Raw genomic sequence first — 55,184 nt, 5'->3', positions numbered from 1 at the left:
ACCAACGGCGCCATCACTGCGGAAGATGCGGTTCGCGCTTCGGCAAAGATCCTGGTTGAGCAATTGGCTGTGTTCGCACAACTCGAAGGCGGCGAACTCGCTGCATTCGACGCTCCGGCGCCGCGCAGTGCTCAGCAGTTCGATCCGATCCTGCTGCGTCCGGTCGATGAGCTCGAGCTCACGGTTCGTTCTGCGAACTGCCTGAAGGCCGAGAACATCTACTACATCGGTGACCTGATCCAGCGTACCGAGAACGAGTTGCTCAAGACCCCGAACTTGGGTCGCAAGTCGCTCAACGAAATCAAGGAAGTGCTCGCCTCCCGCGGCCTCACCTTGGGTATGAAGCTCGAAAGCTGGCCGCCGGCCGGCTTGGACAAGCGTTGATTTTTTGAATTGGGCCTTCTGGGCCTGTGCACCGGGCAGTACCTGATACGGCTGCCTGTTTTTATAAAGTAAAGGAAAGCACCATGCGTCACGGACACGGACTCCGCAAACTCAACCGCACCAGCTCGCACCGCCTCGCGATGCTGCAGAACATGATGAACTCGCTCATCGAGCACGAAGTCATCAAGACCACGGTCCCGAAGGCCAAGGAACTGCGTCGCGTCATCGAGCCGATGATCACGCTCGCCAAGAAGCCGACGGTTGCCAACAAGCGGCTCGCTTTCGATCGCCTGCGCAATCGCGACAACGTCGTGAAGCTCTTCGGTGAACTCGGCCCGCGTTACCAGGCCCGTCCTGGTGGCTACACCCGTATCCTGAAGATGGGTTTCCGCGTTGGCGACAACGCACCCATGGCGCTCGTCGAATTGGTCGATCGTCCTGAAGTTTCCGAGGCTGCCGACGAGCAAGCCGCTGCGGAATAAGCTATAATTTCTGTCTGCCGCGCGATGGAGCAGCCTGGTAGCTCGTTGGGCTCATAACCCAAAGGTCGCAAGTTCAAATCTTGCTCGCGCAACCAAATATCTGATGATTCTTTGAGTCATTAGGCCATGTCAAAAGGCCCACTTTTTCAAGTGGGCCTTTTGCATTTGCGCGCTCGATTCGTCGGGCCGTACTCAATCAGGGATCACAGCGGTCACCTCGATCTCGACCTTCGCGCGCGATTCAACCAACGCAGCCACCTGTACGCAAGTCATCGCAGGAAAGTTGCGTCCCATCGCATCGCGATACACCGGGCCAAGTTCACCCAAGCGCCGGTTGTATTCATCGCGGTCGGTCACGTACCAGGTCATACGCACCATGTGCTCGGGCCCGGCGCCAGCCTCGCGCAGCACTTCAACAATGTTCCGCAGCGCCAGTCCTGTTTGCTCGATGAAATCGTCGGACTCGAATTGCTGTTGCGCATTCCAGCCGATTTGTCCACCGACGAACACCATCGTTCCGCGTGCGGCCACGCCGTTCGCGTAGCCCTTCGGGGGAGCCCAGCCAGGAGGTTGGAGGAGTTTGATCATGCGAGTTGCCTCAGTTTGAATCGTTGGAGTTTTCCGGTCTCGGTGCGCGGCAGGTTGGCCACGAACGCGACTTCCCGGGGATATTTGAAAGGAGCGATGGTCGCTTTGACGTGGTCCTGCAGCGACTTGATCAGCGCGGCATCGCCTGTATGGCCCGGCTTGAGCACGCAGAATGCCTTCACGATCATGCCGCGCTCTTCGTCGGGCTTGCCGATGACGCCGCATTCGGCCACTGCCGGATGCTTCAGCAGCGCGTCTTCAACCTCGGGGCCGCCGACGTTGTAGCCCGCGGTCACGATCATGTCGTCGGCACGCGATTGATAGAAGAAGTAGCCGTCCTCGTCCTCGACGAAGGCGTCGCCCGGGTAGTTCCAGCCCTTCTTGACGTAGTCGGCCTGACGCGGATCTTCAAGGTAGCGGCAACCCACGGGACCGACGATGGCCAACTTGCCCACCGTGCCACGCGGCACCTCGTTGCCGTTGTCGTCGACGATCCGCGCGGTAAAGCCCGGCACCGCCTTGCCGACTGCGCCACGCCGCACCTGGTCGCCAGCGGCCGAGATGTAGATGTGAAATACCTCGGTGCCGCCGATGCCGTCGAGCATCTCGATGCCCGTCGCCTGCTTCCACAACTGCCGAGTTGCATCGGGTAGCGCCTCGCCTGCGCTGACGCTGATACGCAGACTGGGCACGCCATGCTGCTTCGCGAATACCGCCATCTGGCGATAGAAAGTCGGCGCCGTGTAGCAGATGGTCGCGCCGACATTCCGGATGACCTGCACCATCGATTCGGGCGTGTACGGGCCGTCATGGAAGTACACCGATGCGCCTGCCCACATCGGGAAGATCAACAGCCCACCGAGCCCGAAAGTGAAGGCCAATGGCGGCGAGCCGATCACGATGTCATCACTGCGTGCCTGCAAGATATGGCGAGGCCATGTCTGGCACATCGCGATGACATCGCGGTGTGTGGTGACTGGTGCCTTCGGCTTACCGGTTGTCCCGGAAGTGAAAGCCAACAGTGCGATGTCATCTGCGGACGTCGGGCACGCGGTGAATACGCCGCTCTTGGTCGAGGCCCGTGCGGACAGCGAATCCGGCGCATCGGGGTGGTTGAAAGCCACGATCGTCTTGAGCACCGGATGCGCCTGCTGTGCGGTCTGCAGCTCGTCGAGCAGCTTCCCGTCGCACAGTGCCGCGGAAGGCTGCGACTTCTCGAGGATGTCGCCGAGCTCCTTGGCACGAAGCAGCGGCATGGTCGCGACGGCGATCATGCCGGCCTTGACCACCGCGAGCCACCCAAGGGCCATCGGAATCGAATTCCCGCCACGCAGCAGCACGCGATTGCCGGGCACTAGGCCGAGGTCCTCGGTCAGCACCTGCGCGATCCGGTTGACCTCGACGGCGGCCTCCGCATACGTGAGCGTTCGTCCCGGTGAGCGCAACATCGGCTTGTCCGCAAAGCCCTTGTCCGCCGCCTTGTCCAGCAACTCCTCGACCAGATTCAACTGATCGGGCAGTTGAAGCTCGGGCAGGTCGTACCGGAAGATCGGCAGCTGATCGGCCGGCGGAAGCCGGTCATGCACGAAGCGGTCGATTTGCGCACTTGCGGTCATTTGGTCCTCAGTACGGATTTGCCGATGATGAGTTGCTGAACCTCCGTCGCGCCTTCGTAGATGCGCAGCGAGCGGATGTCGCGATAGAGGCTTTCGACCTTGGTGCCGACCTTGACGCCCAGGCCGCCGTGCATCTGCAGCGCCATGTCGATGACCCGACTGGCGTTCTCGGTGGCGGTCATCTTGGCCATTGCGGCTGCGGCGGTGAGGTCGCCGACGGCGGGTTCGCCGCGACGTTCGCTGTCGTCACGCATCCAGGCTGCGCGATAGGTCAGCAGCGCGCCCGCATCGATCAGGGCGGCCATCTCGCCGAGCTTGGCTTGCGTCAGCTGGAAGTCCGCCAGCGTCTGCCCGAACATCTTGCGCTTCTGTGCGTGCTGAATGGCTTCTGTCAGCGCGCGACGCCCCATGCCCAGTGCGGCGCCGGCGACGGAGGCGCGGAAGATGTCCAGCGTGCGCATGGCCAGCTTGAATCCGCCATTCAACTCTCCGAGCTGTGCGCTGCGCGGAATCACACAGCCGTCGAAGCGCAGCGTGGCCAGCGGATGCGGCGCCATCACGTCGATGTGTGACGAGGTGTCGAGTCCCGGCGTCTTCGCATCGACGATGAATGCGGTGATACCGCGGGAACCGGCGGTCGGATCAGTCTTGGCGAACACGCAATAGAAATCGGCGAGGCCGCCATTGCTGATCCAGGTTTTCTCGCCAGTCAGGCGCCAGCCGTCGGCCGTGGCCTCCGCGCGCATCGCCATGGCGCCGACGTCGGAGCCCGCTTCGGGTTCGCTCAGTGCAAAGGCAGCAATCTTGTCGCCGCGCCCAACGGGTGTCAGGTAGTTCGCATGCTGCTCGGCAGTGCCCGCGAGCGTGATCGCGCCGCTGCCCAGGCCCTGCATCGCGAAGGCGAAGTCAGCGAGTGGCGAGTGAAACGCGAGCGTCTCCCGCAGCAGCACCAGCGCGCGCGAATCGAGTCGGTCGAGCGCACCGCCAGACGCAGCAGGCACGCAGTAGCGCAACCAACCAGCGTCGCCCAGCCGTCGCACCCAGTCGCGGCAGGCGGCGCGGTCGTCACGCTCGTCCACCGACTGCGCACGCGCCCAAGGCAGCAGATCGCGCGCGAGCGCACGATGCGCTTCGTCGAAGAACGGCAGCGAGAGATGGCTCGTCGAAGGATCGACAGAAGAAGCGGCCATGGATCAGTCCCCCTCGAAGACGGGCTTGCGCTTGGCCGCGAAGGCTTCGAACGCGCGCTTGAAGTCCTCGGTCTGCATGCAGATCGCCTGCGCCTGCGCTTCGGCCTCGATGGCCTGGTCGATGGTCATCGCCCATTCCTGCGACAGCATGGTCTTGGTCATTCCGTGCGCGAAGGTCGGGCCTTGTGCCAGCTCGCGTGCCATCGCGGTCGCAGCATCGACCAAGCCATCGCCTTCATGCAGCGCATTGAAGAAGCCCCATGCGAGGCCTTCCTGAGCGTTCATCGCGCGACCCGTGAAGAGCAACTCCGAAGCACGACCCTGGCCGATCACGCGCGGCAGCAATGCGCAGGCACCCATGTCGGCACCGGCAAGTCCGACGCGCGTGAACAGGAATGCAGTCTTCGTCGAAGGTGTTCCGTAGCGGATGTCGCAGGCCAGCGCGATCATCGCGCCGGCGCCCGCGCAGACGCCGTCGATCGCACCGACGATCGGCTGCGGGCAATGGCGGATCGCCTTCACCAGGTCACCCGTCATGCGCGTGAACTCCAGCAGCTCAGGCATTTGCATCTTCGTCAGCGGGCCGATGATCTCGTGCACATCGCCGCCCGAGCAGAAGTTGCCGCCCGCGCCGGTCACGACGATCGACTTCACATCGGTTGCAAAGTAGAGCGCGCGGAACAGGTCGCGCAACTCGGCGTACGAGTCGAAGGTCAGCGGGTTCTTGCGCTCGGGTCTGTTGAGCGTGACCGTTCCGACGCCGTCCTTGAACGACCAGGAAAAGTGCTTGGCCTGATAGCCCGCCTTTGGATCGAACTGGGCGCGCATGGGATTGTCCGCGCCGATGTAGTGCTTCATAGAGCCTCCGCCAATTGTTGATGTGAGTGCTGCTTGACCTTGCCGAGCAGCTTGTGAAGTTGCGCGATCTCCTTCGGGTTCAACGCGGAGAACGCTTCGCAGATCCATGCCTCGTGTTGCTGTGCCATGTCGTTGAAGAGCTTGCGGCCGCGCGAGGTGAGGCGCACGCGCCAGGCGCGGCGATCGCCTTCGACGTCGACCCGCTCCACGAGGCCTTCGGACACGAGTTGGTCGGTGATGCCGGTGACGTTGCCGCCGGTGACCATCATTCGGCGCGACAGCTCGTTCATCTTCAGGCCTTCAGGCGCGCGTTCGAGCTGCGACATCAGGTCGAAACGCGGCAGCGTCGTCGCGAACTGCTCGCGAAGTTCGTTGCGGACTTGCTTCTCGATGAGCTGCGTGCAGGTCAGCAGGCGCAGCCAGAGGCGCAGCTCCTCCGGATGCTCGCTGTGGGCCCTGGCCTCGAGGTCCATCAGTGGCTCTCTTCGGCGGCAGGGCGCTGTCCCGCTGCCATGGCGGCCGCAAGTTGCTGCTGCTTCGCGATCTCGCGGTACATCTGGTCGCGGCCGCTCAGGTATTGCTTCGGCCAGTCGACGTCGCGGTTCTGCAGCTTGGCGGTCTCGTGCAGCGTCCATGCCGGATCGGCAAGGTGCGGCCGCGCAAGAGCGCAGAGGTCGGCACGGCCTGCGGCGATGATGCTGTTCGCCTGGTCGGCATCGGTGATCGCGCCAACCGCGATGGTGGAAATGCCGACTTCGTTGCGGATGCGGTCCGCGAAAGGCGTCTGGTACATGCGTCCGTACACAGGCTTGGCGGCGCGGGTGGTCTGGCCTGACGACACGTCGATGAAATCGGCTCCAGCCTCCTTGAAGGCGCGCGCCATCTCGACTGCGTCATCAGCTGTGTTGCCGCCGGGTGCCCAGTCGTGCGCAGAGATCCGCACGCTCATCGGCCGTTCGGCAGGCCATGCAGCGCGCATGGCACGGAACACCTCGAGCGGATACCGCAGGCGGTTTTCGAGGCTGCCGCCGTACTCGTCGGTGCGCAGATTCGTCAGCGGACTCAGGAAGGACGACAGCAGATAGCCGTGCGCGCAGTGCAGTTCGAGCCAGTCGAAGCCTGCTTCGGCAGCGCGCTTCGTCGAGGCAACGAACTGGTCGCGCATCAGGTCCATGTCGGTGCGCGACATCTGCGCCGGCATCTGGTTCTGTTCGCCGTACTGCAGGGCGCTGGCGGACAGAAGCGGCCAGTTGCCTTGCAGCAGCGGCTCGTCCGTACCTTCCCAGCCGACCTGCGTCGAGCCCTTGGGCCCGCTGTGACCGAGCTGCATCGCGATCTTCGCGGTCGATTGCGAGTGCACGAAATCGACGATGCGCTTGAAAGCCGCCTGCTGTTCGTCGTTGTAGAGCCCGGTGCATCCGGGGGTAATGCGGCCTTCGGGCGTCGGGCTGGTCATCTCGACAAACACCATGCCGGCGCCACCCAGCGCGCGGGCGCCGAGGTGCACGAGCAGGAAGTCCTGTGGCACGCCATCGACCGCGCTATAGGTCGCCATCGGCGAGACCACGATTCGGTTCTTGAGCGTGAGGCCTCGCACGTTCAGCGGCATCAGCATCGGCGGCAGCGGCTTGCCGCCGGCCAGCCATTGCTCGTAACCGTTGAGCCAGGTCGCATCGCGCAGGCGCAGGTTCTCGTGGCTGATGCGCTGCGAGCGGGTGAGCAGCGAGTAGGCGAACTGCTCGATCTCCATGCCGGTGTAGCGGTCGACGTTCTCGAACCATTCGGTCGAGTTGCGCGCGGCGTTCTGGATCTTGAGCACTTCGACGCTGCGACGGGCTTCGTAGGCGGTCAGCACGTCGTCGATGCCGTGACCGGTGCCGAACTCGTTCGCGAGGTCGATGGCATCCTCCAGCGCCAGCTTGGTGCCGGAGCCGATCGAGAAGTGCGCGGTGTGCGCGGCATCGCCCATGAGCACCACCGGCACGTCACGCCCGTTCACGTTGATGTGATGCGTCCAGTGCTTGCAGATCACGCGCGGGAAGCGGATCCAGTTGGCCGAACCGCGCAGGTGCGTCGCGTTGCTGATGAGCTTGTGTCCGCCGAGGTACTTCGCGAACATGTTTTCGCAGAACGCGATGGCCTCCGGCTGCTCCATCTGGTCGAGGCCGTGGGCCTTCCACACTTCTTCCGGCGTCTCGACGATGAAGGTGGAGGTGTCGTTGTCGAACTGGTAGGCGTGCGCCTGGAACCAGCCGTGCTCCGTCTCTTCGAACGCGAAGGTGAAGGCGTCGAAGGTCTGGTGCGTACCGAGCCATACGAAGCGGCACTCACGCAGGTCGATGTCGGGGTCGTAGACGTCCGCATATCGCTGGCGGATGCGGCTGTTGAGGCCGTCGCTCGCAATCACCAGATCGGCGTTGTACTGCGCGGCCAGTGCCTGGTCGTCGGTGACGTCGGTTTCGAACACCAGCTTCACGCCGAGCGCGAGGCAGCGCTCCTGCAGGATGTTCAGCAGCCGCTTGCGGCCGATGCCGCAGAAGCCGTGTCCGCCGGAACGCACCTGGCGGCCCTTGAAGAACACCTGGATGTCATCCCAGTGATGGAACTCGCCACCGATGAGCTTTGCCGTTTCCGGGTCCGCCGCGGCCAGGTTGTCGAGCGTCTGGTCGCTGAGCACGACACCCCAGCCGAAGGTGTCGAATGGGCGGTTGCGCTCGACCACCGTGATGTCGAGGGCTGGCTGCCGGGCTTTCATCAACAGCGCGAAATACAGGCCGGCTGGGCCGCCGCCAATGCACAACACGCGGTGAAGGTTCGGGGTTGAGCTATTCATGGATAAATAGTTTAGACATAAACGATCTAGTGTCAACCCATGCCCGCACCGGGTTTGCCCGGGTACCCCAGTTGACGCGGCCGCGCGCGCTCGCAAGAATCAGTAACATGCAAAGCCTGTTACCGAAGATCGAGTCCCAGCTTTCCGCCCTGCCAGTTCCCATCACGCTGCAACTGCCCGACGGCCGGCAGGTTGCCAAGCCCGGTTCCCGCGTCACGCTGGCTTTCAACGAGTGGTCCGCCCTCGCGAAGCTCGCGACCCGACAGGTCGGCGCCATCGGCGAGGCCTACGTCGAGGGCCGCGTCCAGATCGAAGGCGCGATGCGCGACCTCATCGACGCCACGGTCAGCCTGCTGCCGGGCAATCCCGCAGAGACCAACACCACGTGGTGGAGCCGCCTGCAACGGCGCGCCAAGTCCCGCGGCTCGCATTCGGTCGGCAGGGACGCCCGGCAGATCGAGTTCCACTACGACGTCTCCGACGACTTCTACGCACTGTGGCTCGATCAGCGCCGCGTGTACTCCTGCGCCTACTTTCGTGACGCGGAGATGACACTCGCACAGGCGCAGGAAGCCAAGCTCGACCACATCTGCCGCAAGCTGCTGCTCAAGCCGGGCGAGCGCTTCCTCGACATCGGTTCAGGCTGGGGCGCACTCCTGATGTGGGCGGCCGAGCATTACGGGGTTGACGCGACGGGCATCACGCTGTCGAAGAACCAGCACGCGCACGTGCAGCGGCTGATCGAAGAGAAGGGCCTCCAGGGCCGCGTGCGCGTCGAATTGCGCGACTACCGCGAGCTCGACTCCGCCAAGCCCTTCGACAAGATCTCGTCGGTCGGCATGTTCGAGCACGTCGGTGCGGCCAACATGCCGGTGTATTTCCGCAAGATCCATTCACTGCTCAAACCGGGCGGCCTGGTGCTCAACCACGGCATCACCTCGGGCCAGCTTGACTACACGCAGCTCGGTGCGGGCATGGGCGACTTCATCGAGAAGTACATCTTCCCAGGCGGCGAACTGCTCCACGTCACCCACGTCCTGCGCGAAACCGCGGCAGCGGGCCTCGAGATGGTCGACACCGAGAACCTGCGTCCGCACTACGCGCGCACGTTGTGGGCATGGTCCGACGCGCTCGAGTCGCAGCTCGACAAGGCGCGCGAAGTGCTCAAGGGCAGCGGCGGCCGGCAGGGCGAAAACGCCGAGCGCATTCTTCGCGCGTACCGGCTGTACCTTGCGGGTTCGGCGATGAGCTTCGAGCAGGGCTGGATCGCGCTGCACCAGATGCTTTCCACCAAACCGGATGGCAAAGTCGATGATGGTGCGATGCGCGGCGCGCAATCGCAGTACCCGTTTGTTCGTGACTACATCTACAAGTAAGAGAGAGAGGCACCATGCTGTATCGATTCAACTCCCGGGCGACGCCACCCTTCGTGATGCTCGAAGTCCACGCGCGCCAGATGTTCGACATCATCGGCAAGGCGCCTGCGCCCAAGGGTGTCATCACCGTCGACCAGATGCCCGCGGCCATCGCGGCCCTCGAGGCTGCCATGCAGCGCGATGCGATGAATGTCCACAACGACGACCACTACGCGGTCGAAGGGCATGACAACGAGGCCGAGAAGCACCACATCGGCATCCGCCAGCGCGGCGCGCCACTGCTTCACATGCTCAAGGACTCTTTGGCCGACAAGAAGGATGTCACCTGGGAGGTTTAACTGACTCGCCCCCAGCCTCGCTCACTTCGTGTAGCTCTGCACCCCCTACCGGGGGCAACACCCGCGGCCCGGCTAAGCCGGTTCCGCGGTGTTTCTGGCTTTTCCGTCAGTCCACTTTCGCGCCGGAAGCCTTCACGACCTTCGCCCACTTTTCGTGTTCGCTGTCGATGAGCTTGGCGAACTCTGCGGGGGTGTTGCCGCTCGGGATCGCGCCCTGGGCTTCCATCTTTTCCTTGATCGCCGGGGTCGACAGCGACTTGGCGACTTCGTGCTGGATGCGGTTGATGATGTCCGGGGAGGTGCCGGCGGGTGCGAGCAGGCCGAACCATGAGCTGGCTTCGTAGCCCTTCAGCAGCGGGCCGCCCACTTCTTCGACGGTTGGCACGTCGGGCAGGGCCGGGGAGCGCTTCGAGCTGGTGACGGCAAGGGCCTTGAGCTTGCCGCCCTTGATCTGCTGCATCGACGAGGGCAGGTTGTCGAACATCACGTCGGCATTGCCGGCCACCATATCCATGAGCGCCGGGCCGGAGCCGCGGTACGGGATGTGCGTCATGTAACTGCCGGTCATGGTCTTGAACAGCTCCCCAGCCAGATGGATCGAGGTGCCGCTGCCGCTCGACGCCATGTTGAGCTTGCCGGGGTTGGCCTTCGCGTATTTGATGAAGTCGGCCACGTTGTTGATGCCCAGAGCCTTCGCCTTGTCGACGTTCATCTCCATCACGTTCGGCACCGCGGCGACGAGCGTGATCGGCGCGAAGTCCTTGATCGGGTCGTACGGCAGCTTGGGGTAGAGCGCGCGGTTGATGCCATGCGTGCCCACCGTGCCCATGAGCAGGGTGTAGCCGTCGTTCGGCGAGCGCGCGACGATTTCCGCGCCGACGTTGCCGCCCGCTCCGGCCCGGTTGTCGACGATGAACTGCTGGCCGAAGGCCTTCGACAACTCGGGTGCGACTGCGCGCGCGAGGATGTCGGTGGTGCCGCCGGGTGCAAACGGCACCACGATGCGCACCGGCTTGGTCGGCCATGTGGACTGTGCGGCCGCCGAGCCCGCGACGAGGGTGAACGCAGCCAGTGCAGCGAGATTCAGCGCAGTGCGGCGGCGCAGCGGAAAGGATTGAGGCATCGGGTTCCCTGTGTGGTTTCGAATGCGGGTTTTTTACAGGGGAAGCACCCTCGCGTCGCGGGTGAAAACCCCGGTCACCGAACCGGCTCAGGCCGAAGGGGCCGCGTTGCCCGTCACCGATTCGATCAACTTGTCGAGGATTGCGTCGAGCTGGTCCAGTTCGTCCGGCGCCACGCCTGCGAAGAGTTCGGCCTCGCGCTCTCGCGCCTGCGCGCTGACGGTCGCGAAGAGCGTCTTGCCGATGCTGCTCAGGTACAGCCGCGTACGCCGCAGATCGGTCGGGTCCTCGTGCCGGTGCAGCCGCTTGTGGCGCTGCAAACCGCCCAGTGCGCGGCTCACCGCCATCTTGTCGAGGCCGGTGAGATCCGCGACCTGCGTGGCGGTGAGGCCCGGTCGCGCGCCCAGCACCGCCATCGCGCGCCATTCGTTGAGCGTGAGCTGATGCTGTCGCCCGACCCGCTGTTGAAACGGCCGTGCCGTCAGGTTGACGACGCGCACCAGCTTGAAGAAGACCGAGTTCGGCAAATCGGCCGGATCCGCCATCGGCGCCGTCATGTTCAACCCCGCAGCGTACGGGCAGCTTGCGCGATCTGTTCCGCGCTCACGCGCGACTGCGCTTCGAGCACAGGCGCGTAGCCGACGGGGATGCGTGGCGCGCCGAGGCGTGCCACGCGGCAGCCGGTCGCTTCCGCCGCCGTCGCGGCAATCTCCGCGCCGAAGCCGGCGGCCTGTACTGCCTCGTGCACCACGAGCAGCCGTCCCGTGCGTTCGCAGGATGCAAGCACCGCCTCGCGGTCCCACGGCCAGAGCGTGCGCAGGTCGATCAGGTCCACATCGATCCCCTCGGCTGCAAGCGCATCGCACGCGGCGATGCAAGCGTGCATCTGCCGGCTCCAGCTCACCATGGTTAGCGCGTTGCCGCGTCTCACGTGAGCCGACTTTCCGAGCGGAATCTCCAGCGACGGATCCACCAGCCCGCGCGCGCCCCACAGCGTCTTGTGCTCGATGTAGACGACCGGATCGCCGCAGCGCAGCGCGGCGCGCATCAGCGAATAGTTGTCCTGCGGCGTCGAGGGGCACACCACCACCACGCCGGGGAGGTGTGCGAACCACGCCTCCAGCGACTGCGAGTGCTGCGCGGCCGATGCATCCCAGATGCCGCCGGGCATTCGCGCGACGAGCGGCACACGGCCCTGGCCGCCGAACATGAAGCGGTTCTTCGCTGCCTGGTTCACGAGCTCGTCCATGCCGCAGAGCGCGAAGTCGACCACCCGCATCTCGACCACCGGCCGCAGCCCCGCGAGTGCCATGCCCACGCCCGCGCCCATGATCGCGGCTTCGGAAATCGGCGTGTCGATCACGCGCTCGCTGCCGAACGTCTCCTGCAGGCCCTTGTACTGGCCGAAGATGCCGCCGCGCCCGACGTCCTCGCCGAGCACGACGACGCGCGCATCGGCTTCCATTTCATGCCGCACCGCGAGCATGGCGGCTTCCGAATAGCTGAGTTCGATCATCTCCACTGGCCTTCCCCCGTGCTTTGAACGTCGCTGAACGCGGCGCTGGCGTCGGGCCATGGCGCGGCATCGGCAGCGGCGAGTGCGGCTTCGACTTCGTCGTGTGCCGCGTTCTCGATCGCATCGAGCACGGATGTATCGACGTCTGCCGCGAGCAGCGCGCGTGCGTGTGCGATCGGATCGGTTTCCAGCGCGGCGGCCAGCTCGGCAGGATCACGGTAGGCCGCGGGGTCCACCGAGACATGCCCTTTCACGCGATAGGTGAGCGCATGCAGCAGGCGCGGCCCGCTTCCGGCGCGCACTTCCGCGATCAGCCTGCCCGCCGCAGCATGCACCGCGAAGACATCGTTGCCGTCGACCTGCGTGGATGCGATGTCCATCGCCTGCGCGCGTGCCGAAGCGCCGTCGCCCGCGGTCATCGGGCCGCTTGCGGTGGTGGCGCTCCAGCGGTTGTCTTCGCAGACGAACAGCACCGGCAACCCGTACACGCGCGCCCAGTTGAGCGATTCGAGGAACGGCCCGCGATTGATCGCGCCGTCGCCGAAGAAGCAGACGGTGATCGCATCCTTCTTCAGCAGCTTTTGCGCATGCGCCGCGCCGACCGCGATCGGCAGACCCGCGGCGACCACGCCGTTCGCACCCAGCATGCCCACCGAGAAATCGGCGATATGCATCGAGCCGCCCTTGCCGCCATTGAAGCCGGTCGCCTTGCCGAACAGCTCGCACATCATGCGCACGAGATCGGCGCCCTTCGCCAGCGTATGGCCGTGGCCGCGGTGCGTGGACGTGAGGTAGTCGGCCGGCGTGAGATGCGCGCAGACGCCGGCCGGCACCGCTTCCTGTCCCGTCGAGAGATGCAGTGGCCCGCGCACCTTCGCGGCGCCGGCCGCCTGCTGGCCGTAGGCACTTACGCCGCCCTGGCTGGCGGCCTCGGCCGCGTTCTCGAAGGCGCGGATTCGCACCATCGTGCGGTAGAGCGCAGTGCGCTCCGCCGCCTGAATTGCAGTCTCCATATCGTCTCCAGCCCGCGCAGGGCGTGTGTTTTGGCGGAAATCGTATCGACCGTGACCAACCAGCGTGTAGCGCATTTACCCGCAGGGATAGTCCCGATGCCACTCGTGGCGAGTGCCTGCGATAGTTAGTTCGGCCCTCGAACTAAGTTTCGAGCCACACCAATCAATCACAAGCCTGGAGACCCGCATGAAGCTCGCCCGTACCCTGACCTCACTCGCCTTCGGACTGACCGCCATCGGGGCCTGCGCCCAGACTGTGGTGGGCGTGAGCTGGTCCAACTTCCAGGAAGAGCGCTGGAAGACCGACGAGGCCGCGATCAAGGCGCAGCTCGAGAAGCTGGGCGCGAAGTACATCAGCGCAGACGCCGGCGGATCGCCCGAAAAGCAGCTGGCCGACATCGACGGTCTGATGTCGAAGGGCGCCAAGGCGCTGATCGTGCTTGCGATGGACAAGGATGCGATCCTCCCCGCCGTCAACAAGGCGCTCAAGCAGAAGGTGCCGGTGGTGGCCTATGACCGGCTGATCGAAGCGCCCGGGGTGTTCTACATCACCTTCGACAACGTCGAGGTCGGCCGCATGCAGGCGCGCGCGGTCTACAAGGTTCAGCCCAAGGGCAACTACGTGATGATCAAGGGCTCGCCGACCGACCCGAACGCCAACTTCCTGCGCGCAGGCCAGCAGGAAGTGATTGCCGACGCGGTGAAGAAGGGCGACATCAAGATCGTCGGCGACGAATACACCGAAGGCTGGAAGCCCGAAGTCGCACAGAAGAACATGGAGCAGATCCTCACCAAGGTCGGCAACAAGGTCGATGCGGTGGTGGCGGCCAACGACGGCACTGCGGGCGGCGCGGTTGCGGCGCTCACTGCCAAGGGCATTCGCGGCATTCCGGTGTCGGGCCAGGACGCGGACTTCGCGGCGCTCAATCGCGTCGCGCTCGGCACGCAGACCGTGACCGTGTGGAAGGATTCCCGTGAGCTCGGCCGCGAAGCCGCCTCGGCAGCCGTCGCACTGGTGCAGGGCAAGCCGGTCGAGAAGGCCGCCGAATGGAGCGCCGGCGAGAAGAAGATCCCGCTGTCGTCGCGTCTCCTGACGCCGGTGCCGATCACGCGCGACAACCTCGACGTGGTCGTGAAGGCCGGCTGGATCAAGAAGGACGAGCTCTGCAAGGGCGTCCCGGCCGACAAGGCCCCTGCAGCCTGCAAGTGAGGCACACCCCCAGGCTCCGCGCACTTCGTGTCGCTTCGCCAACCCCCTTGTAGGGGGCAACACCAGCGGCCCGGCAAAGCCGGTTCCGCGGTGTTTCCCGCATTTGAGATCGCACCACCATGACATCGTCTCTTTCTCTCTGGCGCCGAACCGGCGTCGACCTCCGGCTGCTGCTCATGGGCGTGCTGCTGGTGGTGATGGCAGTCGTGTTCCACGTCATGTCGGGCGGCGTGTTCCTGTCGCCCGAAAACCTCTACAACATCGCGCAGCAGACCGCGGTGGTCGGCATCGTCTCGACGGTGATGGTGCTGATCATCGTGGCCCGCCACATCGACCTCTCCGTGGGCTCGGTGATGGGCTTCGTCGGCGTGCTGGTGGCCTATCTGCAATACACGTCCGGCTGGTCGTGGCCCGCCGCGAGCCTCGCGGGGCTCGCGGTGGCGCTGCTGGTGTCGCTCTACCAGGGCGGGCTCACGGCGGTGCTCGGCGTGCCGTCGTTCGTCGTCACGCTGGGTGGCCTGATGTCGTTTCGCGGCGCGGCCTTCCTGGTGGCGGACGGCAAGACGCAGCCGGTGAATGACGAGTTCTTCCAGCGCCTCGGTGGTGGCTATGACGGCGGCATCGGCACCACCGCGAGTTGGGTTCTCGCCGGGCTGGTTTCCATCGTGCTCGTTGCCCGCACGCTGCAGAAGCGGCGCGCGCGACAGCGGCACGAAATGCCAGTGGAGCCGCTGTGGATGGAACTGATGCTCACCGCGGTGCCGGTCGTGATCGTGTTCGGCTTCGCGGCGGTCATGAACAGCTACCAGATCGCCTCGAAGACGGAGCCGCAAGGCATGCCGATCCCTGTGCTGATCTGGGCGGCGGTCGCCGTCACGTTGTCCTTCATCGTGCACCGCACGCGCTTCGGTCGCTATGTGTTCGCGATGGGGGGCAATCCGGATGCGGCCGCGCTGGTGGGCATTCCGGTCAAGCGTGTCACGCTGATGCTCTTCGCGCTGCTTGCTGTGCTGGTGACCATCGCGGCCATCGTCTCCATCGCGCGGCTCAACGCGGGCACCAATTCGCTCGGCACCGGCATGGAGCTCTACGTGATCGCCGCAGCCGTGATCGGCGGCACCGCGCTCGCGGGCGGCAGCGGGTCGATCCTCGGCTCGGTGCTCGGCGCGCTGATCATGCAGTCGCTCGACAGCGGCATGCTGCTGCTCGACGTGCCGATCGGCAAGCGCATGGTCATCATCGGGCAGGTGCTGATCGTGGCTGTTGTCTTCGATGTCCTCTATCGCAAACGCTTCGGAGAAACGTCATGAGCGCGCCGCTCGTCGAACTGCGCAACATCCGCAAGGCCTTCGGTGGTGTGAAGGCGGTGGACGATGTCAGTGTCAATCTCTACCCCGGCGAGGTGGTCGCGCTGCTCGGGCACAACGGCGCGGGCAAGTCCACGCTGATGAAGATGCTCGCGGGTGCGTACCCCATCGACTCAGGCGACACGCTGATCGCGGGCGAGAAGGTCAGCATCCGGACGCCATCTGAGGCGCAGGCGCAGGGCATCGAGACCATCTACCAGACGCTCGCGCTCGCGGACAACCTCGATTCGGTCGCGAACCTCTTCCTTGGCCGCGAGAAGCTCACGCCCTGGCGCACGCTCGACGACCACTTCATGGAAGGGCAGGCGCGCAAGGTCTTCCAGCGCCTCAACAAGAACTTCACCAACATCCGAGTGCCGGTGCGGCGGCTGTCGGGCGGGCAGCGGCAGGTGGTCGCGATCTCGCGTGCGCTGTACTTCAATGCGCGCATCCTGATCATGGACGAGCCCTGCGCCGCACTCGGCCCCGAAGAGACGGCGATGGTCGGCGCACTGGTCAAGCAGCTCAAGGCCGACGGCGTCGGCATCTTCCTGATCACGCACGACATGCCCGATGTGTTTGGCCTCAGCGACCGGCTCGCGGTGATGAAGAACGGCAAGCTGGTCGGTACCTACCGCACCGCGGACGTCACCGAGGACGAAGTGCTGGGGATGATCATTGCGGGCAAGCGTCCCGAGGGCAAGGCGCAGGCCGAACACGCGACGTGAAGGCGGCATGAAGACCAAGGGCGACCAGCAACTGGTGAAGCGCATCAACCGCAGCGTCCTGCTGCGTCTGGTCCGCGCGCAGCCCGGTCTTTCGCGCGCGCGGCTGGCGGCGGAAAGTGGCCTCACCAAATCCACCGTGAGCCTGCTGGTGCGCGAACTGCTCGACGACGGCTGGCTCGATGAGGCCGGGGCTTCGGTCACCGAGGGCATGGGGCGGCCGTCGACGCCGCTGCACCTCAACGTCGGCGTGCGTGCGTTGATCGGCGTGGAAATCAACGTCGAGATCGTGCGCGTCGTGTGCGTGTCGCTGCAGGGCGATGTGCTCCATTCCGATGCGCAGCCGCATGAGGACCACCGGCCGCCCGCCGTGTGCGCGCAAGTGGCGCGCATGGTCGCGGCGGCGCATCGCCATCTGCTTGCGTCAGGGCTTCGACTGTCGAGCATCGGCGTCGGCGTGCCGGGTGCGGTGCACGACGCGACCGGCGTGGTGCGCTTCGCGCCCAACCTCGGCTGGCGCGACGTCGACCTGCTGCCGCCGCTCGCGCACGCCCTCAAGCGTGAAGGCGTGCCGGGCGTGGCGTTGCATCTGCAGAACGATGCCGATGCGGCGGTGCTCGGCGAGTTCGAGTTCTCCGACGGCGAGGGCGAAGACCCACTGATCTTCGTGAGCTGCGACGTCGGCGTCGGCGCGGGCATCGTGCTCAACGACCGGGTGTTCATCGGTGCGCAGGGCATGGCGGGCGAGATCGGCCATTCGGTGCTGCAGATCGACGGGCCGCGTTGCTCGTGCGGCCGGCTGGGTTGTGCCGAAGCCTTCATCAGTTCGCGCGTGCTGGAGCAGCCGGGCGGCGACGTTCGCCGCGCCGCGCGCTACTTGGGCTTGCTGCTGCAGAACCTCTGGGTGACTTTCGAGCCGCGCGCGATCGTCGTGGGTGGCAAATCGTGCGAAGCCCATCCGGAGTTCCTTCGCGGGGCGATCGATACGGTTGCGAGCTATGCGGAGAGCGCAGGCCTCGCGCCGCCGGTCATCCGCTCGCCGCGCTATGGCGCATGGACACCCGCCGTCGGCGCTGCCGCACTGGCATTGCATGAGTACCTGCGCCCCTTGCGCACGAACGCGCAGGCGCGGCGTGTTCGCCCGGTTGCCGCGGAATCGCTGACCTGAAGCGGCTCAGTCCGCGTCGCGCTCGCGCAGTCCCTTGAGATGGCGATAGAGCGTGCCGCGCGACACGTGCAGCTGCCGCGCAGCGTGCGAGATGTTGCCGCCGTGCAGCGCCAGCGTGTCCTCGATCAGCTTGCGGCTGTGTCCGCGCAACGTGCCGTCCCTGTCGCTCGCTGGCTGCGGCGCGTCGATCGTCTGTTGCGGCGTTGATTCCGCTGCTTCGGTCTTCGGTTCCGCAGGCGTCAATCCGACCGCATGCGAGAAGTCAACGCCGTCATGGCCCTGAAGTCTCGCCTGCAGCCACACGCCGAGTCCACTCGCCAGCCGCACGGGTTGCGCCGCTTCGTTGCGCGTGAGGCGCAGTAGCGCAGCGAGGTCGAGGCCGAAGAGCATCTCGACGTCGCACGGCCCCGCCTCCGGCACGCCGCCGATCAGGCGCGCGCCAGCTGCGTTGAGCCACTCCACGGTGCCCTCCGGCGCGATGCCGGCCAGCGCCTCGAGCGGCGTCCCGAGCAAGGCAGGGCTCGCCTGGAAGCGCAGCACCAGCCGATCGTGCGACTGGGCGAGCATCAAGCGGTTCTCGATCGTGGTTGCATAGAGCGCGACCATCGACGCCGCGTCGAAGCCGAAGCGGCGCGCTTCCACCGTGAGATCGAGCACACCCGCGAGCTGCCCGCGCACATCGCGGATCGGCGCGGCTGCGCATTGCATGTGGCGCAGGTATTCGAAGTAGTGCTCGGCGCCATCGACGGTGCAAGCCTGCCCGGTGGTCGCGACGATGCCGGGCGCCGTCGTGCCCACCACGCTTTCGGCGATGTTCACGCCGATGCGCGCGGTCTGGCGCAGGATCGGTTGTTCGGTCGTCCCCGGATGCTCGGTGACGTGAACGATCACGCCTTGCCCGTCGGTGAGCAGCACGCGGCAATCGGTGCCGGCAAGCGAGCTCTCCATGCCCACCAGCTCCTGCCGCGCGGCATCGAGCAACTCGCGGTTGCGGCCCATCGTGGCGTGCAGCCGGCTCGGCGTCACCGCATCGAAGGCGATCACGCGCTGCCGGTCGGCATGGATGCGGGTGCAGCGCATCCACGACTGGATGACCGCCTCGCCGACGAGCCCCGAAGGGCGCACGCCTTCCTCGAAGAACTGCTGCCTCGCCAGCGCCACGCGCTCCGCGGGCGACCTCGCGAAGAGCTGTCGGGGACCACCCGCCGGTTTGCGCGTCGACAAGGGCACTTCCGCCTCCAGAGTGGGGAAAGATGCCGAATCTGTTCCGCAATGGAACAGTCGCGATCTAGGGAAATCCCGAGGATGAACAAAGCGGTCCGGCGGCCCATTCTTCAGCCACAACAACAGGAGACGACACGATGACCAAGACTCACGCCCGGCTGGCGCTGGGCGCGTTGCTGTGCCTGGGAGCAGCGACCGCCATGGCCCAGCCCGCCAAGGGCTCTCCGGAGCACATCAAGGCCGCGACGCAGAAGGTGGACGGGGGCTTCATCCGCGCCAATGCGGCGAAGACACCCGACTGGCCGAGCTATGGGCTGGACTACGCCGAGACGCGGTTCAGCAAGCTCGACCAGGTCAACGCGGCCAACGTGAAGGACCTCGGTCTCGTGTGGTCGTACGACCTGCAATCGACGCGCGGGGTCGAGGCGACGCCGCTGGTGGTGGACGGCATCATGTACGTCACCGCGTCCTGGAGCGTGGTGCATGCGATCGACGTGCGCACCGGCAAGGCGCTCTGGACCTACGACCCGAAGGTCGACCGCTCCAAGGGATTCAAGGGCTGTTGCGACGTGGTCAACCGCGGCGTGGCGATCTACCAGGGCAAGGTCTACGTGGGTGCCTACGACGGTCGCCTGATCGCGCTGGATGCGGCCACGGGCAAGGTCGTCTGGGAGAAAGACACCGTCATCGATCATGCGAGGTCGTACACCATCACCGGCGCGCCACGCGTGGTCAAGGGCAAGGTGCTGATCGGCAACGGCGGCGCGGAGTACGGCGTGCGTGGCTACATCACGGCGTACGACGCGGCATCGGGCGAGCAGAAATGGCGCTGGTTTACCGTGCCCGGCGATCCGTCGAAGCCCTACGAGGATGCATCGATGGCCAAGGCCGCCAAGACCTGGGACCCGAGCAACAAGTACTGGGAATCGGGCGGCGGCGGAACGCCGTGGGATTCGCTGGCCTACGACCCCGAGCTCAACCTGCTGTACGTCGGCACCGGCAATGGTTCGCCGTGGGCGCGAAGCCAGCGCAGCCCGAAGGGTGGCGACAACCTGTACCTGGCGTCGATCGTCGCGCTCAATCCCGACACCGGCAAATACGTGTGGCACTACCAGGAAACGCCGGGCGACAACTGGGACTACACCTCGACCCAGTCGATGATCCTGGCCGACATCAAGCTCGACGGCAAGCCGCGCAAGGTGATCCTGCATGCGCCGAAGAACGGTTTCTTCTTCGTCGTTGACCGGACCAACGGCAAGTTCATCTCTGCCAAGAACTTCGTCGACGTGAACTGGGCCACGGGCTACGACAAGAACGGCCGGCCGATCGAAGTGGCCGCCGCGCGCGAAGGCACCAAGCCCAACGACAGCATTCCGGGCCCGTTCGGCGCGCACAACTGGCATCCGATGTCCTTCAATCCGCAGACCGGGTACGCCTACCTGCCGGCGCAGCACGTGCCGATCAACCTCATGGACGACAAGGACTGGAAGTTCAACGAGAACGCGCCGGGCCGCCCGCATGCGGCGCTGGGCTGGAACCTCGCCAAGTTCGCCAATGTGCAGCCGCCCGAGAGCAAGCCGATGGGTCGCCTCGTCGCGTGGGACCCGATCGCGCAGAAGGCGGCGTGGACGGTCGACTACGTCTCGCCGTGGAACGGCGGCACGCTGACGACGGCGGGCAACCTCGTGTTCCAGGGCACGGCGGACGGTCGCCTGGTCGCCTACAACGCCAAGACCGGCGAGAAGCTCTGGGAAACGCCGACCGGCACCGGCGTGGTCGCTGCGCCGAACACCTACATGGTCGACGGCAAGCAGTACGTCTCCGTCGCTGTCGGCTGGGGCGGCGTGTACGGCCTCGCGCAGCGCGCCACCGAGCGGCAAGGTCCGGGCACGGTCTACACCTTCGCGATCGGCGGCAATGCGCCCAAGCCGGAGTTCGTGCAGTACCGCATGGGCAAGCTGCTGCAGGGCGTGAAGTACGACCCCGCGAAGGTCGAGGCCGGCACGATGCTCTACGTGAGCAACTGCGTCTTCTGCCACGGCGTGCCCGGCGTCGACCGCGGCGGCAACATCCCGAACCTCGGCTACATGGATCCGGGCTTCATCGAGAACCTGGACAAGTCCATCTTCAAGGGCCCGGCGATGGGGCGCGGCATGCCGGACTTCACGGGCAAGCTCACGCAGGACGACGTGGACAAACTCAAGGCCTTCATCCAGGGGACCGCGGACGCGATTCGGCCGAAATAGTTACTTTGGGGTGGCACGACAGGCGAGTCATTCCGGCACGGGGAAACAGGTCAAGAAAGAACTGCTCATTCCGCGGAATTTTCGGAGGAATCCGATGATGTCCCGGCGCGACCGTTCGTAGACTGACCGGCGATTGGCGCCCGCTCCTGGGTGCCTGGATGCTGGACTCCGCGCACCTCTGCGCGGCAACAAGAACAATGACTCTTCCTTCCCGCCGGTGGGCGCGGCCCACGGCGGCTGTTCGTCGTGCAGCGAAACTTTCGCTTTCCACTCTCTCGCCCCTTCTTCTAATGGGGCTGGCCGGGCCGCACGCGGCCCACGCGCAAATCGCCTCGACGCCTCGCCCTTTCGTCGAAGAGCAGCGACAGCAAGAGCGCGAACGCGCGGTGCGCGAACAGAACGAGCGCGCGGTCGACGTGCGACGGCCGACCGAACCACCGGCGGCAGGCCAGCGTTTGCCCGAAGCCGAGAGTCCGTGTTTCCGCATTGACCGCATCCGGTTGGTGGGCGAGCGCAGCGAGGCCTTCCAATGGGCGCTGGCGGCGATGTCCGAAGCCGCAGATGGCATGGCCGACAACCCGATCGGCCGCTGCCTGGGCACAGAAGGCATCAACATCGTCTTGGCGCGAGTGCAGCAGGCCCTTGTCGCGCGCGGCTGGGTCACGGCACGTGTGCTCGTGGGACCGCAGGACCTCGCGACTGGCGAACTCGCGCTCACGCTGATTCCGGGACGCGTCGCCGCCATCAGGCTCGCCGATGCATCCGGTGCAACCACCGATGCGCCACTGGGCGTGCGCATGGCCATCCCTGCATCGCGTGGGGATCTTCTGAACCTGCGCGACATCGAGCAGGGCCTGGAAAACCTCAAGCGCTTGCCTACCGCGGAAGCGGACATCCGGATTGCGCCCTCAAGCGCAGCGGATGCACGTCCGGGCGACAGCGACCTTGTCGTGCAGTACCGCCAGGGCCGAGCGGATCTGCCTGTGCCTTTGCGCGCCAACTTGAGCTATGACGACAGCGGCACCGAGCCCACCGGCCGGAACCAGGGCGGTCTCACGCTCGCATGGGATGGGCCTCTGCATTTGAACGACCTGTTCTACGTCAGCCTCAATCACGACCTGTTCAATCATGCGGGCCGGGGCACCTCGGGGAACACCGTCCACTACTCCATTCCGTGGGGCAACTGGCTTTTCTCGACCACCGCGTCCGAGGGCCGGTATTGGCAGAACGTGGCGGGCCTTGCCCAGGACTACACCTACTCGGGCTACAGCAGCAACGCCGAACTGCGAGTCGACCGCATGCTCTACCGCGACCAGCATGGCAAGACGAGCCTGCGTGCGCGCGCATGGCAGCGCACTTCACACAACTACATCGATGACACAGAGGTGGGTGTGCAGGAACGCCTGGTCGGCGGATGGGAACTGGGGCTGAACCATCGCTTGTTTCTCGGCACCGCCACGCTCGACGGCAACCTGGCCTATCGGCGCGGCACCGGAGCCTTCGGTGCGATCCCAGCGCCAGAGGAATCTTTCGGCGAGGGCACCTCGCGCATGAAGCTCGTCACGGCCGATCTCAATTTGAACCAGCCCTTCGACCTCGGCGCACAGAAGCTGAGATATGCGGGCCTGTGGCGCGCTCAGTGGAACGGCACGCCACTCACACCCCAGGACCGCTTCGCGATCGGTGGGCGCTTCACTGTGCGCGGCTTTGACGGCGAAGCGAGCCTCATGGGTGATCGCGGCTGGCTGGTGCGCAACGACATTGGATGGGCACTTCCCGCCGAAGTCTTCGGCACGCAGCTCGGCGCGGAGTTGTACCTGGGGGTGGACTACGGACAGGTGAACGGGCGCAGCGCCGCGCAGTTGCGAGGCAAGCGCCTGGCGGGCTCGGTGATCGGCCTGCGCGGCGCGGTGCGGGGCCTGAGCTACGACTTTTTCGTCGGCACGCCGATATCCAAGCCTGAGGGCTTCCACACGTCGAGGTGGACTACTGGATTCAACCTGAACTACGGATTCTGAGAAGGGGAGAGCCCGGACTCGCCGGGAGAGAAGAACATGAACAAGAATTTGCACAAGGTGATCTTCTGCGCTGCGCGCTCGATGCGAGTGGCCGTGCAGGAATGCGCTCGCAGTGCCGGCAAGGGCGCCAACCGGACCACGAGCGGCAGCAACGCGATCACGACGGCCATCACAACAGGAATGGGTCTGGTCGCGATCTTTGCTTCGATGAGCGCTTCGGCGCAGATCGTCGCCTCGCCATCTGCGCCCGGCAACCAGCACCCCACGGTGCTCATGGCCCCGAACGGCGTGCCCCTGGTGCAAATCGCAACCCCGAGCGCAGCCGGCGTGAGCCGCAACACATACAGCCAGTTCGACATACAGAACAACGGCGCGATCCTCAACAACAGCCGCGCCAATGTGCAGACCCAGCTCGGCGGCTGGGTGCAGGGCAATCCGTGGCTCGCGACAGGCACTGCCCGGGTGATCGTCAACGAAGTGGTCAGCGGCAACCCAACGCAGTTGCGCGGCGCGCTCGAAGTGGCCGGAGACCGGGCTGAAGTGATCGTGGCCAATCCTGCGGGCATTGCCGTGAATGGGGGCTCCTTCCTCAACGCCAGCCGCGTGACCTTGACCACCGGCACGCCCCAATACAACCTCTTTGGCGGCCTTGATGGCTACGCCGTGCGCGGCGGCAATGTGAGCGTCGACGGCAAAGGACTCGACCTCAGCCAGACCGACTATGCGGCCGTCCTCGCGCGCGCCGTGCAGGTCAACGCGGGGATCTGGGCCAAAGACCTCAAGGTCGTCACCGGTGCCAACGACATCAGCGCTGACCACACCCAGGTCGCACCCGCCCAGGGTTCTGGCGCCGCGCCCGCCTTCGCGCTCGACGTCGCCGCGTTGGGCGGCATGTACGCGAACCACATCTTCCTGATGGGGACAGAGAACGGCGTGGGTGTTCGCAATGCTGGCGCGATCCAGGCCAGTGCGAATTCCACCAGTGGCGCCGCAGCCACCTTGGCCGGCGCCGGGCAATTCATCGTGACCTCCGCGGGGCGCCTGGAAACCAGCGGCACCTTGCAGGCGGACACCCAGCTTCGCATCGACGCCGCGAGCGTCGCCAACAGCGGCACCATCGCAGCGGGTACGGATCTTCACATCGCGAGCAGCGCCGGAGACCTCGCGAACGGCGGCCTTGTTCAGGCCCCGCACCTGGACTTGTCGAGCAGCGCACAGATCGACAACCGCTTGGGCACCATTCGCCAGACCGGCAGCGCGAGCCTGACGGTGAGTGCGCCCTCCTTGAGCAACACGGCCGGCGGCACGATCGGACTCGCGCCAGTTGCCGACAACAGCAGCGGCGCCGGCAGCACGCCGGGCACGGGCACCAGCGATACATCGCCGAACAGTGGCGCAGGTAGTGCACCCTCCAGCACGACGCCGCCTTCCACGGCCGGCACCAACACGGGCGCCACCCCGGCGCCGCAACCCGTTGCTCCTCCCACCCCGGGCACCCTGACGGCTTCCACAGCCATCCTCAACGACGGCGGCCACATCGAAGCCGGTGGCGCATTGGTGCTCGCCACACCCCAAATCAACAATGCCGGCGGCCGTCTCGCGATAGCGGACCTGGCAGTGACGGGTCCGAACTTCAGCAACGCTGGTGGCGAGCTCTCGGTCAAGGCCGTAATCAGCACTGCCATCAATGGCGGCAGCCTGGAAGAGGCGCTCAAGGAAGGTCTCAAGGGTGCGCTGGTCGATACCGTGGCCGCGCAGGGCGCGAACGCCATCGGCGATATGAACCTCGACGAATTCACCAACAAGATTGCACATGCAATCGCGGGTTGTGCGGTGGGAGCGGCGCGCACGGACGGTAGTTGCGCGGCTGGGGCGTTGGGTGCGGCTGTTGGGGAGATGGCGGCCGAAGCCTATGGCAGGCAGATTGATACGGTGCAGTTCGCGGCCATGATGAGCGCCATCGCGGCTGCTATTGCCGGTGGTGATGCCACGCAAATCAATCTCGCGAGCCAGGCTGGCGCAAACGCGGCGGCAAACAACTACCTTAGCCACTCACCGTTCGCGAGTGTCCGCGAGCTTGTCGCGAAGGAGAACGCGCGACTGACGGAGGAATGCGGCCAGAGTTGCACCGCCGAAGATTTCCAGCGTATCGATCAGCAGGCTGCTGCGGTGGAGAGGGCCGCGAATTTGGCGGAAGTGGCGAAACGTGGGGTGATCACTCCGGATCAGGCGCAGCAATTGGCGCAAGCGCTTCTGGAGATCGCGCCTGTCTACGGCACGGCCGAGTCGGCGCTTCAACTGATCACAGGTCGAACCAGCCTCACCGGCGAGGAAGCCAACCGCATCCTGGCGGCGGTTGGATTGGTGCCGATTGCCGGGGGCGTGGTGCGAAAGGTCGGCGAGCCAGTTGTGGAAACCTTGACGTCTGTGCTGCGGGCGTTGGATGGGCCGGTCTTCAAGACTACGCACTACGCTACACGTCTCGAAGCTGAGGGAGTCAACGTGGCGCGTGCTGAAGCCGCAGTAGCGAAAGAGGTTGCAGCAATGTGGCAAAACATGGAGGTCGGCGGGAGTGTGAGCGGGCGATTGAGGGTTGACGGCGTTCAAATCGAATATCGAGTCCGTGTGCTGCCAGATGGGACCGCAAACGTAGGAACAATTTTTCCGGTGAAGTGAATATGAGATCTATATCTAATAACGAAATGCAGCTAATCGCGCGAATTGCTGAAAAACTCGCCACTGATGAGCGCACCCAGCTAATGACTGATGCCGCGAACGCGACAGTTGAATCCGTCGTTTCAGACGAGTCTCGACTCATTTTTCATATCGCCGGCTATCGACGCCCACCCGGCGGCGGGCAGCATTTATATGGCGCCGAGGGCACTATGCTCGACGGCGACTCTGCTCCATTAGAGGTGTTATTGTTCGCAGATAAAGATGGAAGACTATTGGAGCTTGAATTCGTTCGTTATGACCCAGGCGACCTCGTCGGTCCCCGTTGGGAAACGCTAAACATTCTCTAGCATCGCCTCCCACTCGTGGCAGTTTGGAATGCCTAAGCTGGTAGCCGAAATCGTGGAAGAAATTGCAAGAAGAGAGAAGAAGTTCTGGGCGTATGGTGCTCATTCGATTTGCACGAGGCAGCAACTGAGCGTTAGAGGCGAACGCAATGATCGAAATCAATGCTCGTTGGATCCGTGTTGACGCTGGTGCAGACTCGAGGGCGATAGGGGGTTCATCCACTTTGGATGTGACTACTACATGTACGTCGGGGTCGCATCGGTCTGTCCGAATGCAGAGGGCCTAGCGAAAGAGGTTGGCTTGTTTGTCGAAGAAATGCGGTCTCCGCATCATCCCGATGGTGAATAGCGAGAACGTCTACGATCTCGACTCAGCTTCAGCTACGTCGCTCCAATGGCAAGGACTTCATCGTGTTCGATAGGAGAGCTGTATGAGTGATTTCTCAATTGATCTTGTGAGCGACGTGCAATGCGAACACTTGCTGGCCGAGATTTCATACAAAGGACAACGGCTTTGTGTCCTAAATAAAGAGCATGGCAATGAATTCATTGAAATAGAATTCGTAGATGACCTCTACGTCCTGTCAAAGAAAATCGAGATGAAATTTTCGCTCTCAGAATTTCTAATAGTCTTGGCAAAGGCCAAAGAGGAACTTCGTTTGTGCAGTTAATTCACAAGATCGGATCGCTACACTTGCCAAGTACCCTTTGAGGCGATAGGTCCAGGTTACTGGTGAGTTGCAAAGGCAGTATCCGGGCGCGTCGGTGCAAAACGAACAGTATCTGCGCGATAAGGACGGCAATATTGCGACAGATCCGGACACCGGCACTGCACGCCGCGTTGACCATGTAGTCATTCAGGGAGGGAAAGTGGTCGACGTCGTTGAAACGACAAGTCTTACCGCGTGCAAGGACAAGCAACTGACCCACGAGGAAAATACACGTCTCGCCGGGGGGTGTATGTGCGCGATCGAGATACGGGGGCTCTTGTGGAAGTTCCAAGCGTTTCCAGAATTGTTAGCGCCCACCTCAACCAAAAACTTCCCCGTTTGCGGTAACGGGGGTACAGGCAAATTTTGTGCAACAAACCGTTGACGGAAAATTGATTAACAACGGACATCTGAATGTGACGCCATGAAATTAGAAGTCAAGGCTTTTTGGATTGACGATCCCTCGACCTCCCTTGAACATTTCTCTCCGGCCTCAAGGGATTTTTTTGGAATTTGGATTGGATTCAAAGTTGGTTTTTCTGAGAATTTAGGGTCCGATGATTTCCGGGTTCTGGTATGCAGCCCAAATTGGCTGATTGCAGAAACGTCGGACAAACGAGCTGCATGGGGAAGACATACCCTCCTAATGAAAGAGTTTGACTACGAGCTAATGGTCACTTCAATTAATCTCTTGGTGGAGCAGTTTTCGGGTAACGACTGGGAGGTCGTGGCGCACAATCTTTCCAAGTTTGTTGAGTGGGAATTTGAGGATTATCGAGGGTGAAACGAGCCGATACGCCGGAAATGAAGGCTCGATATTCATCTCGCCAACTATCTGCACCTAAATGAAGTATTCGCCAGCACGCAATGATGACGGAAGCTCAACGATTTTGTCCATCGCCATGCTCCAGACCATGAGGAACGCACTCGTCATTTTTTTCACGATGGCGGGAATTGCGCCCAGCGCTTGGGGCCAAATTGAGATTGCGGATCTCAAGCTAGGAACCACCAGGCGTGCCGCTATCGAGTGGCTACAGACACACTACAGCACGGTCCAAGAGGTCCAAGGCAGTCGCTGGCAAGTCGAAAAGAGATTCGTATCGGCGACCCGGCCGTCAGTCGGACAAAAGCTTGGCGATCTGTCGATTCGGGAGGTCAATGCGTTCTTCAACGATGACAACGTCCTCAGCCAAGTCGAACTAAAGCTGGACTCTGCGCGCCTAGAAGACGTCAGGCCCTTGATACCTCAGTCGGATCAAGCAACCGTGGATCCGTATTTCGGAGATACGTGGGAGATTCTTCGTGAAGACGGCGAGATCGTCTTCTGGGTCTCGTCAGTTTCCAGATCAGCGACAGTTTTTTTCGCTGACAAGGAGAGCTCGTCCAAGAACGTCGTAGCAAGGCAGCGTAGCAACGAGAGGTTCAAGTCACTTTCCAAGAAATTGGAGCGTGTGGCCGACACGCTGAAGGGCCCACAGAACTAGGACTATTGCTAGTCTGAAGACTGGCAAGTCGTTCATTTGGATAAGTTCAACTTCGGGCCCGGCGATAGCGCGCGGTCTTGCCCGACTTCACGGGCAAGCTCGCGCAGGATGACGTGGACAAGATCAAGGCCTTCATCCGGGGAACCGCGGACGCGATTCGGCCGAAATAGGCCGCAGGAGCGAGGCGCTCAGGCCCGCTGCTTGAGCGCCAGCACCGACAGGCCAGCCGCGATGAACGTCAGCCCCGCGCCGACATTCAGCCCGTCGCCGACGCGCGGACGCCGCTGTAGCCACACCGAGAGCCGGGAAGCGCAACTGCCGAGCACGCTGAAGATCACGGCGGTCATCACCGCGAAGATGGCGCCGTAGACCAGCATCTGGATCGTGACGGAGCCCCGGCCCGCGCTCACGAATTGCGGCAGGAACGCCAGCACGAACAGGCCGGGCTTCGGGTTCAGCACGTTCGACAGCAACCCGGTGAAGAACACCCTCGGCAAGGAGAGGTGCTCTGCCGGCTTGAACGAGACCATGTTCCGCGCGGTGAGGGCCTTGTAGCCCAGCCAGAGCAGGTAGAAGCCACCGATCACCTTGACCGCGATGAACGCCACCGGCGACGCCTGGATCACCAGCGAAAGCCCGAGGGCCGCCGCGATGGTGTGGCACATGATGCCGAGGCCCGCGCCGAGCGACGAGAGGCACGCGGCCGGCTTCCCCTGGCTTAGGCCGCGACTGATCGCGAGGATGTTGTCCGGTCCCGGCGCGATGACGACGAGGAAGCAGGCCGCGAGGTAGGCCAGGAGGATGTCTGCCGGGAACATGGTCATGCGCGGATGCTACGCAGAAAAAAAGCCCCTCATCGAGGGGCTTTTTGTCAGTCTGCGTAGACGCCGGCAGCCTTGATGATCGGGCTCCATTTGGCGATTTCCGCCGCCACGAACTTCTTGTGGCCTTCGGGCTCGATGCGGCCGTCAGTCGCCACCACGGCGCCGAGGCCTTCCTGCTTGCGGATGAACTCGGGGTCCTTCAGGGCGGCCTTCAGCGCTTCGTTGAGCTTCTTCGTGATCGCCGGCGGCGTGCCCTTCGGCGCATAGAGGCCGTGCCAGATCGTGACCTGGAAGTCTTTCAGGCCGGCTTCCTGCAGGGTGGGAAGGTCCTTCAGCAGCGGCGTGGTGAGCCGCTTGGAAGTGGTCACCGCGAAGGCCTTGACCTTCTTGGCTTCGATCTGCGGCGAAGTGTTGGTGGTCTGGTCGCACAGCAGGTCGATCTGGCCGCCCATCAGGTCGGTGATGGCCGGCGCGGTGCCCTTGTACGGCACGGGCGTCATCTCGGTCTTGGTGGCGCTTTGGAAGAGCAGGCCGCACAGGTGCGAAGCCGAGCCCACGCCCGCGTTGCCGAGGTTGATCTTGCCCTTGTTGGCCGCGATCCAGGCGGTGAGTTCCTTGTAGTTGTTCGCTTCCATCGTGGGCCGCGAGATCAGCGTCATCGGCACGTCATTCACGATGCCGAGGTATTCGAAGTCGGTCTCGACCTTGAACGGCACGTTGCGCACCAGCGTCGGGATCGTCGACATGCCGATGTGGTTGAGCAGCAGCGTGGTGCCGTCCGGCGTCGCGCGCGCCACCTTGGCTGCGCCGATCGAGCTACCTGCGCCGGGCACGTTGTCGACCACGATGGTGGCGCCGCCCAGTGGCTTGCGCAGCGCTTCGGCGAGGTCGCGGGCCACGCGGTCGGTCGGGCCGCCGGCGGCAAATGGCACCACCATGGTGATGGTCTTGGAGCCTGGGAAATCCTGGGCATGGACGCCAGCGACGGCCGCGGCAATCGCGGCGAAGGCGAACAGTTTCTTCATGGTCTCTCCGAATTCGAATGGGAAGCAGATTGGATCGACGATCTTATCGGCTGACCCTTCGCTGACTCATCCCGGTATCCCCCTAGGGAACAGCAGGGTCACTCGTTCTTGAGGATCGTCTCGCCCCGCAGCGGGCCCATGTCGCGGATGTTGAAGCGGTGCCGCTTCCAGCCGCCGACGGTGCGGCGCCAGTTCACCACCGAGATGAAGTAATAGAGCACTTTGAACATGAACAGCGACCGCCGGTAGGCCGGTCCGTGGTGGATGTCGGCGGCCAGCAGCGACATCAATCCCTGCTTGGCCTTGAGCGCATTGTTCGGGTGCATGAACATGTCGCGGATCGTCGGGTTGGTCACCCGGTAGATGAACCACGAGTAGTCGCGCGGCCCGACGCGCATCCGCTTCTCGAGCGCCTTGCGCGCCGCGGGCAGCTCGGCGGGGCGGTCGAGCGCGGTTTCGACCAGCTTGGCGCCGTCGAACGCGCTCTGCATCGCGAGGAAAACGCCCGACGAAAACATCGGGTCGATGAAGGTGAAGGCGTCGCCCACCATCAGGTAGCGCTCGCCGGTGGCATGCGTGCTGGAGTACGAGAAATTGCCGGTCGCGTGCACCATGTCGTCCACCAGCGTGGCGTCCTTGAGTCGGTCGTGCAACTCGGGGCACATTGCGATGGTGTCGAAGAAGTAGTCCTTCAGCGGCTTGTCTCGCGCCTTCAGGTAGTAGGCCCAGCACACCGCGCCCACGCTGGTGGTGCCGTCGGCCAGCGGGATGAACCAGAACCAGCCGTGCTCGAACCAGCAGATGCTGATGTTGCCCTCGCGCTTGCCTTCGAGGCGGCGTGCATTGCGGAAGTGGCCGAACAGTGCGGTGCTGTTGTGATCGGGGTTCTTCTGCTTGCTCTTGAGCTTGTTGGCGAGCACCGTGTCGCGCCCGCTTGCATCGACCACGAAGCGCGCGCGCCACGTGCGACGCGTGCCGTCTTCGAGCGTCGCCTGCACCGTCGCACCGGTGTCGTCGAAATCCACCTGGCGAACGCGCGCGCCTTCGAGCGTGACCGCGCCCTGTTTGGTCGCGTTGCGGAAGAGCAGTTCGTCGAGCTCCGAGCGCCTCACCTGCCAGGCCGAATCCTTGCGCGGGTTCCAGCCTTCGGAGAAGTCGACATAGCTGCGGTAGTCGAGGTCCGGCGGCACGAACTCGATGCCGAACTTGGGCATACCGATCTTGTCGACTTCCTCGCGCACGCCGAGCTTCTCGAAGAGCTCCACATTGCCGGGCAGGAGCGATTCGCCGATGTGGAACCGGGGGTGATGGTCTTTCTCGAGCATCACGACGCGGCGCCCCTGCCGCGCCAGCAGCGTGGACACCGTCGAGCCCGCAGGGCCCCCGCCGATCACGAGCACGTCGCAGTCTTCCCGACTTCCTTCCATGGTCTTGTCTTCCTTTGTTGAAGCCTCGCATTCTCGGCGACGACGATGCGCACCCCGCGTGCCAGAATCACTGCCCGCCGAATGCCGCCCGATCATCCGATGACCGACAGCCGTGAACCGTTAGCGACCGCCATCGAGTTGCTGCGCGAGGCCCGGCGCATCGTGGTCTTCTCGGGCGCGGGCCTGTCGAAGGCCTCCGGCATCCCGACCTATCGCGATGCCGACGGCCTGTGGATGAACCAGAACGCGCTCCAGTATTCGCATGCGGATGATCTGCAGCGCGATCCGGCGGGTTTCTCCAGGTTCTGGTCGCAACGTCTCGCGGTCGTCGAAAGCGCGCGGCCCAATCCCGGCCATCTGGCGCTGGCGCAACTCCAGCGACTCCGCCCGGCGACGCGGCTCATCACGCAGAACGTCGACGGGCTGCTGACCGTCGCGGGTTGTCTCGACGTGCTCGAACTGCATGGCTCGTTGCGCCGCTGGCGCTGCGACCACTGCGGCAACCGCCGAGGTCCATGGCTGCTCAACCGGTGCACGCGCTGCGGCTCGCGCGCACGGCCCGACGTGGTGATGTTCGGCGAGATGCTCAACGAGGGCGTTCTGCTCGATGCGCGCACGGCCGCGGAGGAGTGCGACGTCTTCATCGTGGTCGGCAGTACGGCGGTCGTCTATCCGGCCGCCGACCTGCCGATGGAGGCGCTGTCGGCGGGCAGCCGGCTCATCACGCTCAACGTGGAACCGTTGCACCTCGACACGTCCGCCAGCGCCGTGTTGCGCGGCGCATCCGAAGATCTGCTGCCAAGGCTGCTCGCCGGGCTCGATCATCCGGGTGCGAGGCCCTGAAAGTAGAACTCCCGTCGTAATTTCGGCACCGCTGTCGGTGTTTGTCTTGTGAGCGCCGTGCTCGCCGCGCAGAATGGAAGCGCTTGCCATCCCGGAGGACAGAAGCATGAAGACAGTGGCTGAAATTCTGAAGGCCAAAGGTAGCTCTGCGGTGTACTCGATCGCGCCGTCGGCGACGGTCTTCGAGGCCGTCAAGCTGATGGCCGATAAAAACGTCGGTGCGCTGATGGTCATGGAGGGGGATCGCATCGTCGGCGTCGTGACCGAACGCGACTACGCGCGCAAGGTCGTGCTGCTGGCGCGCTCTTCCAGGGACACGCCCCTGCGCGACGTGATGACCAGCGCGGTGATCTACGTTCGGCCGAGCCAGACCAGCGAGGAGTGCATGGCGCTGATGACCGAAAGCCGCGTGCGGCACCTGCCGGTCATGGACGGCGACAAGCTGGTCGGGCTGATCTCGATCGGCGACATCGTCAAGGGCATCATTTCCGAACAGAACTTCATCATCGAGCAGCTCCAGAACTACATCGCCGGATAGCTCGCTTGATCCGGCCGCGCCCTGAATGCCTCTTTCGCCCGAAGAACTCGAACGCATCGAATCCCTGACGCTGGCGCACTACGACGGGCAGGCCGAGGACTTCTGGGCGGCCACGCGCAGCCATGACGTGAGCCAGAACATCGCGGCATTGCTGGCGCACATCGACGCGCCGCCGCCTTGGACCCTGCTCGATTTCGGCTGCGGGCCGGGCCGCGACCTGCGCACCTTCTCGCAGCTCGGCCATGTGGCGATCGGCCTCGAAGGCGCACCGCAATTTGCAGAGATGGCGCGCGCCTACAGCGGCTGCGAGGTCTGGCAGCAGAACTTCCTGTCGCTGGATCTGCCTGCGGCGCGCTTCGACGGCATTTTTGCCAACGCGTCGCTGTTTCATGTGCCGCATCAGGAACTGCCGCGGGTGCTCGGCGAGTTGCGAACATCGCTGAAGCCGGGCGGCGTGCTGTTCAGCTCCAATCCGCGCGGAGAAGGGGAGGAGGGATGGCGGGGTCAGCGCTACGGTGCCTTCCACGACCTCGCCGGCTGGCAAGCGCTGATGAATTCCGCGGGCTTTGTCGAGCTGGACCACTACTACCGTCCGGCCGGGCTCCCGCTCGACCAGCAGCCGTGGCTCGCGAGCGTCTGGCGCAAGCCCTGAATCGGGCGGGGGCGGTGTTCAGTCCGCTGCTTCGCCGCCCCTGAAGCCGGGGCCGTGCGCCAGCAGGTAGCGCAGGCGATCGCGCAGCGCGACGATGGACTGGCCGGTCTCCACCGCAGCGTCCCATTGCCGATAGATCGCCCGTTCGCGTTCGAGGCAGTGGCACAGCGCGGCAAGGTTGCGCTCGTTGTAGGCCCACGTGCCCTGCACCACGAAATTGCCCGGCGTCTCGGAGTCCGGGCGCGGCGAGATCGCCACCGCATCGGCGCCGATCGCCTGCAGCAGCGCGGAACGCGCGAGCGCGACCTTCATGCCGTCGCCGTGCAACTCGATCTCACGGCTCAGGAGGTAGCTCACCGCCTGGAGCCCCTGGAACTGTTCGGCAAGATACGTGGTGACCTCGAGCAGCACGAGGGGGCCGAAATTCCGCTTCTCCTTCTTCACGAAGGCGGACGGGAGAAAGCGCTGGATCAGCACTTCGGTGCCGTCGCGGCTGACGGTAACCGGGAGCGTGCCGAGGAAGGTCTCTCGATCATGGACTTCCATGGGCTCGCCGAGCCTGTAGTTTTGACCTTCTTGTCCGGTGATTCGCAGTTTCTCAAATGCCATCGTCTGCCGCGCCGCGCGGTGTCTGCCTGTTGCGCGTTCAGGATGCCATGGCGATGCTGACCGGAGCGGTCGGTCCACGGAGAGCGCCTCGCGGCGACCGTCAAGACCGCACGAAAGCGCGCGAAAGTTGAGGCGGACCGTTGCGATCCGTGATCAGACCGCCATCAGGTCGTCGAGCAGACGGTAGTCCGGCAAGGTGGTGTCGATGGCGCGCCCCGAGCGAACGACCGTGCGGTCGAACTGCGTGCGCGACAGCATCTCGGAGTAGTTGCGCGCCCTGAGCACGAGGAAGTCCGCGCCTGCACCTGCCTTCAGCACGCCCCGGTCGATGCCCATGATCGCGGCCGGCGTTTCGGTGGCGGCGCGGATCCAGTCGCCCAGCGGGTGGTCGAGGTGCAGGATCTTCACCGCCTGGGTGAAGGTGTCGAGCATGTCGTGGTCGCCGTAGGCATAGAACGGATCGCGGCAGTTGTCGCCTGCGACCGCCACGCGCAGCCCGTGGGCCTTCATTTCGTGCAGCACGGTCACGCCGCGCCAGCGCGGGGTGCGGCCGTTCTGGCTTCGGTCCTGCAGGTACATGTTGACCGTCGGCAGGCTCACGATGTCGATGCCGGCATCGCGGCACGCTTCGAGCGTCTCTTCGATGAATTCGTCGGTCTGCAGCGCCAGCGCGGTGCAGTGGCCGCACAGGATGCGCCCCGCGAAGTCCTCGGAGATGGCGGTCCGTGCGACGCGGATCAGCGCACGCGCCGTGGGGTCGGTCGATTCGTCCACATGCAGGTCGAGGTCGAGCCCGCGCTCCGCCGCGAGGCGAAACACCTGCACCAGCGCCTCGTCCATGTCCGGCGGCATCGTCTCCCCCGGGAAGCTGCTCGAGCGCGTGACGCAGCCGAGCCGGCCGCCGCTCTCGGCCACGATGTCGGCGAGTTGACGCCCTTCATCTTTCAGGAAGATGTCGAGCGGCGCGATCGACGACACCTGCAGGTCGACGCGCCCCGCCCATCGCTCGCGCACTTCGCGAAAGACCGGGAAGGAGATCGAGGCCTGCGGTGCGAGCGAATCGAGATGCGTACGGATCGCGACCACGCCCTTGGCGTAGGCGGTCGCGAGGCCGAATTCCATGCGGCGGCGGACGTCGTCCGCGTTCCAGCGGGCAGTGCGGTCGCGCATCGTCGCGGCCGATGCACCTGCACCGTCGCCGGTCGGGTTCGCCTGGCGCGGCCAGATGTGGCCCTTGTCGAGGTGCGTGTGGCAGTCGACCATGCCGGGCAGCACCATCGATGCGTCGAGGTCGGGGCCGAGTTCCGCAGGCATGCGGCCTGCGGCATCGATGGCGGCGATGCGGCCCCCATCCACCAGCAGGTCGATGGCGACGAGATCGTCGGCTGCACGATCCGGCAGATCGGCCTGGACGAGACAGCGGGGCGCGCGCAGATTGCGCAGGGCGTAGCGGGAAGCGGAGGGCGGCTGGAAGAACGAGTGGGTCATCGAAGGATGCGCCGCAAGGTCCATGCCCGCCACGCCGCGATCAGTGTGCGGTCCGCTCGTTGAGGATGCGCATGACGATCGGCTTCAGGATCTGGCTGCCCGCGTAGCGGTCGTCCGCCGAGGGTGCCTGCCGGTCGGTGAGATTGCTCACGAAGATGTAGTGCTCGGTGCTGCCTTCGACGAAGCCGACGAACCAGCCGTCGCGCAGCTTGCTCGGCGTCCGGTCGCTGGTGCGCATCCGGTGGCGGCCTGCGCCGGTCTTTCCAAAAACGTCGGCGCCGTTTTCGAGCTTGCCGAGCGACATGTTCTGCCGCGTCTGGTCGATGGCTTCGTGCGACACGGGCAATTGGTGCGCTTCCATCGCCTTCAGGAAGTTGAGCTGCTCGTAGGCCGAGATCTGCAGGCTGCTGCTGAGCCAGGCGTTGGTCAGGCCGTTGTTCTTGCCGATGTCGCCGCTGAAATCGAGGTTGCCGTAGTTGAAGTCATCGAGGTACTTGCCGATGCGCGCGTATCCGAGCGACGGGGCGATGTCCTGCGACACCCAGAGCGCCGAATCCTGCAGCCAGCTGCGCGGCGTCTGGTCGCGGTTGAGTTCGGCCCGGTCGTACTTCTGGCCGCTCCACTTGAAGACGGTGTTCTGGTCGATGAGCTTCTCGTTGAAGGCCATCAGCGACAGCGGCACCTTGAAAGTCGAATTCGGCGCGATGCGCTGCTTGCAGCGGTTGCCGGGGTTGTATTCGACAACCAGCTTCTTCGCGTTCACGTCATAAAGCAGGAAACATGCGTCGTAACCCTTGAAGGCTTCGTTGAAAGAGGGCGCGTCCGTGGCAGCCGTGGCGGTCGCCCAGGGGCCAAGCAAGGCGGCCGCGAAGGCGAAAGTGGTAATGCGAAGAGTCTTCTTGATGTTCATGTTGGCGGCCTGGAGCCTCTGATCCGACGCTTCCGGCAGGAAGCGCTCAGGGATAATTCTCGCCGACGCGCGAGGATCCAAATTGACCAACGACAACGCTTTTTCCGAACTGGGACTGGGCTCCGACGCTACCGAGCGCGAAGTCAAGGCCGCGTGGCGGCGCCTCGTGTCGCAGTGGCACCCCGATCGCAACAGCAGCGCCGATGCGGTCGCGCGCATGCAGCGCATCAACCGGGCCTTCGAGGAAATCCGCAATGCCGGATTCCGCGCGAGCCCCGAAGTGGCGGACCCTCCGGTAGACGAGCCCGCAGAAACTCAGGCCGAGGAGGAACCGACCGAACCACGCCGTCGGCCAATCCAGCGCAAGGTCAAGCTCACGCTCGAAGAAGCTGCGTCAGGTTGTATCAAGGCGTTGCGCGGAAGGACGACCTTGACCTGCGCGACCTGCGATGGCGCGGGTCACCAGGTGCTCGGCGGCAACTGCACCCATTGCGGCGGCTCGGGCGCCATCGCGAAGCGCAATTTCTTCGGCTGGCCGGGCGGCATGACCGAATGCGCGGCCTGCCACGGCGGCGGCATCGCACAGCGCACCTGCCCGGACTGCCAGGGCGCCGGAACGCAGGTCCGCGCCTATCAACTCAAGGTCCGCATTCCGCCGGGCGTCCGGCAGGGCGATCTGCTGCATGTCGACGGGCGCCGAGCACGCGGGAATCCGCCGCCGGCCGATCTGGAGATCCGCGTCGAGTTGCTTGCGCACGAATTCTTCGAACTCGACGAGGACGGCACGATCCGTTGCGAAGTCCCGGTCGATGGATTCGCGTGGATCGCCAACCGGACGATCGATGTGCCCACCCTGATGGGCCTGAAGCAGGTGGCGCTGCGTCGCGACCGTCTGAGCTACAGCCTGCCTGGACTGGGTTTCCCGGCGAAGCGGCGCGGCGCGAACGCGGACCACATCGTCATCGTGAAGCCCGTCTTTCCGGAAGCATTGACCGCCGAGCAGGAGCACCTGCTCAGCCATCTCATCGCCAGTGCATCGGGCGAAGGCGGCGAGCCCACCGACAAGCGGCTGCGCGCATGGAGCCGCAAGCAGCGCGCCTGGGCGCGCGGCGCAGGACGCGCTTCAAAGGAACAGTGACCGCGTGACTCGAGCGCGCGGCGCGGGGCGTCACTTGCGTCCGCGGGCCTTGTCGTACTTGCGCCAGTACTGGAATTCGTCCTCGTGCACCTCGATGTCCAGTTCCATCACCCGGGCCTGGAGCCGTTCCTGCACGTCGGTCACCGCCTTGTTGTAGATCGCCGGCCCGATCTCTTCGAGAAAGAAGCCGAGCAGGGCACCTGCGGCGATGTTGCCGATGGGCTCGTCCATGTTCTCGCGGAAATAGCGCTCGATCGAAGCGATCGCCTCCTGGCGGGCTTCCTTGTTCAGCTCGATGGTCATGGCACCTGAATCAACGATAGGAGCGCAGATCTTCGATCACCTTGCCATCGTTGGGCAAGCTGCCCTGGGAGACGAGCTCCACGTTGCCGCGCAGCTTGGTCACTTCGCGGATCGCCTCGCCGATGCGCTCCGAGAGCCCCTCGGGCGCGTTCGCGCATTCGAGCTTGAGCGTCATGCGGTCGTCGGCCATCTCGCCTTCGACCACGAGGCGCGCGCGTCGCACTTCAGGAAAGCGCCGCGCGATCTCCGCGACCTGCCCCGGATGCACGAACATGCCGCGCACCTTCGTCGTCTGGTCGGCGCGGCCGAGCCAGCCCTTGATGCGCTTGTTGGTGCGGCCCGTGGGGCATTGCCCCGGCAGCACTGCGGACAGATCTCCGGTGCCGAAACGGATCAGCGGATAGTCCGGGTTGAGCGTGGTCACGACGATCTCGCCGACCTCGCCTTCAGGTACCGGATCGCCGGTGCCGGGGCGCACGATCTCCACGATCACGCCCTCGTCGAGCACCAGCCCTTCGCGCGCGGAAGTCTCATAGGCGATCAAGCCCAGGTCGGCGGTCGCATAGCACTGCGTGCCGGTCACGCCGCGTTCGGCGATCCAGTCGCGCAGGCTCGGTGGAAAGGCTTCGCCCGACACCAGCGCCTTGGTGAGCGACGGCAGCGCGACGCCTTTTTCCGCTGCCTTCTCGATGATGATCTTCAGGAAGCTCGGCGTGCCCGCATAGCCTGCCGGCTTCAGGTCGACGATGGCCTCGACCTGCTGTTCGGTCTGCCCGGTGCCGCCCGCGAACACGGTGCAACCGAGCGCGCGTGCGCCGCTTTCCATGATCGAGCCCGCGGGCGTCATGTGATAGCTGAAGCAGTTGTGCACCAGGTCGCCACCGCGAAAGCCCGCAGCGAACAGCGCGCGTGCGGTGCGCCAGTAGTCGCGCGCCTCACCTTCCGGTTCATAGATCGTGCCGGGGCTTGCAAACACGCGCGTCATGCGCGAGCCGAAGCGGATCGCCGAGAAACCACCGAACGGATCGCTCGTGCGGCGCTCCTTCTGCTGCGCGAGCAACTCGGACTTGCGCGTGACCGGCAGCTTCGCGAGCGCATCGCGCGTCGTGATGTCCGCGGGTTTCACGCCATCGAGCAATCGCGCGAAAGCGGGCGCGGCTGTCTGCGCCTGCAGGACCTGCTTCGGCAACGCCGCGAACAGATCACGCTCGCGCTCTTCGGGGTCGCGCACTTCGAGTGCGTCGTAGAAATCGCTCATTCGGAAACCTCCGTGCTTCGCACTGCGGTGCGAGCCCCCTTCGGAGCGGCCGGGCGTGGGCTCATGCCAGCCACCGCTTTCTTCGCTTGTAGCTCTTGACGTCGCGGAAACTCTTGCGGTCCGCGCCACCCACGCCAAGATAGAACTCCTTCACATCCTCGTTCTCGCGCAGGCTCTTCGCTTCACCATCCATCACGATGCGGCCGTTCTCGAGGATGTAGCCGTAGTCGGCGTAGCGCAGCGCCATGTTGGTGTTCTGCTCGGCGAGCAGGAAGGTCACACGCTCTTTCTCGTTCAGGTCCTTCACGATGCCGAACACTTCTTCCACGATCTGTGGCGCGAGGCCCATCGACGGTTCGTCGAGCAGCACCATGCTCGGGTTCGCCATCAGCGCGCGGCCGATCGCGCACATCTGCTGTTCGCCGCCCGATGTGTACGCGGCCTGCGAAGTGCGCCGCGTCTTCAGGCGCGGGAAGTACGCGTAGACCTTCTCCAGCGTTTCGGCCACCGCGGCCTTGCCATCGGTGCGCGTGTAGGCGCCCGTCATCAGGTTGTCTTCGATCGACAGGTGCGCGAAGCAGTGCCGCCCCTCCATCACCTGGATCAATCCGCGCTTGACCAGCTCGGCCGGCGAGAGCGCTTCGATGCGTTCGCCGCGCAACTCGATGGTGCCCTTGGTCACTGCGCCGCGCTCGCCGGCCAGCAGGTTCGACACCGCGCGCAGCGTGGTCGTCTTGCCCGCACCGTTGCCGCCGAGCAGCGCCACGATGCCCCCTTCGGGCACCGTGAGCGATACGCCCTTCAGCACGAGGATCACATGGTTGTAGATGACCTCGATGCCGTTGACGTCGAGAAGGACGTTGCGTTCGCTCATGGTGTTCCGAAGTGCGTCTCTCGCTGAAGCTCAAGCGCCGCAGTCGGCAGCGTCGCGACGATTGAGCTTCTTCTCGCCGGCGTACTTCTCGCCCGCGGCCTTCACCATCGGCTTGATGATCTGTTCATCGGCCTGATACCAGTCCGCACCCACGTTCCACTTGGCGCCATCCCACGTCTCGATGCGCGCCCAGCTCGAACCCATGTGGTCCTGGCACGAAGTGCTGATCGGCCGCAGCACGCCTGCGAAGCCGAGCGAATCGAGCTTCTTCTGGTCGAGCGCGAGGTTCTCCAGACCCCAGCGAACCTGCTCGCCGGTCATGACCTTGCCCTTGCCGAAGCGCTCCTGCGCACGCCGCACCGCTTCCACGCCGAGCATCTGGATGATCACGCCGCGCGTGTACAGCACGGAGCCGACCTCGTCGCGCGGACCGGTGCCCTGGCCCTTGTCGTGCACGTTCTTGAGGATGTCCTGGATCACCTTCGGCTCGGTGCCCGATGTGTTCAGCGCGAGCGCGTTGTAGCCCTTGGCATTGGCGCCGACGTCCTTCACGTCCGGCTCGGCACCGGCCCACCACACGCCGTACATCTTCTCGCGCGGGTAGCCGGTGGCCACTGCTTCCTTGAGTGCGGTCGAGTTCATCACGCCCCAGCCCCACAGCAGTACGTAGTCGGGCCGCTGCTGGCGCACTTGCAGCCAGGCCGACTTCTGCTCGATGCCCGGTGCCGCGACCGGGATCAGCGAGAGCTCGAAGCCGTTCATCTTCGCGCGCTCCTGCAGCAGCGGGATCGGTTCCTTGCCGAAAGGCGAGTCGTGATAGACCAGCGCGATCTTCTTGCCCTTGAGCTTGTCCGCGCCGCCTTCCTTCTTCGCGATGTGCTGGATCAGGATGTCGGCGGCGGTCCAGTAGCTGCCCATCAGCGGGAAGTTCCACTTGAAGACGTTGCCGTCCTGCGAGGCCGAGAGGCCGTAGCCGAGGGTCAGGAGCGGAATCTTGTCGGCGGGCGCCTTGTCGGTCAGCGCGAAGGTGATGCCGGTGGCCTGCGGATCGATCAGCGTCGCGCCCTTGTCCTTCAGGCGCTCATAGCATTCGACGCCCTTGTCGGTCGCGTAGCCGGTTTCGCATTCCTCGTAGCTGATCTTCACGCCGTTGATGCCGCCGGTCGCGTTGATGAGCTTGATGTAGTCCTGCTTGCCATTGGCCCACGGCGTGCCGTTCGGCGCATACGGGCCCGTGCGGTAGACCAGCAGTGGGAAGAACTGCTCCTTGGCCTGCGCCTGTGCAAGCGAAGGTGCGAGCGATGCACCGACGGTGGCGGCCACCACTGCGGCCAGAGCGAACGACTTCAGTTTCATGCCTGTCTCCTTATGGTTTGCGAACGAATCAATGCGGGAAGGGCCAGAGGCGCAATTTCTCTTTGGCTGTCGACCAGAGCCGCGCGAGGCCATGCGGCTCGACGATCAGGAAGAAGACGATCAGCGCGCCGAAGATCATGAATTCGAGGTGCGACTGGAACGCGGTCGAGATCGACAGCCCCAACCATCCCGGCAGGTAGTTCAGCAGGATCGGCAGCAGCACGATGAAGGCGGCGCCGAAGAAGCTGCCCATGACAGAGCCGAGCCCGCCGATGATCACCATGAAGAGGAGCTGGAACGAGCGGTCGATGTTGAACGCCGCCGGTTCCCAGGTGCCCAGGTGCACGAAGCCCCAGAGCGCGCCCGCCACGCCGACGATGAAAGAGCTCACCGCGAAGGCCGACAGCTTGGCGTAGACGGGCCGGATGCCGATCACCGCTGCGGCGACATCCATGTCGCGCATCGCCATCCATTCGCGGCCGATGGCGCTGCGCACGAGGTTCTTCGCGAGCAATGCGAACACCGCAAGCAACGTGAGGCACAGCAGGTACTTCTGTGCGGCGGTTTGCACCGGCAGGCCGAAGAGGCTCAGGCTCGACACGCTCACGGATCCCGAGGCCGAGTTGTTGGTAAGCCAGTTGATGCGCAGAAACGCCCAGTCGGTGAAGAACTGCGCCGCGAGGGTTGCGACCGCGAGGTACAACCCCTTGATGCGCAGACTCGGAATGCCGAACAGCACGCCGACTGCTGTCGAGCACAAGCCGCCAAGCAGCAGCGAGAAGATCAACGGCATGCCGTCGATGCGCACATGGAAGTTGTAGGCCGCATACGCGCCCACCGCCATGAATGCGCCGGTGCCGAGCGAGATCTGCCCGCAGTAGCCCACGAGGATGTTCAGTCCGAGGGCGGCGAGGGAGAGGATCAGGAAAGGAATCAGGATGGCCCGGAACCAGTAGTCCGACGCGATGGCAGGCACCACCGCGAAGGCGACCACCAGCAGCGCAAGGATCAGGATGCGGTCCTGCCGGATCGGAAAGATCTGCTGGTCGGCGCGGTAGGTCGACTTGAACTGGCCGTTTTCGCGGTAGAGCATGTTCAGACCCGATCGATGATCTTCTCGCCGAAGAGGCCCTGTGGCCGCACGAGAAGGAAGACAAGCGCCAGCACGTAGGCGAACCAGATCTCGATGCCGCCGCCGAGCATCGGGCCGAGATAGATCTCCGAGAGCTTCTCGCCGACGCCGATCAGCAGACCGCCGACGATCGCACCGGGAATCGAAGTGAGCCCGCCCAGGATCACCACCGGCAGTGCCTTCAGCGCCACCAGCGACAGCGAGAACTGCACACCCAGCTTCGATCCCCAGATGATCCCGGCCACCAGCGCCGCGAAGCCTGCGACCGACCACACGATCACCCAGATGCGATTGAGCGGAATACCGATCGATTGCGCCGCCTGGTGGTCATCCGCGACGGCACGCAATGCACGGCCGGTCGACGTCTTCTGGAAGAAGAGCGCAAGCACCACCACCAGTGCAGCAGCGATCAGGGCCGCGATCAGGTCTTCCTTGCTCAGCAGCAGGCCGCCCTGGAAGACGTTCTCCAGCACCATCAGTGGGTCCTTGGGCATGCCGACGTCGATCTTGTAGATGTCGTTGCCGAAGATCGACTGGCCGAGGCCATCGAGGAAGTACGCGATGCCCAGCGTTGCCATCAGCAGCGTGATGCCTTCCTGGTTGACCAGCTTGCTCAGCACCAGCCGCTCGATGAGCCATGCCACAGCGATCATCACTGCCATTGCCGCGAAGAACGCCAACAGGTTCGCAAGGATCTGGCTTTCGAAGCCGAGCCACTTGGGGAGCCATTCCGAGAAGCGCGCCATCGCGAGCGCCGCGAACAGCACCATGGCACCTTGCGCGAAGTTGAAGACGCCCGAGGCCTTGTAGATCAGCACGAAGCCGATCGCGATCAGCGAATACAGCATGCCGACCATCAGGCCGCCGAAGAGGGTTTCGAGGAAGAAGCCCATGATCAGTGTTCCGTTCCGAGGTAGGCCCGGATGACATCCGGATTGCTGCGCACTTCATCGGGCGAGCCGTCGCCGATCTTCTTGCCGTAGTCGAGCACCACCACGCGATCGGAGATGTCCATCACCACGCCCATGTCGTGCTCGATCAGCACGATGGTGGTGCCGAACTCGTCGTTCACATCGAGGATGAAGCGGCTCATGTCCTGCTTCTCCTCGACATTCATGCCGGCCATCGGTTCGTCGAGCAGCAGCACCTGCGGCTCCATCGCGAGTGCGCGACCGAGGTCGACGCGCTTCTGCAGGCCGTAAGGCAGGCGTCCCACCGGTGTCTTGCGGTGCAACTGGATTTCGAGGAAGTCGATGATGTGTTCGACGAACTCGCGGTGCGCGAGCTCTTCGCGCTCGGCCGGGCCCCATCGCAGCGCCTGTGCGAGCAGGCCGCTCTTCATCTTGAGATTGCGGCCCGTCATGATGTTGTCGAGCACGCTCATGCCCTTGAACAGCGCGAGGTTCTGGAAGGTGCGCGCCACGCCCATCTCGGCCACCTGCCGCGAATTCATGTGCTTGAACTGCTTGCCACGGAAGGTGATCGAGCCCTGCTGCGGCTGGTAGACGCCGTTGATGCAGTTGAGCATCGAGCTCTTGCCCGCGCCGTTCGGACCGATGATCGCGCGCACCTCATGCTCGCGCACGTTGAAGCTGATGTCCGTCAGCGCCTTCACGCCGCCGAAGCTCAGGGAGATGTTCTGGACGTCGAGGATGACGTCGCCGATCTTGCGCGCGCTCATGCTGCAGCCCTCATCGGTGCGAAGCGCTTGGCTTCGACGATCTTCAGCGTGGCGCTGACGGCACCGGTGCGTCCGTCCTCGAACTTCACCTGCGTTTCAACGAACTGCTCTTTCTTGCCACCGTAGAGCGCATCGACGAGCACCCCATATTTACCGGCGATGAAGCCGCGCCGCACCTTGCGCGTGCGTGTCAGCTCGTCGTCGTCCGGGTCCAGTTCCTTGTGCAGCACGAGGAAGCGCGCGATCTGGGTGTCGGCCATGCCTTCCTCGGCAGCGAGGTCGGCGTTGACCTTCTCGATGCAGTCGGCCACGAGCGAGAGCACGTCAGCTTTGCCCGCGAGATCGACGTAACCGCCGTAGGGCAGCCCGCGCCGCTCGGCCCAGTTGCCGACCGCCTCGTAGTCGATGTTGATGAACGCGCAAACCTCGTCACGCTCATGGCCGAAGCACACCGCTTCCTTGATCTGCGGGAAGAACTTGAGCTTGTTCTCGATGTAGTTGGGCGCAAACATCGCGCCGGTCGTCGCACCCTGCGGCGCGGCCATGCGGCCCACGTCCTTCGCGCGATCGATGATGCGCAGATGGCCTTCGGCATCGAGCACGCCTGCATCGCCGGTGTGGAAGAAGCCTTCGGCATCCAGCACCTCGGCGGTTGCGTCGGGTCGCTTGTAGTACTCCTTGAGCACCGACACGCCGCGCACCAGCACTTCGCCGTCGGGTGCGATCTTGAGTTCGATGCCCGGCGCGGCGCTGCCCACGGTCTGCAGCTTGACCTTGCCGTCCTGCTGCAGGCACACATAGGCGCAGGTCTCGGTCTGGCCGTAGAACTGCTTGAGGTTGACGCCGATCGAGCGATAGAAGCGGAACAGGTCCGGCCCGATCGCGGCGCCGGCGGTGTAGGCCACGCGGATGCGGCTCATGCCGAGCACGTTCCGCAGCGGGCCGTAGATCAGCAGGTCGCCGAGCTTGTAGAGCAGACGGTCGCCAAGGCTGACTTGCGCGCCGTTGAGGATGTCCGCACCTACGCGCCGCGCGAGCGCCATGAACTTCGCGTAGAGCCAGCGCTTGGGCGCGGCTGCGTCTTCCATGCGAATCGACACTGCGGTGAGCAGGCCTTCGAATGTGCGCGGCGGCCCGAAGTAGTAGCTCGGGCCGATCTCGCGCATGTCGTTCATCACCGTCTCGGACGACTCTGGGCAATTGAGCGTGAAGCCACCCACCAGCCACTGCGCGACCGAGAACAGGTGGTCGCCGACCCAGGCCATCGGCAGGTAGCTCATGATGTTGTCGCCGGGGCCGAGCTTGTCGGTTTCCACGCCGCCACGTCCCGCGGCGATGAAGCTCGCATGCGTCTGGCACACGCCCTTGGGCCGGCCGGTGGTGCCGGAGGTGTAGAGGATGACCGCGACGTCGGACGGCTCGCCCGAAGCCACTGCGGCATCGAAGACGCCGGGGTTCGCGGTGTCCCATGCGCGGCCGAGTTCGCACAGCTTCTCGAAGCTGATCAGCCCCGGCTGGTCGTAGTTGCGAAGGCCGCGAGGGTCGTCGTAGACGATGTGGCGGATTGCGTGTGCGCTGTCCTTCTGCAGGTCGCGGCATTCGAGCAGCTTGTCGACCTGCTCCTGGTCTTCAGCAATCACGAATTCGACCGATGCGTCTTCGAGCATGAAGACCATCTCGCCCGCCACCGCATCCTGATAGAGCGGCACCGGCACGCCGCGCAGGCTCTGCGCCGCGACCATCGCCATGTAGAGATGCGGCCGGTTGGCGCCGACGATCGCGAGGTTGTCGCCGGCCTTGAAGCCGAGGCTCGCGAGCCCGCAGGCGATCTCGCGCACATCGCGCGCGACCTGCGACCAGGTCCAGGTCTGCCAGATGCCCAGATCCTTTTCGCGGATGGCGGGCGCATCGGGTTGCCGCTGGGCATGGCCTTGCAGCAAACGGGGAAAGGTGTTGGCTGTGGTCTGCACGATGGGGCGGACTGTAGAACCAACTTTGACGCCAACTTGTCGTTACGACGACAATCCTAGGGACACTACTCCCCGGAGTTTCCCGATGCCTTCTGGCAAGGAAAGCGGCGCTTCCACCCTCCGCGATCGCGTGCGCCCCGCGACCGTCGAAGAGATCGAAAACATCCCCTGGATGCACACCCTGACGCCAGTCGAGCGGCGCCGCGCCGAGTCCGCGGTGGTTGTCGGCGAGGCAGAGCCGGGCGATCTCGTCTGCCGCATTGGCCGGCCGCCGACCTACTGGTTCGGCGTGGTCGAGGGCTTGCTCAAGATGAGCAACGACAACGCCGACGGCACGTCGATGACCTACAGCGGCCTGCCGCCGGGCGGGTGGTTCGGCGAAGGCACGGCGCTCAAGCGCGAGCCGTATCGCTACAACATCCAGGCGCTGCGGCGCAGTGTGGTGGCGGGGCTGCCGGTGGACGACTTCCACTGGCTGCTCGACCACTCCATCGGCTTCAACCGCTTCGTGATGAACCAGCTCAATGAGCGCCTCGGCCAGTTCATTGCGGCGCGCGAGGCGGATCGGCTCAACAACCCCGATGCGCGCGTGGCGCGCAATCTCGCGGCGCTGTTCAATCCGGTGCTGTTTCCGGGGGTGGGCGAGCTTCTGCGTATCACGCAGCAGGAGTTGGCCTATCTCATCGGCCTGTCACGCCAGCGGGTGAACGAAGCCTTGCGCACGCTGCAGGCGCAAGGAGCGATCCGGGTGGAATACGGCGGGTTGAGGGTGCTCGATCTCGCCGCGCTGCGCGCGAACGGGATGAGCGGCAGGAACTAGCGCGGAAGGACTTCGCGCACCAGCTTGTCGTCGGCGTAGGGCCGCAAGTAGGCCGCGGTTTCTTCGACGGGGCAGTGGAGCCAGTCGTCGACCCAGGCATCGCGCAGGATCGCCGAGCGGCGCTGTTCCGGCTGATCGGGCAGGCTGAAGGTGAGCAGGGCGAAGCTTTCGACGCAATCGCCATTCGGTGCGCGCCAGCCGTTCCAGAGCCCGGCCAATGCGAGCGGCTCGCCGTCGGATCGCGAGACGCGCACGACGGCGCCGGGTTCGTCGCCCTGCTGGAAGAGGGCGTCGGCGAGGATCACGCACCGATGGCCGCGCTTCCAGGGTTGGTAGAAATTGCGTTCGGCAGCGGCGGTTTCGCTGCGCGCCTCGAAGGTGTCCTGTTCCTGTCCGTCCTTCGAGAAGAGGGGGATCAGCCCCCAGCGCCCCGGCGCGACCTCGAAGCGTTGGAGCTGGGTCTTGCTGTCGGCGTCGGCGCGGGGCCTGCGTATGAAGTGGCCCTGCTGACCCGGCTGCACTACCGAGGATTGCGGCTGGAAAGAAATACCGAAGCGCCGCGCGAAAGGGCCGGGATCACTCGCTGCTTGGTAGTGCGTGGGCATGTTCTGTCAAGGAAAGCGGGCCAATTCTAGTCAGCGCCTACCCGCGCGCCGATACCATCGCAGGCGCGGCAAATCCCGTCCGCAAGATGTTTCTCACGAAATTCGTTATGACTTCTTCCCATCTCACCGTCATCACCGGCGCATCCCGCGGCTTGGGCCGTGCCATGGCCGAACAGCTTCTTCAGCCCGGCCGACGCCTCCTGTGCATCTCGCGCCACACCGACGAACAGCTTGCCAAGCTGGCTCGCGAGGCCGGCGCCGAGCTCGAGCAGTGGCAGGTCGACCTCGCCGAGCCGGTGGTCGCTGCCGAGCGTCTGTCGGCGTGGCTCGGCTCGCTGGATGCCGCGTCTTTCGACAGCGCCACGTTGATCAACAACGCCGGGACCGTGGGGCGGATTCGCCCGCTTTCGGAAGCCGTGCCTGCCGAGCTCGCGCAGGCGCTGCGTGTCGGCCTGGAGTCGGCGATGCTGCTGACCGCGGCATTCCTTGGCGCAACCAAGGGCTGGCGTGCGGACCGCAAGGTGCTCAACATCTCGTCGGGCCTGGGCCGCAATGCGATGGGCAGTCAGGCGCCTTACTGCGCCGCCAAGGCTGGCATGGACCATTTTTCGCGCGCGGTGGCTCTTGAGGAAAAGGGCCCGGGCGCTGCGAGGATCGTTTCGCTTGCACCCGGCGTGATCGACACCGACATGCAGGTGGAACTGCGGGGGGGCGACCCGGACATGTTCCCGGACCGCGAGCGCTTCGAACGACTCAAGGCCGATGGGAAGCTCGATTCGCCGCAGTCCGCCGCGGCGAAGGTCCTGAAGTACCTGGACCGCGCGGACTTCGGCAGCAATCCCGTCGCCGACGTCCGCGATCCGGCCTGATTACTCGATCGTGGCGCCAGAGGCCTGGACGATCGCTTTCCACTTCTGGTAGTCGGTCTTCTCGAGCGTGCCGAACTGCTCAGGCGTCATGGCCTGCGGCTCGGCGCCCTGCTCGATGATCGCGGCCTTCATCTCCGGGGTGGCCAGCAGCTTGTTCACTTCGGCATTGACCTTGGCGACGATGTCCTTCGGCGTGTTGGCCGGCATGAAGAGGCCGTACCACGTGCTCACGTCGAAGTCCTTGTAGCCCAGCTCGGCCACGGTCGGCACGTCGGGCAGCGAGCTGCTGCGGCGCAGCGAAGTCACTGCCAGCGGACGCAGCTTGCCCGACTTGATCTGCGCCATCGCCGATGGCACCGACGACACCATCAGGTCGACGTTGCCGGCGAGCACGTCCATCATGGCGGGGCTCGACCCCTTGTAGGGCACGTGACGCAGCTTGATGTTGGCCGCGCTCTTGAAGATTTCGCCCGCGAGGTGAATGGTGGTGCCGTTGCCCGGGGAGCCGTAGGTGATCGCGTCGGGCTGAGCGCGCGCTGCGGTGACCACGTCGGCCAGCGTCTTGAACTTCGACTCGGCGCGCGTGACGATGATCACCGGGGTGTAAGCCACGTGGGCGACGGCGACGAGGTCCTTGGTCGGGTCGTAGCTCAGGTTCTTGTAGAGCCAGGGCGCGACGACCATGTTGTCTTTCTGGCCCATGACCATCTCGTAGCCCGAGGGCGCAGCGCGCGCCGCTTCGGCGATGCCGATGGTGCCGCCCGCGCCTGCGCGGTTGTCGGCCACCACGTTCCACTTGGTGACTTCGGTGAGCTTGTTGGCCACCAGGCGCGAAAGGATGTCGGTGCCGCCGCCGGGCGGGAAGGGCACCACCAGATGGATGGGCTTGGAGGGATAGGTGTCGGCGTGCGCGGTGGCGGCAAAGGCCACGGCGAGCGTGCAGAGGGTGAGCAGCTTTCGGATCATGGGTGTCTCGTTGTGAATTGGCGCCGATTTCCGGCGCAAGCGCCGGAGTGTGCCGGAACGAGACCCGTCCGAGGAATCGTGATTGGCGATGCCCGCCGTCTCGAACCGAGAGTCCGGCGGGAGCGCGACGCCCTCAGTGGATGGTGGGCGGACCCAGATCCTCTTCGGGATCGACATACGTGGTGACGATCGGCGCGGCGCCGGAATCCTCGCCACGCGCATCCGCCCGGCGCTGCAGCGCCTCGATGCCAGCCATCATGGCCGCGCCATAGGTCGGCATCGGCCCCGCGGCCGCGTCGATGGGCTTGCAGTCGGAGCCGTCCTGCTTCTGCAGCACCCAATAGAAGTGGCCGGCGATGGGTTCGTCGACCACCAGTGCAATCGATTCGCTGTCCATGATGTTCCCTTTCCACTGCTCACGGAACGAGTTGTAGGCGTCCGGGCGGAAGCGGGGTATCAACGAAATCACACTGCTGCGCGGGCCATTGCAACAGCGCCGGCTAGCGTGAAAAACGCAACGCGCGCACCGGCATGTGCGCGGCATTTACGCTTTCTTTACGGCCCTGTATCGAGTCTGTTCCCCCTTTTTACGCACGCCTGCCGAGACTGCTTGCCATGTCTCGTATGCAGGAGTGAATCGAATGGACATCGTGTGGTTGGCTGCAATGGCGGTCTTCTGGATCGCCATGGTGGCGATGGTGGCGGGCCTCGCCAGGCTTGAAACGCCACGGAGGGCGCGGCCGTGATCAGCCTTGAAATCCTCTACGGATTCGGCGGCCTCGTCGCCGTGATCCTGTTCGCCTATCTGGTCTTTGCGCTGATCTGCGCCGAGGAGTTCTGATGAACACCTCCGCCTGGGCCCTGTTGGGCCTTTACCTCGTGGTGCTCGGCGTGCTCGCATGGCCGCTCGGGCGCTATCTCGCCGCGATGTGCGAAGGGCGGTTGCCCCGCTGGATGCAGGCGGTCGAAGCGCCGCTCTACAAGCTCGCGGGCACATCGCCCGATCGATCGATGCATTGGCGCAGCTACGCGATCGCACTGATCGCGTTCAACACGCTCGGTGCGCTGGCGGTCTATGCACTGCAGCGTCTGCAGGTCTGGCTTCCGCTCAATCCCGCAGGCATGACAGCGGTGTCGCCGGACTCGGCGTTCAACACCGCGGTGAGCTTCGTCTCCAACACCAACTGGCAGGGCTACGCCGGCGAATCGACGATGAGCTATCTCACGCAGATGCTCGGGCTTGCGGTGCAGAACTTCCTTTCCGCGGCCACTGGCATTGCGGTGGCGTTCGCACTGGCGCGCGGCTTCGCTGCGCGCAGCACCGACGGCAAGGGCTTCGTCGGCAACTTCTGGGTCGACATGACGCGCATCACGGTCTGGCTGCTGGTGCCGATCTCCTTCGTGCTCGCGATCTTCTTCGTGGGCCAGGGCGTGATCCAGAACTTCGATGCCTACAAGACCGTGACCACCATCGAGGCCACCGCCTACCAGAACCCCAAGCTGGATGCTGCGGGCCAGCCGCTCAAGGACGCCTCGGGCAATCCGGTGACGGAAGACGCGACCACCACGACGCAGACGCTCGCGATGGGCCCCGTGGCTTCGCAGGAAGCCATCAAGATGCTCGGCACCAACGGTGGCGGGTTCTTCAATGCGAATTCGGCGCACCCGTACGAGAACCCGACCGCGCTCGCGAACTTCGTGCAGATGCTGGCGATCTTCCTGATCCCGGCGGCGTTGTGCTTCGCTTTCGGTCGCGTGGTCGGCGACCTGCGCCAGGGCTGGGCCGTGCTGGCCGCGATGACGGTGATCTTCATCGCCGCAGTCGTCGTGGTGATTCCGGCGGAACAGGCCGGAAACCCGCTCCTGGGTGCGCTCGGCGCAGACCAGACGACGAGCGTATTGCAAGCCGGCGGCAACATGGAAGGCAAGGAAGTGCGCTTCGGCATCGCTGCGTCGGGCCTCTTCGCCGCGATCACGACGGCAGCTTCGTGCGGTGCGGTGAACGCGATGCACGACGCGTTCACGCCGCTCGGTGGCATGGTGCCGATGGTGTTGATGCAGCTCGGCGAAGTCGTCTTCGGCGGCGTCGGGACCGGCCTCTACAGCATGCTGATCTTCGCGATCCTCGCGGTGTTCATCGCGGGGCTGATGATCGGCCGCACGCCGGAGTACCTCGGCAAGAAGATCGAGGTCCACGAGATGAAGCTGACCTCGATCGCGATCCTCGTCACGCCGATCCTCGTGCTGGCCGGCACGGCCATCGCCGTGATCGCAGAGGCAGGCAAGGCAGGCATCGCCAATCCGGGCGCGCATGGGTTCTCCGAGATCCTCTATGCGCTCACCTCGGCCGCCAACAACAACGGCAGTGCCTTCGCGGGCCTGTCGGCCAACACGCCCTTCTACAACGGGTTGCTTGCCATCGCGATGTGGTTCGGCCGCTTCGGCGTGATCGTGCCGGTGCTTGCGATTGCTGGCGCCCTGGCGGCCAAGAAGCGCATTCCCGTCACGGCAGGGACGATGCCCACGCACGGCCCGCTGTTCGTGGCACTGCTGATCGGCACCGTGCTGCTGGTGGGTCTCCTCAACTACGTGCCCGCGCTCGCACTGGGACCCGTTGTCGAGCACCTGATGCTCTGGAAGTGATCAACGACATGAAAACCAAGACTTCCCTTTCCCTGTTCGATGCCGAGCTGGTGAGGCCCGCGCTGTGGGGCGCAGTCACCAAGCTGAACCCGCGCGTGCAGTGGCGCAATCCGGTGATGTTCATCGTCTACATCGGCAGCATCCTCACGACGGTGCTGTGGGTGCACTCGCTGAGCTTCCCCGGCGACACCGGCATGTCGCCGGCCTTCGTGCTCGCGGTATCGATCTGGCTGTGGTTCACCGTGCTCTTCGCCAACTTCGCCGAAGCGCTGGCCGAAGGTCGGAGCAAGGCGCAGGCCGCTTCGCTGCGCGGGTTGCGCAAGGACACCTGGGCCAAGAAGCTGGCCGAGCCCCACCACGGTGGCAAGTGGCTGCCGGTGAAGTCGACCGACCTGCGCCGGGGCGACGTGGTGCTGGTCGAGACGCACGACGTGATTCCGCTCGACGGTGAAGTGATCGAGGGTGTGGCTTCGGTCGACGAAAGCGCGATCACCGGCGAATCCGCACCGGTGGTGCGCGAATCGGGCGGCGACTTCTCGGCCGTCACCGGCGGCACGCGCGTGCTCTCGGACTGGCTCGTGGTGAGCATCTCGGTGAACCCGGGCGAATCCTTCCTCGACCGCATGATCGGCATGGTCGAGGCCGCCAAGCGGCAGAAGACGCCGAACGAGATCGCGCTGACCATCCTGCTGGTCGCGCTCACGATGGTGTTCCTGGTCGTCACCGCGACGCTGCTGCCGTACTCGGTGTTCAGCGTTGGCGCTGCGGGCGCGGGCACGGTGGTGTCGCTCACCGCGCTGGTCGCGCTGCTCGTGTGCCTCATCCCGACCACCATCGGCGGCTTGCTGTCGGCGGTTGGCGTCGCCGGCATGAGCCGCATGATGCAGGCCAACGTGATCGCCACGTCGGGCCGCGCGGTCGAGGCGGCGGGCGACGTCGACGTGCTGCTGCTGGACAAGACCGGCACCATCACCCATGGCAGCCGGCAGGCCAGCGCATTCATCGCCGCGCCGGGCGTGTCGCAGGAGCGCCTCGCGCGTTCCGCGCTGCTGGCATCGCTGGCGGACGAAACACCCGAGGGCCGGAGCATCGTCGAACTCGCGCGGCGCGGTGGCACCACCGACGCGCCGGTCGAAGGCGCGCATGTCGTGCCCTTCACTGCGCAGACACGCATGAGCGGCGTCGATCTTCCGGCGGCTTCGAACAGCCTCGATGTGCAGCCGGTCGTGCTGCGCAAGGGTGCGGTCGACGCAGTGCGCCGCCATGTCGAAGCCCTCGGCGGCTCGATGCCGGCGGCGCTCGCGAATGCCGCCGACGCGGTCGCGCGCCGCGGCAGCACGCCGCTGGCAGTGGCCGAGGGCGAGCGCGTGCTCGGTGTGGTCGAACTCAAGGACATCGTGAAGACCGGCATCCGCGAGCGTTTTGCCGAGCTACGCCGCATGGGCATCAAGACAGTGATGATCACCGGCGACAACAAGCTGACCGCCGCAGCGATCGCGGCCGAGGCGGGCGTCGACGACTTCCTCGCCGAAGCCACGCCGGAGGACAAGCTCGCGCTGATCCGCCGCTACCAGGCCGACGGCCGTCTCGTCGCGATGACCGGCGACGGCACCAACGACGCGCCCGCACTCGCGCAGGCCGACGTGGCGGTCGCGATGGGCAGCGGCACGCAGGCCGCGAAGGAAGCGGGCAACATGGTCGATCTCGACTCCAACCCGACCAAGCTGCTCGAAGTGGTGGAGACCGGCAAGGCGCTCTTGATGACGCGCGGTTCGCTCACCACTTTCTCGATCGCCAACGACGTGGCGAAGTACTTCGCGATCATCCCGGCGATCTTCATCTCGACCTATCCGCAGTTGGGTGCGCTCAACGTGATGCGGCTGGCGAGCCCGTCGTCGGCGATCCTGTCGGCTGTGATCTTCAACGCGGTGGTGATCGTGTTCCTGATCCCGCTTGCGCTGAAAGGCGTGCGCTATCGGCCAGTCGGCGCTGCTTCGCTGCTACGCCGCAATCTCGCGATCTATGGTCTCGGCGGCCTGATCGTTCCCTTCATCGGCATCAAGCTGATCGACTGGCTGCTGGTTGCAGTTGGACTGGTCTGAGGACATCCCCATGAAAGACACCCTTCGTCCCACCATCGTGCTCTTCGTGCTGCTCAGTGCGATCACGGGCATCGTCTATCCCTTGGCCGTCACCGGCGTGGCACGCACTGCATTCCCCGAGCAGGCGGCGGGCAGTCTCGTCGTGCGCGACGGCAAGCCGGTCGGCTCGACGCTGATCGGCCAGAACTTCACCGATCCGAAGCACTTCTGGGGCCGTCCTTCGGCCACGGCGCCGATGCCCTACAACGGCGGCGCGTCGGGCGGCGCCAACCAGGGGCCGCTCAATCCCGCGCTTGCAGACGCGCTCAAGGCACGGATCGAGGCGCTGCGCGCAGCCGATCCGGGCAACGACGTGCCGGTGCCGGTCGATCTGGTCACCACATCGGCCAGCGGGCTCGACCCGGACATCAGCCCGGCTGCCGCGCGTTACCAGGCGCCCCGCATTGCGCGTGCCCGCAACCTGCCGGTGGAGCAGGTGCTGGCGATGATCGAGGCGCGCACCGAGAAGCCTCTGTTCGGCCTGTTCGGCGAAGCCCGCGTGAACGTATTGGCGCTCAATCTCGCACTCGATGCGCAACCGTCGCCCTGATGAAGCCCACCCCCAGCCTCGCCCACTGCGTGTGGCTCTGCACCCCCTCAAGGGGGCGCACCCTGCGGCCCGGCCGAGCCGGTTCCGCGGCTGCTC

Annotated in this window: 52 protein-coding genes and 1 tRNA gene (1 of these 53 cut by a window edge); 25 read left to right on the top strand and 28 right to left on the bottom strand. The window is 64.8% G+C overall.

Features of this window, described 5'->3' with window-relative positions:
* The 3 genes from FHW64_RS21900 to FHW64_RS21890 all read left to right on the top strand — a co-directional run.
* Positions 1 to 384, top strand: the 3' portion of a protein-coding gene (locus FHW64_RS21900; protein WP_093162415.1) for a DNA-directed RNA polymerase subunit alpha. It extends 606 nt beyond the left edge of the window; only the last 384 of its 990 coding nucleotides appear in the window; its start codon lies beyond the left edge, outside the window; it ends in the stop codon at positions 382 to 384.
* An 83-nt stretch (positions 385 to 467) separates the two neighbouring features.
* The gene (rplQ, locus tag FHW64_RS21895; protein WP_184530115.1) at positions 468 to 866 is read left to right on the top strand and encodes a 50S ribosomal protein L17; all 399 of its coding nucleotides are present in this window, start codon (positions 468 to 470) and stop codon (positions 864 to 866) included.
* A gap of 18 nt (positions 867 to 884) precedes the next feature.
* Positions 885 to 961, top strand: a tRNA-Met gene (locus tag FHW64_RS21890).
* A gap of 97 nt (positions 962 to 1,058) precedes the next feature.
* Here FHW64_RS21890 and FHW64_RS21885 read toward each other — a convergent pair.
* The 6 genes from FHW64_RS21885 to FHW64_RS21860 are packed head-to-tail and all read right to left on the bottom strand — an operon-like array spanning position 1,059 to position 7,951.
* Entirely contained in the window at positions 1,059 to 1,454 is a 396-nt protein-coding gene (locus FHW64_RS21885) for a RidA family protein (RefSeq protein ID WP_184530114.1), read from the bottom strand.
* Positions 1,451 to 3,070, bottom strand: coding sequence for an AMP-binding protein (locus FHW64_RS21880; protein ID WP_184530113.1), 1,620 nt, complete (start codon positions 3,068 to 3,070; stop codon positions 1,451 to 1,453). Before FHW64_RS21880 ends, FHW64_RS21885 begins: the two co-directional genes overlap by 4 nt.
* On the bottom strand, positions 3,067 to 4,260 hold the full coding sequence (locus tag FHW64_RS21875; protein WP_184530111.1) for an acyl-CoA dehydrogenase family protein: 1,194 nt from the start codon (positions 4,258 to 4,260) through the stop codon (positions 3,067 to 3,069). Before FHW64_RS21875 ends, FHW64_RS21880 begins: the two co-directional genes overlap by 4 nt.
* A gap of 3 nt (positions 4,261 to 4,263) precedes the next feature.
* Positions 4,264 to 5,118: an enoyl-CoA hydratase family protein gene (locus tag FHW64_RS21870; protein ID WP_184530109.1), complete on the bottom strand. Its 855-nt coding sequence runs from the start codon at positions 5,116 to 5,118 to the stop codon at positions 4,264 to 4,266.
* A complete protein-coding gene (locus FHW64_RS21865; protein WP_184530107.1) occupies positions 5,115 to 5,591 on the bottom strand; it encodes a MarR family winged helix-turn-helix transcriptional regulator in 477 nt (158 codons plus the stop codon). Before FHW64_RS21865 ends, FHW64_RS21870 begins: the two co-directional genes overlap by 4 nt.
* A complete protein-coding gene (locus FHW64_RS21860; protein WP_184530105.1) occupies positions 5,591 to 7,951 on the bottom strand; it encodes a bifunctional salicylyl-CoA 5-hydroxylase/oxidoreductase in 2,361 nt (786 codons plus the stop codon). Before FHW64_RS21860 ends, FHW64_RS21865 begins: the two co-directional genes overlap by 1 nt.
* Positions 7,952 to 8,058: 107 nt before the next feature.
* Here FHW64_RS21860 and FHW64_RS21855 point away from each other — a divergent pair, with 107 nt between their 5' ends.
* Both FHW64_RS21855 and FHW64_RS21850 read left to right on the top strand, forming a co-directional pair.
* A complete protein-coding gene (locus FHW64_RS21855; RefSeq protein WP_184530103.1) occupies positions 8,059 to 9,327 on the top strand; it encodes a cyclopropane-fatty-acyl-phospholipid synthase family protein in 1,269 nt (422 codons plus the stop codon).
* A 14-nt stretch (positions 9,328 to 9,341) separates the two neighbouring features.
* Positions 9,342 to 9,665 carry a DUF1840 domain-containing protein gene (locus FHW64_RS21850; RefSeq protein ID WP_184530100.1) on the top strand — a complete coding sequence of 108 codons (324 nt, stop codon included), beginning with the start codon at positions 9,342 to 9,344 and terminating at the stop codon, positions 9,663 to 9,665.
* Between the two features lie 106 nt (positions 9,666 to 9,771).
* Here the strand turns inward: FHW64_RS21850 and FHW64_RS21845 are convergent, their stop codons facing one another.
* From FHW64_RS21845 to FHW64_RS21830, 4 genes are all read right to left on the bottom strand, one after another.
* Positions 9,772 to 10,788 carry a tripartite tricarboxylate transporter substrate binding protein gene (locus tag FHW64_RS21845; RefSeq protein ID WP_184530099.1) on the bottom strand — a complete coding sequence of 339 codons (1,017 nt, stop codon included), beginning with the start codon at positions 10,786 to 10,788 and terminating at the stop codon, positions 9,772 to 9,774.
* A gap of 87 nt (positions 10,789 to 10,875) precedes the next feature.
* Positions 10,876 to 11,343, bottom strand: a complete 468-nt coding sequence (locus FHW64_RS21840) for a MarR family winged helix-turn-helix transcriptional regulator (RefSeq protein ID WP_260306108.1) — start codon at positions 11,341 to 11,343, stop codon at positions 10,876 to 10,878.
* A gap of 2 nt (positions 11,344 to 11,345) precedes the next feature.
* Positions 11,346 to 12,302 carry an alpha-ketoacid dehydrogenase subunit beta gene (locus FHW64_RS21835; protein WP_184530097.1) on the bottom strand — a complete coding sequence of 319 codons (957 nt, stop codon included), beginning with the start codon at positions 12,300 to 12,302 and terminating at the stop codon, positions 11,346 to 11,348.
* Positions 12,299 to 13,315 (bottom strand): thiamine pyrophosphate-dependent dehydrogenase E1 component subunit alpha, encoded by a 1,017-nt coding sequence (locus FHW64_RS21830; RefSeq protein ID WP_260306106.1) that lies wholly within the window; start codon positions 13,313 to 13,315, stop codon positions 12,299 to 12,301. Before FHW64_RS21830 ends, FHW64_RS21835 begins: the two co-directional genes overlap by 4 nt.
* Positions 13,316 to 13,502: 187 nt before the next feature.
* Here FHW64_RS21830 and xylF point away from each other — a divergent pair, with 187 nt between their 5' ends.
* The 4 genes from xylF (at position 13,503) to FHW64_RS21810 (ending at position 17,764) form a co-directional block, all read left to right on the top strand.
* Positions 13,503 to 14,525 (top strand): D-xylose ABC transporter substrate-binding protein, encoded by a 1,023-nt coding sequence (gene xylF / locus FHW64_RS21825; RefSeq protein WP_184530095.1) that lies wholly within the window; start codon positions 13,503 to 13,505, stop codon positions 14,523 to 14,525.
* Positions 14,526 to 14,644: 119 nt separating this feature from the next.
* Entirely contained in the window at positions 14,645 to 15,835 is a 1,191-nt protein-coding gene (locus FHW64_RS21820; protein WP_184530093.1) for a sugar ABC transporter permease, read from the top strand.
* On the top strand, positions 15,832 to 16,599 hold the full coding sequence (locus tag FHW64_RS21815) for an ATP-binding cassette domain-containing protein (RefSeq protein WP_184530091.1): 768 nt from the start codon (positions 15,832 to 15,834) through the stop codon (positions 16,597 to 16,599). The genes FHW64_RS21820 and FHW64_RS21815 overlap by 4 nt, the downstream gene beginning before the upstream one ends.
* A gap of 7 nt (positions 16,600 to 16,606) precedes the next feature.
* Positions 16,607 to 17,764 (top strand): ROK family transcriptional regulator, encoded by a 1,158-nt coding sequence (locus tag FHW64_RS21810; RefSeq protein ID WP_184530089.1) that lies wholly within the window; start codon positions 16,607 to 16,609, stop codon positions 17,762 to 17,764.
* A 6-nt stretch (positions 17,765 to 17,770) separates the two neighbouring features.
* Here the strand turns inward: FHW64_RS21810 and FHW64_RS21805 are convergent, their stop codons facing one another.
* Positions 17,771 to 18,988 carry a helix-turn-helix domain-containing protein gene (locus tag FHW64_RS21805; RefSeq protein ID WP_221210437.1) on the bottom strand — a complete coding sequence of 406 codons (1,218 nt, stop codon included), beginning with the start codon at positions 18,986 to 18,988 and terminating at the stop codon, positions 17,771 to 17,773.
* 137 nt (positions 18,989 to 19,125) lie between these two features.
* Here FHW64_RS21805 and FHW64_RS21800 point away from each other — a divergent pair, with 137 nt between their 5' ends.
* The 6 genes from FHW64_RS21800 (at position 19,126) to FHW64_RS21770 (ending at position 28,466) form a co-directional block, all read left to right on the top strand.
* Entirely contained in the window at positions 19,126 to 21,234 is a 2,109-nt protein-coding gene (locus tag FHW64_RS21800) for a PQQ-dependent dehydrogenase, methanol/ethanol family (protein ID WP_184530085.1), read from the top strand.
* Between the two features lie 290 nt (positions 21,235 to 21,524).
* Positions 21,525 to 23,252 (top strand): ShlB/FhaC/HecB family hemolysin secretion/activation protein, encoded by a 1,728-nt coding sequence (locus tag FHW64_RS21795; RefSeq protein ID WP_184530465.1) that lies wholly within the window; start codon positions 21,525 to 21,527, stop codon positions 23,250 to 23,252.
* Between the two features lie 36 nt (positions 23,253 to 23,288).
* A complete protein-coding gene (locus FHW64_RS21790; RefSeq protein ID WP_184530083.1) occupies positions 23,289 to 25,928 on the top strand; it encodes a filamentous hemagglutinin N-terminal domain-containing protein in 2,640 nt (879 codons plus the stop codon).
* Positions 25,929 to 25,930: 2 nt separating this feature from the next.
* Positions 25,931 to 26,275: a DUF6984 family protein gene (locus FHW64_RS21785; RefSeq protein WP_409350638.1), complete on the top strand. Its 345-nt coding sequence runs from the start codon at positions 25,931 to 25,933 to the stop codon at positions 26,273 to 26,275.
* 1,131 nt (positions 26,276 to 27,406) lie between these two features.
* Positions 27,407 to 27,766 carry an Imm8 family immunity protein gene (locus FHW64_RS21775; RefSeq protein WP_184530078.1) on the top strand — a complete coding sequence of 120 codons (360 nt, stop codon included), beginning with the start codon at positions 27,407 to 27,409 and terminating at the stop codon, positions 27,764 to 27,766.
* A 118-nt stretch (positions 27,767 to 27,884) separates the two neighbouring features.
* Positions 27,885 to 28,466, top strand: a complete 582-nt coding sequence (locus FHW64_RS21770) for a hypothetical protein (protein WP_221220713.1) — start codon at positions 27,885 to 27,887, stop codon at positions 28,464 to 28,466.
* 188 nt (positions 28,467 to 28,654) lie between these two features.
* Here the strand turns inward: FHW64_RS21770 and FHW64_RS21765 are convergent, their stop codons facing one another.
* The 3 genes from FHW64_RS21765 to FHW64_RS21755 all read right to left on the bottom strand — a co-directional run bounded on the left by FHW64_RS21765 (position 28,655) and on the right by FHW64_RS21755 (position 31,742).
* The gene (locus tag FHW64_RS21765) at positions 28,655 to 29,290 is read right to left on the bottom strand and encodes a LysE family translocator (RefSeq protein WP_221210436.1); all 636 of its coding nucleotides are present in this window, start codon (positions 29,288 to 29,290) and stop codon (positions 28,655 to 28,657) included.
* A 47-nt stretch (positions 29,291 to 29,337) separates the two neighbouring features.
* A complete protein-coding gene (locus FHW64_RS21760; protein WP_184530074.1) occupies positions 29,338 to 30,315 on the bottom strand; it encodes a tripartite tricarboxylate transporter substrate-binding protein in 978 nt (325 codons plus the stop codon).
* Positions 30,316 to 30,413: 98 nt separating this feature from the next.
* On the bottom strand, positions 30,414 to 31,742 hold the full coding sequence (locus FHW64_RS21755; RefSeq protein ID WP_184530072.1) for an NAD(P)/FAD-dependent oxidoreductase: 1,329 nt from the start codon (positions 31,740 to 31,742) through the stop codon (positions 30,414 to 30,416).
* Between the two features lie 99 nt (positions 31,743 to 31,841).
* Between FHW64_RS21755 and FHW64_RS21750 the strand changes: the two genes are divergently transcribed.
* From FHW64_RS21750 to FHW64_RS21740, 3 genes are all read left to right on the top strand, one after another.
* On the top strand, positions 31,842 to 32,585 hold the full coding sequence (locus FHW64_RS21750; protein ID WP_260306094.1) for a Sir2 family NAD-dependent protein deacetylase: 744 nt from the start codon (positions 31,842 to 31,844) through the stop codon (positions 32,583 to 32,585).
* Between the two features lie 106 nt (positions 32,586 to 32,691).
* Positions 32,692 to 33,123 carry a CBS domain-containing protein gene (locus FHW64_RS21745; protein ID WP_184530068.1) on the top strand — a complete coding sequence of 144 codons (432 nt, stop codon included), beginning with the start codon at positions 32,692 to 32,694 and terminating at the stop codon, positions 33,121 to 33,123.
* A gap of 25 nt (positions 33,124 to 33,148) precedes the next feature.
* Complete coding sequence (locus FHW64_RS21740; protein ID WP_184530066.1) at positions 33,149 to 33,775, top strand: bifunctional 2-polyprenyl-6-hydroxyphenol methylase/3-demethylubiquinol 3-O-methyltransferase UbiG; 627 nt, start codon at positions 33,149 to 33,151, stop codon at positions 33,773 to 33,775.
* Positions 33,776 to 33,793: 18 nt separating this feature from the next.
* Here the strand turns inward: FHW64_RS21740 and FHW64_RS21735 are convergent, their stop codons facing one another.
* The 3 genes from FHW64_RS21735 to FHW64_RS21725 all read right to left on the bottom strand — a co-directional run bounded on the left by FHW64_RS21735 (position 33,794) and on the right by FHW64_RS21725 (position 36,782).
* Positions 33,794 to 34,321 (bottom strand): hypothetical protein, encoded by a 528-nt coding sequence (locus tag FHW64_RS21735; RefSeq protein WP_184530064.1) that lies wholly within the window; start codon positions 34,319 to 34,321, stop codon positions 33,794 to 33,796.
* Positions 34,322 to 34,537: 216 nt separating this feature from the next.
* A complete protein-coding gene (locus FHW64_RS21730) occupies positions 34,538 to 35,872 on the bottom strand; it encodes a cytosine deaminase (protein ID WP_184530062.1) in 1,335 nt (444 codons plus the stop codon).
* Between the two features lie 40 nt (positions 35,873 to 35,912).
* Positions 35,913 to 36,782 (bottom strand): class D beta-lactamase, encoded by an 870-nt coding sequence (locus tag FHW64_RS21725; protein WP_184530060.1) that lies wholly within the window; start codon positions 36,780 to 36,782, stop codon positions 35,913 to 35,915.
* A gap of 82 nt (positions 36,783 to 36,864) precedes the next feature.
* On the opposite strand from FHW64_RS21725, the gene FHW64_RS21720 reads away from it, so the two are divergent.
* Entirely contained in the window at positions 36,865 to 37,920 is a 1,056-nt protein-coding gene (locus tag FHW64_RS21720) for a DnaJ C-terminal domain-containing protein (RefSeq protein ID WP_184530057.1), read from the top strand.
* 30 nt (positions 37,921 to 37,950) lie between these two features.
* On the opposite strand, the gene FHW64_RS21715 is transcribed toward FHW64_RS21720, so the two are convergent.
* The 8 genes from FHW64_RS21715 to FHW64_RS21680 form a co-directional block, all read right to left on the bottom strand.
* Positions 37,951 to 38,223 carry a DUF2164 domain-containing protein gene (locus FHW64_RS21715; protein ID WP_184530055.1) on the bottom strand — a complete coding sequence of 91 codons (273 nt, stop codon included), beginning with the start codon at positions 38,221 to 38,223 and terminating at the stop codon, positions 37,951 to 37,953.
* A 10-nt stretch (positions 38,224 to 38,233) separates the two neighbouring features.
* Positions 38,234 to 39,481 (bottom strand): phenylacetate--CoA ligase family protein, encoded by a 1,248-nt coding sequence (locus tag FHW64_RS21710; protein ID WP_184530053.1) that lies wholly within the window; start codon positions 39,479 to 39,481, stop codon positions 38,234 to 38,236.
* A 61-nt stretch (positions 39,482 to 39,542) separates the two neighbouring features.
* Complete coding sequence (locus FHW64_RS21705) at positions 39,543 to 40,355, bottom strand: ABC transporter ATP-binding protein (RefSeq protein WP_184530051.1); 813 nt, start codon at positions 40,353 to 40,355, stop codon at positions 39,543 to 39,545.
* A 30-nt stretch (positions 40,356 to 40,385) separates the two neighbouring features.
* Positions 40,386 to 41,711 carry an ABC transporter substrate-binding protein gene (locus FHW64_RS21700; protein WP_184530049.1) on the bottom strand — a complete coding sequence of 442 codons (1,326 nt, stop codon included), beginning with the start codon at positions 41,709 to 41,711 and terminating at the stop codon, positions 40,386 to 40,388.
* A 28-nt stretch (positions 41,712 to 41,739) separates the two neighbouring features.
* On the bottom strand, positions 41,740 to 42,804 hold the full coding sequence (locus FHW64_RS21695) for a branched-chain amino acid ABC transporter permease (protein ID WP_184530047.1): 1,065 nt from the start codon (positions 42,802 to 42,804) through the stop codon (positions 41,740 to 41,742).
* 2 nt (positions 42,805 to 42,806) lie between these two features.
* Entirely contained in the window at positions 42,807 to 43,736 is a 930-nt protein-coding gene (locus tag FHW64_RS21690) for a branched-chain amino acid ABC transporter permease (RefSeq protein WP_184530045.1), read from the bottom strand.
* A 2-nt stretch (positions 43,737 to 43,738) separates the two neighbouring features.
* Positions 43,739 to 44,524, bottom strand: coding sequence for an ABC transporter ATP-binding protein (locus tag FHW64_RS21685; protein WP_184530043.1), 786 nt, complete (start codon positions 44,522 to 44,524; stop codon positions 43,739 to 43,741).
* Positions 44,521 to 46,494 carry an AMP-binding protein gene (locus tag FHW64_RS21680; protein WP_184530041.1) on the bottom strand — a complete coding sequence of 658 codons (1,974 nt, stop codon included), beginning with the start codon at positions 46,492 to 46,494 and terminating at the stop codon, positions 44,521 to 44,523. Before FHW64_RS21680 ends, FHW64_RS21685 begins: the two co-directional genes overlap by 4 nt.
* An 85-nt stretch (positions 46,495 to 46,579) precedes the next feature.
* On the opposite strand from FHW64_RS21680, the gene FHW64_RS21675 reads away from it, so the two are divergent.
* Positions 46,580 to 47,314 carry a Crp/Fnr family transcriptional regulator gene (locus FHW64_RS21675; RefSeq protein WP_260306090.1) on the top strand — a complete coding sequence of 245 codons (735 nt, stop codon included), beginning with the start codon at positions 46,580 to 46,582 and terminating at the stop codon, positions 47,312 to 47,314.
* On the opposite strand, the gene FHW64_RS21670 is transcribed toward FHW64_RS21675, so the two are convergent.
* Entirely contained in the window at positions 47,311 to 47,919 is a 609-nt protein-coding gene (locus FHW64_RS21670) for an SOS response-associated peptidase family protein (protein ID WP_184530037.1), read from the bottom strand. The two genes, FHW64_RS21675 and FHW64_RS21670, sit on opposite strands and share 4 nt — an antisense overlap.
* Positions 47,920 to 48,026: 107 nt before the next feature.
* Here FHW64_RS21670 and FHW64_RS21665 point away from each other — a divergent pair, with 107 nt between their 5' ends.
* Positions 48,027 to 48,788: an SDR family NAD(P)-dependent oxidoreductase gene (locus tag FHW64_RS21665; RefSeq protein ID WP_184530035.1), complete on the top strand. Its 762-nt coding sequence runs from the start codon at positions 48,027 to 48,029 to the stop codon at positions 48,786 to 48,788.
* Here the strand turns inward: FHW64_RS21665 and FHW64_RS21660 are convergent, their stop codons facing one another.
* Both FHW64_RS21660 and FHW64_RS21655 read right to left on the bottom strand, forming a co-directional pair.
* Positions 48,789 to 49,754, bottom strand: a complete 966-nt coding sequence (locus tag FHW64_RS21660; protein WP_184530034.1) for a tripartite tricarboxylate transporter substrate binding protein — start codon at positions 49,752 to 49,754, stop codon at positions 48,789 to 48,791.
* A gap of 133 nt (positions 49,755 to 49,887) precedes the next feature.
* The gene (locus FHW64_RS21655) at positions 49,888 to 50,151 is read right to left on the bottom strand and encodes a hypothetical protein (protein ID WP_184530032.1); all 264 of its coding nucleotides are present in this window, start codon (positions 50,149 to 50,151) and stop codon (positions 49,888 to 49,890) included.
* A gap of 345 nt (positions 50,152 to 50,496) precedes the next feature.
* On the opposite strand from FHW64_RS21655, the gene kdpF reads away from it, so the two are divergent.
* From kdpF to kdpC, 4 genes are read left to right on the top strand one after another with little or no spacing between them, the layout of a single operon-like run.
* Complete coding sequence (kdpF, locus tag FHW64_RS21650; RefSeq protein ID WP_093162476.1) at positions 50,497 to 50,595, top strand: K(+)-transporting ATPase subunit F; 99 nt, start codon at positions 50,497 to 50,499, stop codon at positions 50,593 to 50,595.
* A complete protein-coding gene (gene kdpA / locus FHW64_RS21645) occupies positions 50,595 to 52,397 on the top strand; it encodes a potassium-transporting ATPase subunit KdpA (RefSeq protein ID WP_184530030.1) in 1,803 nt (600 codons plus the stop codon). Before kdpF ends, kdpA begins: the two co-directional genes overlap by 1 nt.
* A gap of 8 nt (positions 52,398 to 52,405) precedes the next feature.
* Positions 52,406 to 54,499 (top strand): potassium-transporting ATPase subunit KdpB, encoded by a 2,094-nt coding sequence (gene kdpB, locus FHW64_RS21640; protein ID WP_184530028.1) that lies wholly within the window; start codon positions 52,406 to 52,408, stop codon positions 54,497 to 54,499.
* Between the two features lie 10 nt (positions 54,500 to 54,509).
* Positions 54,510 to 55,088, top strand: a complete 579-nt coding sequence (kdpC, locus tag FHW64_RS21635) for a potassium-transporting ATPase subunit KdpC (RefSeq protein WP_184530026.1) — start codon at positions 54,510 to 54,512, stop codon at positions 55,086 to 55,088.
* The last annotated feature ends 96 nt before the right edge of the window (positions 55,089 to 55,184 follow it).

It is taken from the genome of Variovorax sp. Sphag1AA (assembly GCF_014192575.1).
Lineage (GTDB): Bacteria > Pseudomonadota > Gammaproteobacteria > Burkholderiales > Burkholderiaceae_C > Variovorax.
The sequence above is the reverse complement of the archived record's forward strand: the minus strand, read 5'-3'. Positions and strand labels throughout refer to the sequence as shown.

What these genes read in the sequence shown, in the direction of transcription:
- rplQ (WP_184530115.1), top strand. Translation starts at nt 468, where the DNA reads ATGCGTCACGGACACGGACTCCGCAAACTCAACCGCACCAGCTCGCAC.
- FHW64_RS21885 (WP_184530114.1), bottom strand. Translation starts at nt 1,454, where the DNA reads ATGATCAAACTCCTCCAACCTCCTGGCTGGGCTCCCCCGAAGGGCTAC.
- FHW64_RS21880 (WP_184530113.1), bottom strand. Translation starts at nt 3,070, where the DNA reads ATGACCGCAAGTGCGCAAATCGACCGCTTCGTGCATGACCGGCTTCCG.
- FHW64_RS21875 (WP_184530111.1), bottom strand. Translation starts at nt 4,260, where the DNA reads ATGGCCGCTTCTTCTGTCGATCCTTCGACGAGCCATCTCTCGCTGCCG.
- FHW64_RS21870 (WP_184530109.1), bottom strand. Translation starts at nt 5,118, where the DNA reads ATGAAGCACTACATCGGCGCGGACAATCCCATGCGCGCCCAGTTCGAT.
- FHW64_RS21865 (WP_184530107.1), bottom strand. Translation starts at nt 5,591, where the DNA reads ATGGACCTCGAGGCCAGGGCCCACAGCGAGCATCCGGAGGAGCTGCGC.
- FHW64_RS21860 (WP_184530105.1), bottom strand. Translation starts at nt 7,951, where the DNA reads ATGAATAGCTCAACCCCGAACCTTCACCGCGTGTTGTGCATTGGCGGC.
- FHW64_RS21855 (WP_184530103.1), top strand. Translation starts at nt 8,059, where the DNA reads ATGCAAAGCCTGTTACCGAAGATCGAGTCCCAGCTTTCCGCCCTGCCA.
- FHW64_RS21850 (WP_184530100.1), top strand. Translation starts at nt 9,342, where the DNA reads ATGCTGTATCGATTCAACTCCCGGGCGACGCCACCCTTCGTGATGCTC.
- FHW64_RS21845 (WP_184530099.1), bottom strand. Translation starts at nt 10,788, where the DNA reads ATGCCTCAATCCTTTCCGCTGCGCCGCCGCACTGCGCTGAATCTCGCT.
- FHW64_RS21840 (WP_260306108.1), bottom strand. Translation starts at nt 11,343, where the DNA reads ATGACGGCGCCGATGGCGGATCCGGCCGATTTGCCGAACTCGGTCTTC.
- FHW64_RS21835 (WP_184530097.1), bottom strand. Translation starts at nt 12,302, where the DNA reads ATGATCGAACTCAGCTATTCGGAAGCCGCCATGCTCGCGGTGCGGCAT.
- FHW64_RS21830 (WP_260306106.1), bottom strand. Translation starts at nt 13,315, where the DNA reads ATGGAGACTGCAATTCAGGCGGCGGAGCGCACTGCGCTCTACCGCACG.
- xylF (WP_184530095.1), top strand. Translation starts at nt 13,503, where the DNA reads ATGAAGCTCGCCCGTACCCTGACCTCACTCGCCTTCGGACTGACCGCC.
- FHW64_RS21820 (WP_184530093.1), top strand. Translation starts at nt 14,645, where the DNA reads ATGACATCGTCTCTTTCTCTCTGGCGCCGAACCGGCGTCGACCTCCGG.
- FHW64_RS21815 (WP_184530091.1), top strand. Translation starts at nt 15,832, where the DNA reads ATGAGCGCGCCGCTCGTCGAACTGCGCAACATCCGCAAGGCCTTCGGT.
- FHW64_RS21810 (WP_184530089.1), top strand. Translation starts at nt 16,607, where the DNA reads ATGAAGACCAAGGGCGACCAGCAACTGGTGAAGCGCATCAACCGCAGC.
- FHW64_RS21800 (WP_184530085.1), top strand. Translation starts at nt 19,126, where the DNA reads ATGACCAAGACTCACGCCCGGCTGGCGCTGGGCGCGTTGCTGTGCCTG.
- FHW64_RS21795 (WP_184530465.1), top strand. Translation starts at nt 21,525, where the DNA reads ATGGGGCTGGCCGGGCCGCACGCGGCCCACGCGCAAATCGCCTCGACG.
- FHW64_RS21790 (WP_184530083.1), top strand. Translation starts at nt 23,289, where the DNA reads ATGAACAAGAATTTGCACAAGGTGATCTTCTGCGCTGCGCGCTCGATG.
- FHW64_RS21785 (WP_409350638.1), top strand. Translation starts at nt 25,931, where the DNA reads ATGAGATCTATATCTAATAACGAAATGCAGCTAATCGCGCGAATTGCT.
- FHW64_RS21775 (WP_184530078.1), top strand. Translation starts at nt 27,407, where the DNA reads ATGAAATTAGAAGTCAAGGCTTTTTGGATTGACGATCCCTCGACCTCC.
- FHW64_RS21770 (WP_221220713.1), top strand. Translation starts at nt 27,885, where the DNA reads ATGCTCCAGACCATGAGGAACGCACTCGTCATTTTTTTCACGATGGCG.
- FHW64_RS21765 (WP_221210436.1), bottom strand. Translation starts at nt 29,290, where the DNA reads ATGACCATGTTCCCGGCAGACATCCTCCTGGCCTACCTCGCGGCCTGC.
- FHW64_RS21760 (WP_184530074.1), bottom strand. Translation starts at nt 30,315, where the DNA reads ATGAAGAAACTGTTCGCCTTCGCCGCGATTGCCGCGGCCGTCGCTGGC.
- FHW64_RS21755 (WP_184530072.1), bottom strand. Translation starts at nt 31,742, where the DNA reads ATGGAAGGAAGTCGGGAAGACTGCGACGTGCTCGTGATCGGCGGGGGC.
- FHW64_RS21750 (WP_260306094.1), top strand. Translation starts at nt 31,842, where the DNA reads ATGACCGACAGCCGTGAACCGTTAGCGACCGCCATCGAGTTGCTGCGC.
- FHW64_RS21745 (WP_184530068.1), top strand. Translation starts at nt 32,692, where the DNA reads ATGAAGACAGTGGCTGAAATTCTGAAGGCCAAAGGTAGCTCTGCGGTG.
- FHW64_RS21740 (WP_184530066.1), top strand. Translation starts at nt 33,149, where the DNA reads ATGCCTCTTTCGCCCGAAGAACTCGAACGCATCGAATCCCTGACGCTG.
- FHW64_RS21735 (WP_184530064.1), bottom strand. Translation starts at nt 34,321, where the DNA reads ATGGAAGTCCATGATCGAGAGACCTTCCTCGGCACGCTCCCGGTTACC.
- FHW64_RS21730 (WP_184530062.1), bottom strand. Translation starts at nt 35,872, where the DNA reads ATGACCCACTCGTTCTTCCAGCCGCCCTCCGCTTCCCGCTACGCCCTG.
- FHW64_RS21725 (WP_184530060.1), bottom strand. Translation starts at nt 36,782, where the DNA reads ATGAACATCAAGAAGACTCTTCGCATTACCACTTTCGCCTTCGCGGCC.
- FHW64_RS21715 (WP_184530055.1), bottom strand. Translation starts at nt 38,223, where the DNA reads ATGACCATCGAGCTGAACAAGGAAGCCCGCCAGGAGGCGATCGCTTCG.
- FHW64_RS21710 (WP_184530053.1), bottom strand. Translation starts at nt 39,481, where the DNA reads ATGAGCGATTTCTACGACGCACTCGAAGTGCGCGACCCCGAAGAGCGC.
- FHW64_RS21705 (WP_184530051.1), bottom strand. Translation starts at nt 40,355, where the DNA reads ATGAGCGAACGCAACGTCCTTCTCGACGTCAACGGCATCGAGGTCATC.
- FHW64_RS21700 (WP_184530049.1), bottom strand. Translation starts at nt 41,711, where the DNA reads ATGAAACTGAAGTCGTTCGCTCTGGCCGCAGTGGTGGCCGCCACCGTC.
- FHW64_RS21695 (WP_184530047.1), bottom strand. Translation starts at nt 42,804, where the DNA reads ATGCTCTACCGCGAAAACGGCCAGTTCAAGTCGACCTACCGCGCCGAC.
- FHW64_RS21690 (WP_184530045.1), bottom strand. Translation starts at nt 43,736, where the DNA reads ATGGGCTTCTTCCTCGAAACCCTCTTCGGCGGCCTGATGGTCGGCATG.
- FHW64_RS21685 (WP_184530043.1), bottom strand. Translation starts at nt 44,524, where the DNA reads ATGAGCGCGCGCAAGATCGGCGACGTCATCCTCGACGTCCAGAACATC.
- FHW64_RS21675 (WP_260306090.1), top strand. Translation starts at nt 46,580, where the DNA reads ATGCCTTCTGGCAAGGAAAGCGGCGCTTCCACCCTCCGCGATCGCGTG.
- FHW64_RS21670 (WP_184530037.1), bottom strand. Translation starts at nt 47,919, where the DNA reads ATGCCCACGCACTACCAAGCAGCGAGTGATCCCGGCCCTTTCGCGCGG.
- FHW64_RS21665 (WP_184530035.1), top strand. Translation starts at nt 48,027, where the DNA reads ATGACTTCTTCCCATCTCACCGTCATCACCGGCGCATCCCGCGGCTTG.
- FHW64_RS21660 (WP_184530034.1), bottom strand. Translation starts at nt 49,754, where the DNA reads ATGATCCGAAAGCTGCTCACCCTCTGCACGCTCGCCGTGGCCTTTGCC.
- FHW64_RS21655 (WP_184530032.1), bottom strand. Translation starts at nt 50,151, where the DNA reads ATGGACAGCGAATCGATTGCACTGGTGGTCGACGAACCCATCGCCGGC.
- kdpA (WP_184530030.1), top strand. Translation starts at nt 50,595, where the DNA reads ATGAACACCTCCGCCTGGGCCCTGTTGGGCCTTTACCTCGTGGTGCTC.
- kdpB (WP_184530028.1), top strand. Translation starts at nt 52,406, where the DNA reads ATGAAAACCAAGACTTCCCTTTCCCTGTTCGATGCCGAGCTGGTGAGG.
- kdpC (WP_184530026.1), top strand. Translation starts at nt 54,510, where the DNA reads ATGAAAGACACCCTTCGTCCCACCATCGTGCTCTTCGTGCTGCTCAGT.